Genomic DNA, 55,402 nt, shown 5'->3' with positions numbered 1-55,402 from the left:
TCGCCTATCAGCTCCTCCGTCCCCGCCGAGGTGAACACGCCATGGGGGTGGAAGATGATCGGATATCCCAGGCGGTGGCAATGGTCCACCAGCACTCTCAGCCATCTCAGCGACAGCTCCCGGTACACCCCCGGTCCGAACAGGTCGGGGTTGTCCGATGCGCCCGCCAGGAACACGCAGTCGATGGACCCGTCATCATGCAGCCTTTCGATGCAGGCCTTGGTGTGGGCGACGGACAGCCCGACGACCTCCTCCACGAACGACCTGTCGGTCTCCAGGCATAATGCCAGCTTCGTCATCCCCATCAGGACGCCTGCTTTGGTCAGCGGGGCGGCCACGTTGGCCACCACCGCGACGTCCGGCAGCATGGCCCGCACCGCCGAATACGACCTTATCGCTCCCACGGCCTTTCCGACAGGATCGATGCTCACGTCACGGGGCAGATCGTCAAGGTCCCCCAGCGGGGGCCTTGATACGCTGGGCACCCCATACTCCGGGTACTTCATGACGCCCCCGAACGATTCGACCGCGAAGGCCGCAGAATGTATGCAGCCCACTACCGCATCCTGGCCGGTCAGCCTCTGGAACGCCGCCACCGCTTTCGCGGCGAGCTCGTGGTCATAGGACGAGGTGAAGACATCGGTGGTCCTGGCATTGATGACGTCCAGGCCGAGCGTCAGGTCCCGCAGGAAGACTGGCAGGGGCCCGGAGCGGTCGTTGCGGACCCTGGACAGGAAGGCATCCTTGTGAGGTATCGTCATCGGCTCACCATGAGGGGACCGTTCACGGCGCGCCTCACACCGCCGCAATGTCGCCGGCCTTCAGGACCCGGCCGCACTTCTGGCACCTTAGGTCGGAGACGGTGCTTACCTCGCAGCCGGCGTCGTGGACGATCTGCCTTGCGGCATCATGGTCGCAGACCTTCCATACCCCGACCTCATGGACGTCCTCTCGGGGATTGGCCCCCGTTTCCACGGTGACGTGATTGGCGCCCCATTCGACGGCCTTCCGCGTGAGCGGGTGGCTGGCGATCCCCCACCTCTTCCCCCCGGCGATCCTGGTCACCGCCACGATCTGTGCCAGCCGATAGTCGTCGATCTCATCGTGCTCGGCCAGCGGCGTCCCCTTCACGTTCTCCCGCCTCATCACGCACACCTGCGCCGGCCCGATGGCCCTGAACAGCTCGATCCGGTCCAGGATCTCGTCGTTGGTATGCTCGGACCCTATCGGCTCCACCCCCACCGACAGCATGAGCGGGGATGCCAGCACGGCCCTCATCGAGGCTAGCCTCACCTCGGGATCGAAGGGCGTGTCCACGCCCTCCCTCAAGCGCACAGTGTGGTAGACGCCGGTGAACCCCGACCGGTACAGCTTGAGAGCGCCCTCATCCGTCAGCTCCCCGGTGTTGGCGGTGAGCAGGTACTGTCCCGGCACCTCCGTCCTTATCTTCCTCCCGAGGACGCACAGCCTGTCGAGGTCGTAGAACTCCGTGGTCCGCAGGGTTACCTGGAAAAAGCCTTTTGACAGGACCTCCCGCACCAGGCCCACTATCACATCGCCAGGGAGCTCGTTGTTCCCTTTCACCAGCCCCCATTCCTCGCCCAGCGAGCAGAACTTGCAGTTCATGGTGCAGGGGCTGATGTCTATGCCTATGGACGAGCCGATCTTCACCTTGTTCCCGAAGAACTTCCTCGAGATGTCCCGGGCGGCCTGTCCGAGGTACTCCCCCTCTTTCGATCGGGGGTCGATCTCCAGCAGCTTCTTGAGGGTGGCCCGGTCCACGTCCGCCCCGCCGAGAGAATCCTCCTTGGCCTTGTCGATGAGCTTCTTGATCTCGGGGCCGACAGCCTCTTCCGCGGGCATGTTCAGGATCATGGTGGGCCGTTCCGGCTTTGGCTGGAACGACGCTTCCGACATCTGGTCTAACGTTATGCCAACCTCGTCCGCCGCGGACCGGATGGCCGCGGAGAGCGCTTCCCTCAGCTCCTGGGGCGTTCCCTGGACCCGGGCATTGAGGACGACCTTGCCCCTCCCCGTCAGGTAGCGTCCTCCCCTGACCCCGTCGGTCTGCAATGACCTGCCCACCAGGCTCATCTTCATCGCTATGCTGTCCGATTCGATCAGAACCTTGACGTGCGCAATCCTGTCGCTGTCGAACCGCTCCGACACTTTCCGCATTATCGCGGTGATGAACGCGTACATGTCCGACCGCTCCTTCGCGTCGAACGCGGCGTTCGCGTTGTACCATCCCAGGTCGGCCCGCTCAGTAGCGAACAGGCGGCCGTCCTCGGCCTCGCGGACCTTGGTGCTCTCGCGTTCCGACAGGATTACCCTGACGATCTCGCTCATGCCTGCCCCGGTGCGCGACGACAGCGCCACGACCTCCGCGTCGGGGACCTCGGAGCGCAGGCGCTCCCTGACCCGGTCCACGGTCCCGCTGTCCAAGAGATCAGACTTCGATATGAGGACCATCTCCGCCTCGTTGACCTGGTTCCGGGGGATCATGCGCCCCCCGCCGAGGCCGAAGCCCTGCGGCCTTGCCAGCAGCTCGTCCACACGGGTCCCGTCGAGGACGATGAGCAGCGGGGCGATGCTGAACTCCCCGGGGCACATGGAGCGCATGGGGAGGATGACGGAGGATATTATGTTGGTAGAAGTGCCGATGGGCTCTACGATGATGATGTCGGGCCGCTCCATGCTGACCAGGCTGCGGGCGCTCTTGATGAACTGGGGCAGGTCGGAGCAGAAGCAGCCCCCCATGACGCTCCTGACGTCGAACCCGGCGTTCCTCACGAACTCGGTGTCGACCAGCAGCTCGCCCTGGTCGTTCGTTATCACCGCCACGGACAGTCCTTTCTCGGCGCTCAGTTCTCTCGCCAATGCCGTGGCCAGCGTGGTCTTTCCCGCTCCAAGATAGCCGCCCAATATCACAAAGCGCGTGGTCCTTGCCATGTCTACACCATTCAAGTCCGAAGTATCAAATCGCCCCATAGCATTTATGCTTAACTTACAAATCCAATATTTAAATAATAATTTGGAGAATCGTCGAGGACCGATCGACTGGCGGGATGAAATGGACGAAAGGACCGTGTGCAGGATGTTCAACGAAGGCTTCGCGTGCTCGCAGATATGCCTCTCCGAGCTTTCCGAGGAGGTGGGCATCGACCAGGCATTAGCGAAAAGGATCGCGGCCCTGTTCGGCGGGGGCGCGTGGTCCGGGGAGATGTGCGGGGCCGTATCAGGCTGCATCATGGCCCTCGGACTGAGGTACGGCAATTGCGAGCCCAACGATTTGAGCGGCAGGGAGCTTAGCATAACGAAGATGCACGAGTTCAAGAAGAGGTTCGAGGCCGAGTACGGCTCCATCGTCTGCCGTGACATAATGGGCTATGACATCTCCACCCCGGAGGGGATGGAGAAGATACTGGAAGAGAACCTGTTCGAGACCAGGTGCGCGGGGCTGGTGTGCCGCGCCATCCAGATCGCCAGAGGGATGCTGTAGGCATATCATTACCTCAGTAGCTTCTCCTTGTCGGGCCCATCGCCTCTCAGCAGGAACGATGCCCTCGTCATCCCGGCCCGGTCGATGTTTGCTCCCAGCACTCTGGGTGCAAGCAGAGGCGAGAAGCGCGAAGGCTCCTAGAAGTGATAAAAATTATAAAAGGTCCAAAGGGATACTCCTTTCCGTCCAACTCTGATTTGACAAATAGACACGATACGGGGGAGCAGCTATGGCGACCCAATCATTTCACGAAGGCATGGAGATAAGAGATGACGAGGCAGCCAAAAGGCTACTGCATATAGTGAAGGATAAGGGTAGTCAAAAACCAATTGAAGAACGCGACATCTCTGCGGAGTTTGAGCGTGGTCTTCCATTCTTCAGAAAGAGATACTACCTTTAGCTGCATTGATCCGCAATCCTCGCAACGTTCCGATAATCACCCGGGACCTCTCGGCTTTCGTTTGCACTAAAGAGCCGGACATTCAGGATTTCATCAGGAGCAAGGCGATAAATTACTAGAAACGCGCCATTGCCAGAACATATCTGATCATGGACACCAATGCCATTGGGCGCGACAGGTCAGGCATCATGGCATTCTTTTCCATCGACATAAGCTACATGGCCATTCGACCGGAGGTGCCAAGCAACATGCGCAGAAAATTGAATGTCATGCTTAGGAAACCGACTGTCCCATGCTACGTTCTAGGTCAGTTAGGTAAGAATGAAGACCATCGGCACGAAATCTTTGGTTCCGAGATCATTGAGAATGCGATGAGTTACATCCTGAGATCGCATATGATCGCCGGGGGCGGATTTGTCAGGGTAGACTGCAAGGACAACGGCAAGTTGACCTCATTTTACGAAAATAACGGGTTCAAATTCGTCCAGATGAATGAAAGCGGGAACTTGATGCAGTATGTGAGATATCTGGATATGTTCTCAAATGCGGAGCGGAATGAGCCCCCGCCGGGTACAAAGCAGAAGGGAGCTAAACTGTGATCTTAACAATTCATTAAAGGCATCGGAGATGCTGGCCCCTTACATCTGCCCGAGGATCTCCTTCCTCTTCTGCGCGTACTCCTGGTCGGATATCAGCCCCCTCTCGTTCAGCTCCTTAAGCTTGGTCAGGCGCTCCTCCGCCTCGAAGCTGGATATCGGAGCCGCGGGCGCGGGGGGCGATGCGGGGGCCGCGACCGGCGGTACATAGGCTGGGGCGGCGACATAGGCCGGCGGGGCGGTCGCCCGGTTTATGATGTCCTCGGCGATCCTCCGCACCTCGAACGGCCGGGGGATGTTTTCCCATACCAACGCCCCGCCCTTCCTCATCCCCTCAGCGGGGTCGTCGCTCCTGATGCCGCCCATGCTCCCAGCGGTGGCGAACATGACGTCCCCGTAGCCGAAGATCCTCTCCAGGAGGGGTTGTACCACCGTGACGTTCTGGATCCTGTCGATCTGGGTATCCACGAACATGAGGTTGAAGATCCCATACTGCGTCATGATGCGGCGGTCCGAGATGGCGAAGTAGGTGTGAGACCACACGATGTAGTCGAACAGGAAGAAGGCCAGCCCGATCACGGCCGGGACTAGTGTGATCCAGCGGGTTATGTCATCGAAGGCCAGGACCGCGCCTATGACCGCCAGGCCGGCGATGGTCTCCACGATCCCCCAGCGGCGGTCCAGGAGGACCATCAGGCCCATCAACGCCAGCATCACGATGAGGGGCACGAAGGTGACCGGGTCGTCGGTGTGCAGATCCCCACGGTGGAGGCCCCACGCCAGCGCGCTGAACGCCAGGCCGAAGATGAACATGAGCATGGACCGCACGAAGTACACGATCCGGGAGGGCCGGCCCTCCCACAGTATCCTCTCCTCGGGTATGAGGTGCCTGGTGGGGAACGAGCCCCGGTGCACCGTGACCGGCCCGCCTGACGGAACCGCCATCGATTTCACTCCCATGCCTGAATCGGCGATGACATGAATCCATCAGGCAGTATATCTAGAGTATTATTCAAGCGCGGAACGCTCACCCCTCTCCGTATACTGCGTCGAGGTCCACGTTCTCCCTCACCACCTTGGCGATGAGGTCGATCTTCCCCGGGTCGAGAGGGTCGATACGGGCGATGAGGTGGTCCACTGCCTCCGATGCCTCCAGGGTGTTCAGCGGAGTGACGAGCACCGGCACCCCGGCCTCGGACGCCCTGTTCACCACCGACCTGGCAGGGTACAGCCCGCCCGTCAGAACGAGGCACGAGGTATCGGTGGACAGCGCGGCCATCTGTATGTCGGCGCGGTCCCCGCCGGTGATGATGGCCTTCCTGGAGACTCGCCGCATCTGGTCCAGTGCGGTCTCCGGGGTCATTGCTCCGACCATCACCCGTTCCACCGGATCGTCCATGCCAGCCCCGCCCACCAGGACCTCCGCGCCCACGGCGTCGGCGACCTCGCGCACGCTGAACCTCTTCAGCTCCCGGAGCGGCGGGATGGAGCCGAGGACCCTGATGCCCCTGCGCTCCAGCAGGCGGGGCATCCGCGCGTCCTCGACCTGGTTGAGGACGACCCCCTTGAATGAAAGAGGGTACTGGTCCATGTAGGAGCGCAGCATGCATATCTTATCCAAGGCGGAGATCTGCGCCGATGAGACCAGCACCACGTCCGCCTGCACCTTTTGGGCGATAGCCATGCCGGACACGCTGCCCATGCAGCCAGTGGTGATGTCACGAGTGCCCTCGACCAGCATCAGGTCGGCGCCGGCACTGAGCTTGCGGTACTCCTCCAGTATGGAGGCCATGCCCACCGGCTCGAACACGTCGTAGGTGAATGGCGAGAGCGCCTCGGGACCGAACGGCAGCCCCAGCGCCTCGTGCATGAGATAGGCGTCCTGGTCCACTACACGGTCCTCCACGCTCATGACCACTTCCTTGAACGGCTTGAAGTAGCCGACCCTGCGGGGGTAGTTCTTGGCCAGCCCCAGCGTCACCATGCTCTTACCCGACCTCTCCACTACCGAACCCAGAAACAAGGCTTTCATCTCTTCTCCCTCCTTATGGTGGCCAGTGCGTCCACCGCGCCGACCCCTTCTCCCTCATCCCCCACCATGACGGGGTTGATCTCCAGCTCCGTTATCTCGGGGAAGTCCTCGGCGATCTTCGCCACCCTGAAGATGACGTCCTTCAGGGCGGCCAGGTCGGCCGGCCTCCTCCCCCTAGCCCCAGTAAGGATGGGGTACGCTTTGATGGACCGGACCATCTCGTCGACCCCCTCCGGCGTCAGCGGGGCGATCCTCTGGCTGACGTCCTTCATGATCTCCACGAATATCCCGCCCAGGCCGAAGGTTATGACCGGGCCGAACTGGGCGTCCCGGACCATCCCCACGATCACTTCCCGGCCCTGGAACATCTTCTCCACCAGCGCCCCCTCCACCCGGGCCTGGGGCATGCGGTCCTTCACCCGAGACATCATGAGCTGGTACGCGCGCCGCACCTCCTCGTCGTCGCGAAGGTTGACGGCGACGCCGCCCACGTCGGTCTTGTGAGCGATGTCCGGGGATGATACTTTCAGCACCACGGGGTACCCGATGGTGCCGGCGATGTGCACAGCCTCGTCGGCGGAGGCGGCATGGCCTTCCGCGGGCACGGGGACGCCGTACGCGGTCAGTATGGACTTTCCTTCCTCCTCGCTGAGGCCGGTCCGCTCCTCCGCTTTGGCCTTTTCGAGCACCTTGCGCACCGCGTCCCGGTCCCCTTCCACCGCCGGCGCCGGAGAGGGGGCGGGACGGCCGCGCATCTCGCGATACCTGTCCATCGCCCCCAGCGCCCATACCGCGCGGTCCGGGGAATCATAGTTGGGAACGCCGGCGGCGCGGAGCAGGGCTGCGCCCTCGGCCATGTTCTGGCCGCCCACCAACGCGGTGGCGATGGGTATGTCCACCTTGCCTGCGAAGGAGGCGATGGTCCTCGCCACCGCGGTGATGTCCAGAAGGTCCGTCGGAGCGACCATCGCCACTACCATGTGGACGTTCGGATCGTCCATCACCGTGCGGATGGCCCCCTCGAACCTGGCGGCGTCGGCATCGCCGATAACGTCCACGGGATTGTAGATGTTGGCCTCTTCCGGAAGGCTCGCTCTCAGCTTGTCCGTGGTGGCCTTGGCGAACGATGCCAGGGTGAGCCCGCCATCCGAGGCGGCGTCGGCGGCCATCACCCCCAGGCCGCCGGCGTTGGTGACTATTGCCAGCCCGTCGCCCTTGGGGAGGGGCATGGAGGAGAAGACCTGCAGGAGGTCGAACAGCTCCTCCACGGTCTTTACGCGCATCACTCCCGACTGTGCCATGGCCGCGTCGTACACCTTGTCGCTGCCGGACAAAGCGCCGGTGTGCGAGGAGGCGGCCTTGGCCCCGGAGCCGGTCCGGCCGGCCTTGAGGGCGATGATCGGCTTGGTCATGGAGGCCTCCCTGGCCTGGGCCATGAACTCCTTGCCCCGGTCGATGCCCTCGATGTACATGCCGATGACGCTGGTACGCTCATCGTCCCTCAGATATGTCAACAGGTCGGCCTCATCGATGTCCAGCTTGTTCCCCACCGAGACGAACTTGGAGAACCCGATGCTGGTCGCCCTTGCCCAGTCCAGCACCACCGAGTTGATGGCGCCGGACTGCGACGTTATGGCCACGCTGCCCTCTCGGGGATAGACGTTAGTGAAGGTGGCGTTCATGCGGTTCTGGGTGCTTATGACGCCCAGGCAGTTGGGCCCCAGGACCCTGATGCCCCAGCGCCTGGCTATCCTTCCGACCTCCCTCTCCAGCTCCGCCCCTTCCTTGCCGATCTCCTTGAAGCCGGCGGATATCACCACGGCGACCTTTACCCCCTTCCCCCCCGCCTCTTCCATGACCGTTGGCACCACCATGCTGGGCACCGCCACAACGATCATCTCCACCTCGCCGGGGATGGACGCGAGGTCGGGGTAGCATCTCAGCCCGAGTATCTCAGTGGCCTTGGGGTTCACCGGGTACAGTCCGCCGGAGAATCCAGAAGCGATGAGGTTCTTCACGATGACATTGCCGACCTTGCCTTCCTTGGGGGACGCTCCCACCACGGCGATCGTCCTGGCCTCGAACAGTTCCCTCATCTATCGTATTCCCCGTGTACGCTCGGCCTATGGCTCTGTCAGCTCTTAGTCGTTTCTGAGAGGGTCCGCGCCAGCCGCATCACCGAGATGACAGCTGGACGCGTGCGGTCAAACGGTCGAAATAATGGGCTTTCTGAAGATAGAATAAGTCAGCCGCTCACGAACCCGTTCATGGGCTTGCAGCTGAGATCGGCCTCGATTGTCCAATGACCTTCGGCCTCATCATCCGCCGCATTCGGCTCGCTGACGCGGAGCCTGCCGTCTTTCCGTGCAGAGAAGGCGGCGATGTTCCTTGAGGCGTTCAAGTCGGCGTCCATATACTTAGCATGGTCCCTGTTCTCCTGACCTCGATCCAAGATACGCCGGCACGCCGGGTTGAGTGCGCTACAAGCGTATCGAGATAGTGAGGAACATCTGGATAGGAATCGCTGACTATGCAATTAGTACTTCGGACCACATGTAATCCCTCTTCGAAAAAGTGGGGTTTCTGGCGATACTAATTATAATAGATTACTGTTGCATAGGAAAATCAAATCGTAACGAGTGAAAAGCCATGGCAAAGAAGGACCTGTTGAAGAAGACGATCAAGCACGTGGACGCGACCAAGTACGATGCCACTCCCATCATCGACAGCATGCGCGAGATGTCCTTCAGCTCACGCGACACCGCCAGGGCGGCGGACATCATGGCGATGATGCTGAAGAACAAGGACTGTACATCCATCTTGACCCTGGCCGGCAGCAGCAGTGCGGCCGGATGCATGCAGGTCTACGCTGACATGATCCGCTACAACATGATCGATGCGGTCGTAGCTACCGGCGCGTCCATCGTCGACATGGACTTCTTCGAGGCCTTGGGGTTCAAACACTACCGGGGAACGCCGTTCGTCGACGACAACATGCTGCGCGACAACTATGTCGACCGCATCTACGACACCTTCATCGACGAGGAGCAGCTCCAGGTGTGCGACGCCACCATCAGGAAGATCGCTGACGGCCTCGAGCCCAGGCCCTACTCCTCCCGCGAGTTCATCAGGGAGATGGGCAAGTACCTCACCAAGAACTCCAAGAAGAAGGGGTCCCTGGTGCAGCTGGCGTACGAGCACAACGTACCCATATTCTGCCCGGCCTTCTCCGATTCCAGCGCCGGCTTCGGGCTGGTAATGCACCAGCATGCCAATCCCGAGAAGCACGTATCCATCGACTCGGTGAAGGATTTCTACGAGCTTACCAAGATCAAGATGGCCGCTAAGACCTCCGGCCTGTTCATGGTCGGAGGGGGGGTGCCGAAGAACTTCGCGCAGGACACCGTGGTGTGCGCCGAGTGCCTGGGCAAGGAAGTGCCGATGCACCAGTATGCCATCCAGATAACCGTGGCCGACGTCCGCGACGGCGCCTGCTCCAGCTCCACCCTCAAGGAGGCGTCCTCATGGGGAAAGGTCGACACCACCTACGAGCAGATGGTCTACGCCGAGGCCACCACCGTGGTGCCGCTGATCTTCAGCTACATCTATCACAATGTGGACCTGCAGAAGCGCCGCAAGTTCGAGTGGACTAAGTACCTGGACGGCGCGGCCGCCGCCCCGGCCGAGGTCAAGAGGAAGCCTCGGCGCAAGTAAGCCCGCCCGGGCAGCAAAGGCCTCTCCGGAGGCCCCTTTTACCCCATTCTCTTCATTCTACCGTTGGCGAGCTCAGTGCGCTTGGCCCTTGTCATCGTCCTCCGGCGCGGTCTCCGAGATGCCCTTTGACAGCGTGCCGGACAGTTTCGCGTACCAGGCCTCTATGTTGTCCCAGAACATCCAGATGAGGATGAACAGGCCGGCCATCAGCTCGAATATGGGGATGGAGACCGCCACCCGGGGGAGCAGGGGGAGTATTACGGCCATCAGGAGGATGTAGATGATGGCAGAGGTGATGGCCTTGAAAATCCGGTAAGTGGCGCTCTTCTTGAGGTTCTCCGCCCTCTCTTCCCCGGCATGCGCGTTGGCCAGGGCCTCGGACATCACTCCCAGCCGCTTGACGATGTGGATGATCGCAGGCATGATCATGATCACCGAGACGACGAACAATATAAGGGACACCACCACGGCGTCCCCGATGATGCCGTTGTTCATCACCTGGTCCAGCGAGCTAAGCACGTTCATCACTATGAGGACGGTCAGGATGATGACGAAGTCGATGAACACGGACATCACCTGGTGCTTGATGATGTTCTTGGTATCCGCCGAATGGTCCATCTTTCTCCGGACCTCCATGCGGACGTTCTCGACGTGGTCCAGCTTCTCGTACAGGCGCCGGGGCATCTTCGCCGCCGCCGTGTCGAATATCTTGGGGGCCGCCTTGAAGAAGGCAGGAAGCACCACCATGGTGATGACCGCAGCCCCCACCACTGATGAGTACAGGGCGTTGTCGATTACACTGGCGTCGAAGGCGATCTTAGCAGTAACGAAAGTGAACTCGCCCATGGCGGCCATGCTCGCGGCGATGTAGAATGACGTGCGGATCTTGAAGTTCGCGGCGATGCACCCGATGCTAACACTGAGCGTCTTCGCCGCGATGAAGACCACCGCGATGACGAGCGCCAGGGGGAGCCCGCTCAGCATAAGGGAGGGGTCCAGCTGCAGGCCGATGGACAGGAAGAAGATGGCCATGAACAGCTCCTTCATCGGCTCCACCTTCTCCATGATGGAATGGGAGCAGCGGGCCTGGGAGATTATGATGCCTGCCAGGAAGGCCCCTATGGCCTCGGACAGGCCCAGATAGGAGGAAAGGAACGACAGGGCGAAAGCGAGGCCCAGCGCGACGATGAACAGCGTCTCCCCCGAATAGTGCTTGTCGACCCAGTCGACGAAGCGAGGGAAGACGGCGAGACCGAGTACCATGGTTAGGGCCAGGAAGACCACGATGATGATGAGCGTCTCGGTGAGCGAGCCGGCAGAGTGCATTCCCATCATGGGGGCCGAGATGGCAAGGATTATGACGATGCCCACGTCCTCCATGATGTGGAGGCCCATGAGGGTCTGGAATGTCCTCCCCTGGAAGTGCTTGTCGCCCTTGGCCACGCTTAGCGAGAACGCAGTGCTGGCGCAGGAGATGGTCACACCCAGGAACAGCGCCTGGGCGCCGCCCAGGCCCAGGGTGGTGCCGAGGAGATAGCCGACGACGACCATCAGGACCATTTCGATGCCCACCACGATCACGGCGTAGGAGGCGATCTTCTTCAGACCGGCCAGGTTCAGCTCCAGGCCGATGTAGAACATCAGCAGGACTATGCCCATGCTGGAAAAGACCTCGACGGTCTCTTCGGGAACGATCACTTGGGTGAAAATATAGGGCCCCAGCAACATGCCGGCCACGATATAGCCGAACAGAGTGGGCAACTTGATCCGCTTCATCAAAATCGACATTGCACCGCCCAGGACCAGTACCATGGCGATGTTGAAGAGCAACTCGACCTCTGCTTCCATCGGAGTATCTCTATGGGGACAATCTCAACATGGAATTAAAACTATTCCTCATTAATGGATTTATTATGGATTTTAGAAAAAATCCGGCCAGAGGCCCTGGCGGCCCCGCCGCTCATCTCTGGAGCATCAGGAAGTTGCCCAGGGTGGTCTGGTCCTGCACCGATATCTCCTTCTCTCGGTGAGGGATGCTCATCATATCCATGAGCTGGAAGGCGTTCTTGGCCCCCTTGGCCCGGCCGTTGTTGTTGAAGTACACTCGCACGCTGCCGGTGAGGCCGTCCAGCTTCTCGATGGCTTCCTTCCATATCGACAGCTCCTCCTCGGAGTACAGGTAGTCGGAGCGGCTGATGTGGGCATCTTCCTCCCGCTCGTCGTCAGACCACGTCTCTCTGCTCCGGCCATGCAGGCGCAGGTAGGCGTGATCGGCGGTGATGTCCCGGACCATGGGGAGGTCCGGTCCGTCCACGATGACGTTGGCCACGTTAAGCTCGGCGAGGAGCTTCGCCACCGGGGGGTCGAGCTTTCCCTTTACCTCGTCCAGCCACGAGCGGTGCCGGAACTCCACGGCATAGCGATACTTGTCGGTGTCCAGCGCCTCCAGGACGGTGCGCAGCTGTCTGATGCTCCCGTCCCCGTTGCGAAAGGACGGGGAGAGCTGGATGAGCCCGGAGCCGAAAAGGCCGTTGTCGGCCAGCGGCTTGATGCAGTGGCCCTCGAAGGCGGTGGCCAGGACCGCGGCCTTGTCCGCCTCCCCGTTGGACAGGGTCTCGTGCGTCACCTGCTGCGGCATTTTCACCGAGTACTCGAAGCTCTTGAAGGCCTGCCCTTTCTTGATCCACCCGTTCACCATGAACTCGTTGGGAGGGTGGTAGAAGGTGCTGTTGATCTCCACCGTGCTGAAGTACGATGCGTAATAACGGAGCCATTCCTCTTTCTTCTTAGCCAAAGCTACAGGGTAGAACCTGCCTACCCAATCCTCGTAGGACCAACCACTGCAACCAATGAGCACGGACACCGATGTATTGATTTCATCCTGGCCTACATATATATTTTCCTTGCCGAGAATCCATGCTCCAGACGACAGAACGTACGCCGCGCTGAGGCCGCCAAAGGTTAGTTCTTCCCCCGACGCGGTATCGGAAGGGACAGCATGGCGGACGAAAAGAAGGTCCTCAGGGTGAACGGTCGGGCCGACTGGCACAGATGGCTGGAGGCCAACCACTCCATATCGCCGGGTGTCTGGCTGGTGCTCGCCAAGAAGCGGTCCGGCGGCAAGGGGATAGCCTATGGGGACGCTCTGGAGGAAGCGCTCTCGTTCGGGTGGATAGACGGCCGGGCCAACAGAGGGGACGAGGGGAGCTATAAGGTCATGTTCACTCCCCGGCGGCGAGGGAGCCAGTGGTCCGGGCCCAACAAGCACCGGGTCGAGGGCCTCATCGAGAGGGGGCTGATGGCCCCTGCGGGGATGGCCAAGGTGGAGGCGGCCAAGCTGGACGGCTCCTGGTACCTGCTTGAAGGGGTAGAGCAGGAGGTCGTACCGGAGGACCTCATGAAGGCACTGGAGAATGCCCCGGGAGCGAAGGACGCCTTCTTCGGCATGCCCTCTTCGCACAGGAAGCGGTACCTCTTCTGGATAAAAGAGGCAAAGCGCCCGGAGACCCGGACCAGGCGCATCGAGGGCACGATATCGATGGCCCTGGGGGAGAGGCGGGGGCGGAACAAAGGTTGATCCAGGGGAGGACCGTTCGGCCCAGCTCCGATCTCGGTGCAAACGCTTAAATGCAGAACGCCGTTAGTTCAACCGCCCTTAGAAACCGGGGAGGATCCGTGATTCCCCTTGCAAGCTAGGGGCGCACAGTGTGTCGTTATTATGGGTCTTTCCATGAACAACGATGTGACATCGGGTCATGATTGGGAAACAACCCCGACGCACGACAATAAACCCCCGGCCTGGGTCAGTGTGGGGAGAACAGGCGCACGCCGTCCATGAACCAATCTGTTAGGGCTCGGGGGACACTTATGCCTGTTCTCCGCATTTGTTCGGTTAAGCTTCCCACGCCCTCGGCGCCATCGGCCAGGAGGTGTCCGGCAGGGGCACGGACCACCCCGAAACGTCCTCCGGGTCGATCTGCTTGGCCTCATCGATGAACATCTGGGCCTCCCATTCTTTTCCCAGGGAGTTCAGCACCGAGGCGATCCGGACCTTGCTGATGGCCCTCTCCTCATCGTCCCTGCTGATACCCAGGGCCCGGCCGTACCAGGTCAGGGCGGCGTTCAGGTCCCCACCGGCCAGGTGCCTCTCCGCCATCTCGATGGCGGCGGAGAACGACATCGGGGGAAGAGCGGCACGGACCGGGACAAGGGGAGCTGGCCGGCAGTGGACCGCCGGAACGGAGGCCTCACCGCCGCGAAGCCCCCGGGGCGGGAATATGGATGCTCCCTGGAGGAAGCGGGGAGTAGGCCAGCCCAGCAGCATGAACATCACTCCGCAGATGGCCGCGGCCCATCCGGCGTAAACTCCTACGCCCGTGAACATCTGGAGGGCCTGGAAAGCCTCCCCGTAGCTTACGGTCCCGGCGCTGGCATCCACCGCGAGGGTCATGAAGCCCAGGGGGACCAAGATCAAGCCGGCGACCTGCAGGAGAGGAGCCTTCTTCCATATGAACAGGGCGAGGGAGCCTGCGATGAACAGAACTCCCCCGAGGCACATCAGGATGTGCGACCTTATGTCCCAGCTGAGGATGAGCGACAGCAAGTTCATGGACGTGGTCGACATGAACAGGCTGATCTGCACCCAGGGAAGGAATATGCTGGCGGTCGATGCGGCGGATAGCACCTTTTGCATTGCGGTCGAACTTTGCAGTATCTTCGAAAGTCCCATTGTTATCCCGGATCATGATCCCCGGGGTGCTTGACGTACCTGACCGCTACACTTAGGCTAACCGCGCCGTCCGGGCCTAGCGTCGAGAAAATCACCCGGTGAAGACCTTGGTCCTCAGCTTGGGGTCCATGACGAACACGTCGTCGGGCCCCCCGCTGTCCCGGGCGATTATGAACCGCTCCAGGCGGGCATCGATCTCGTCGGCGTAGTTCAGCGCCACCGCCTCGGGGAGGGCCGGACCGACCGGCGAGCCCTTATCGTTGCTCCCGTGGCTGGCCAGCACCATGTGAACAAGCTTTGCCCTCAGTGGGCCGGGGAAGTCGGGGAAGGATGAGCAGGCATCCTCCACCATCTGCGCGCCTATGACGATATGCCCCTTCAGCCGGCCGTCCACCGACTCGGCGATGGTGGTGGATACGTTGTAGCACCGCACCTTGCCCACATCGTGCAGTATGGCCGACGCCAGCAGGAGGTCGCGGTCCAGGGCCGAGTACAGCTGGGAGATGTGGTCGCAGATCCGCAGCACGTTGAGGGTGTGCTCCAGCAGCCCCCCGACCCAGGCGCAGTGCCAGGAGACCGAGGCGGGGGAGCTGCTGAAGCTCTCCGCGAACGCCCGGTCCGAGAACATGCGTTCCAACAGGCCTCGGATGTCGGGATCTCGCATTCCCTCGATGTACGAACGCACCTCGGCCATCATCTCCTGGGGGTCCTTATCGGTACAGGGGATCAGCTCGGAGAGGGCGTACTCATCGGGCCGGGCGGCCCTGATGGACCCGCCGGTGGCGTGGTTCACCTGAAGGACCATGCTGTCCTCCCATTGCCCGCTCACCCCCCTGATGCGGACCACTTCCCCCTCTCGGATCGACTCGAAGGTGCGCCTTACCAGCGCCTCGTCCGGTCCACCCCAGAAGTTGACCCTGATCTCGCCGGTGGCGTCGGTGACGTTGAGAGAGAAGAAATGGCCGGCGTTCTTGCCCTTGCGTGGAGGATCTTTCTTGCGGACGGAGAACACCTCGTTCACGTCCATTCCCTTCTCGCAGATGTCACAGACCCGCCGGCGCCCCGCCTCCACCCTTGTTCCTCCTGTGGGAGTAAAGGATGAACGGATTATTATAAAATGAGGCCAGGATTATCTGCCGAGGAGAGAGTCAGGGCCTCTTGAAGGCGAGCCTCTTCAGCCACGCCTCCGATTCCGCCCACCGGGGATGCTGCCTCTCGGCCTCTCTGAACTCATCAGTGTGATGGCGGTTCCCCGACTTGAGGCCCTCCTCCAAGTGCAGGATCTCGTGGTACAGCACGTACTCGTGCACGAAGTCGGGCACCTTTTCCGAGTCCATTATGGAGGAGATGGCCACCACCTTCATGAGCACGCTGCAGTACCCCACCCTCAGGCGGTTGCCCCGTTTTGTCCAGTTGAACACGGCGTCCCGGCAGTCGTGCACCAGGCCCTGGTCCTTGAGCTTGAGGTAGGCATCCTGCAGGTCGTACACCTCCCCCTCATGGGTGAGGGAGAGGTTCCGGCTGCGCTTCAGGTATAATGGCTGATTGCGCCTTAGGAACGCCGGCGACTCCAGCCAGGAGCGCATGCGGTCAGTGTATATCTCCCGCTCCCCCTTGAGGGCCACCCTGGAGAACAGGGACTGCGCGAAGTCCACCAGCACCTCCTGGTCCGCTCCCTTCAGGTAGTCGGAGATCTCGAAGGTGACGCTCTTCCCGGACCTGTACCAGCAGCTCTTGAACTCTTTAAAGGGGGTGAAGCCGGCCTCCACGTCCTCGAACCCGAAGGTCTTCCCGACCGATCGGAACGAAGCTACCAGAAGATCGTGGTCGGAGGCCACGCTCCCTATCCCTGTGCGGCAATATGTAGTATCCATGGTTTTTCTCCGACAGCCACGAACCGTTCCCTGCGGTATAGGCGCTGTTGATACAATCAGGCTTAGCGTGGCGCATCGGCCCTGCCGCCCCATCCCATCCGCGGGAGGCAATCGCCGGACCCGCTATTGAAGGTGCGGGTACGGTTCTTCGGAACGACGTCGCGCCAACCCAGCTGTCGCTCGTCCGCCATCACCATCTGGCCGGGCCTTTTCCCCCTTCTGCTCTGGTTATCTATTGTGATAACTGGCTGGGGACGTTCAAATAAGCTCGAACTAACAGATATCTCGAATGAAGGAGGAGATCGGAGGGGTCAGGCTCATCACGCGGGGCAACCTGGACGGCATAATGTCCGCCGCGGTCTTCCTGGATAGGTTTCCGGGGGCCGAGGTAACTTTCGTCACCTCGCCGCCCGCGGCGGCCAGGGCGCTCCGCGAGGGCACCGCCCCGTCCTGCGTATATATCGCCGACCTCTCCCTGACCGGCGAGCTGGCCGCTGCGGTCCGCTCCGAGGCGGGGAGGCGCGAGATCATTGTCGCCGACCACCACCCCATCGGCGAAGCGGTCGAGAACGCCATCATCGACGAGGGCAGGAGCGCCGCGGGCATCCTCCACCGGTGCCTCGGCTCCTCCGGGCGTGTGCGTAACATTGTTGCGCTGGCCGACCTGTACGAGATGAGCGGCACCGACGTCCTCAGGGATGCCGTCCGGGAGCACGGCCGGGAGCGCCTGGAGGAGGAGTGCACCATCCAGGACTTCGCCTGGCGCCACAACGTGGAGGACGACGGCTTCAGGCTCCATGCCGCCGCCGAGCTCGCCAAGGGCCTGTGGCCCTCGGAGGTCCCCGCGGTCATGGAGAAATACAGGAGGGTCAAGGAAAGCGGCCGCTGGAACAAGGCCCTGGATACGGTCCGCGCCCGCCTGGAGAGAAGAGGAGCGGTAGGCATCCTCGATCTGAGGTCGGGTAGGACGTCCCTGCACGGTTTCGGCTCCAAGGCCCTTCTGGAAGTGGCGAGGGAGCAGGAGTGCCGGTACGCCGTGCTCATCCACGGCAGGAACGATGCTGCCGTGGTATCCCTCCGCGCCGTCGATCCTCACGGGATCGACCTCGGCCAGTTCGCCGAGGAGTTCGCCAGCAGGCACGGCATGGGCGGGGGCGGCCATCCCGCCAGCGCCGGCGCCAGGATAGCTCGGGAAGCGGCCGCCCTCATGATCGATGAGCTGGAGAGGGCATCGGCCTGATCAGTCCTCCTCGGCCTCCATGGCCTCCGGCTCGTTGGGCCCGACCCGCTTATACACCAGCACCGGGCACTTGGCGTTCTTGGCGATGACGTCCTGGAGGGCCCCGAAGGCGAACGGGGTCAGCCTCTTCGCCGCGGAGGATCCGATGACCAGAAGGTCGTAGTTCACCGACTCCGCCACCACCCCGCCGATTATCGATTCCGGCCGGGTCTCCTTCACGATGACCGGGACCTTCCTCAGCTCCACGATCCTCTTGAGGCGCTTGGAGTACTCCGCCGCCTTGATGAGGTAGCGCTCGTTGACGATGACGTTCAGGATGGTGACCCGGGCGTTCTCGGCCTTGGCGATCTCCGCCGCCACCTCAGTGGCCTTGCTGACGTGCCACAGTCCCCCAGATAGGACCAGGATGTTGTCCGGCTTGAGGTGGCCTTCGGCCTTGAGCACGATGATGTCGCAGGGGGTCCGCCGCACGATGTCGTCGAGCTTGCGGCCCAGTATCCTCTTCTGGGTGTTGGTGTAGCCCTTCCACCCCACGATGATGAAGTTGGCCCCCTGCTCCCTGGCGGTATCGATGATGCTGGTGACCACATCGTGGGACAGCTGGACGATGGCCCGGGTCCTCACCCCCCTCTTCTCAGCGTGGACCTTCAGCCTCTCCAGCATCTTCTTGCGCTCATCTATCCTCCGCTTCTCCACCGCGGTGAGCGGGACGCCGGACGGCACCTCCAGCACCGTGGTCAGCAGCAGCTCGCCGTCCTGCCGGGCGGCCATGATGACCCCCAGGTCCACCAGCGCCTCGTTCTTGGGATCATCTATGGGTATCAGCACGCGGTAGCGGGCCTTGGCCTCCTCGGACAAGGGGGCCGGGGCGGGAGCGGGGATGCGCTCGATCTCCTCCCTGGCCTTGACGAAGTAGTGCACCAGGAGGCCGCCGAAGATGACCGCCAGGGCCACGTACCATGCCAGCGGGTCGTAGTTGAACAGCATCAGGGCCAGGAACATCTTGGAGACCGCCCCGATGATGGGTATCCAGGGGAAGAACGGGGTGCGGAAGTGGCGCTTGACCTCGGGGTGCTTGCGGCGGAGGCTTATGGCGGAGAGGTTCACCAGGACGAAGAGCATGAGGATGAGGAGGTCGGCCACCGCAGCCACCGCGTTGATGGGCAGGGCCACCGCCATGAACACGATTATCACCCCGCTCAGAAGGATGGCCGCCGCGGGAGTATGGGTCTTCGGGTGCAGCTTCCCGAACATCGCGGGGAGATTGCCGTCCCGCCCCATGGCAAAGGAGACGCGGGAGGCGGAGAACACTATGGAGTTGACCGCGGCCACCGAGCCGACGATCACGCCGACCGCCATCAGGGCTCCCCCGACGAAGGGGACGACCCTCTCCGCCGCGACCGCCAGCGCTCCGTCCTCGGCCTGCGCGGCGCCTTCCCAGCCGATGACGGCGAAGGTGAAGGCGGCCACCGCCACGAAGAGCACCGCGCTGATGGCGATGCACAGGAACATGGCCCGGGGCACGGTCCTCTCGGGGTCCTTGGCCTCCTCTCCGGTCTGGGCCACCACCTCGTACCCCTCGAAGATCATGAAGGTGAAGCCCATGGCCACGGCCACGCTGACGTAGCCGAACGGAAGGAAGGGCACGAAGCCCCCGGCCCCGGGCACGGCGGGGTCGGTGAGGAGCGCCACCGCGCAGAAGGCGATGAACAGGACGATGATGCCGATGAGGAACATGGCGATCATTATCTCGGAGCGCCCCGCCCCCTTCACCCCGCGGTAGTTGAGGTAGCAGAACGCCACCGCTATGAGCACGGTGGCGGCCGTCCGTATCAGGTCGGGGGATATGCCGAGGATGTCCAGGCCGTACTGCACCACCAGCTGCTGGATGCCTAGGCCGAACCCTATGGCGTAGACGCTGCAGGCGATGCAATGGCCCACCCAGGACATCCAGCCGCCCAGGAACCCCAGGGGAGGGAAAAGGCCTTCCTTGATCCACAGGTACCCGCCGCCCGTCTCGGGGTAGGCGCTGGACAGCTCGGCGTAGGCCATCGCCGTGAACAGCGTCACGATGAAGTTCAGGACGAAGGCCAGTATGAGCGCGGGGCCGGCTATGCCCGCGGCGAAGCCGATCAGGAGGAATATCGTGGAGCCGATGTTGGGCCCTAGTCCTATCATTAGGACCTCGGCGAGACCGAGGTCGCGGCTTAGAGTTACCTCCACGCCGTTGGATTGGGGCGGATGATCGGCAGGCATATGCTACAGCAAGATTGCAGGCGCCGGGGGTTAATAGTTGCACCGGTCCTGTGTTGGGGGCTCCGACGGCCGCCGATAGGGGCCCTCCAGCACCTTTCGCATGAGATAGTTGTTGCCCTGGCGGGAGATGAGCTTGTACCCGGTGTGGCGATAGAACCGGGTGGCCTCCCGGTTGGTGATCTGCACCCACAGTTCGATGGCCAGCAGGCCCCTGGCATGAGCGATGGCCTCGATCCGTTGCATCATCTCCCCGCCCAGGCCGAGGCCTTGGTAGCCCCGCAGGACCTGTATGGAGTTGATGAAGAGGTTGTCGTTGCGGACGTCCACGGAATAATAGGCGATGATCCTGCCGTCGGCCTCCAGGACCTCGGTGAAGGCGCTGGGCTCCAGCAGTATGCGCAGCAGGTCCTCGTCCCTCCACTCCACTCCCCAGGAGGTGAAGATTATGTGGGCCATGTTCTCCCTGCTCATGTTGAGGACCTGGGGCAGGTCCCGGCGGGTCATCTCCCTGGAGACGGTCTCGATCATGGCTGCTTCAGCCAATGTCGCCCTTCGGAATAAACCCTTCGCGCATCGCCACGGGCCCGATGGATCCAACGGGTGGCACGAAAATATACGGCACATATCTTAAATAGGTTGATGAGGCTCAAGAGTTCAGGTGAATTCACATGGTAGAGGTCAGCGCTGAGGCTATCAAGTTCATCAACGATCTGCTGGAGAAGAACGACAAGAAGGGCTACGGCATCAGGATCTACCTGGCTGGCATGGGATGCTCCGGCCCCCAGTTCGGCATGGCCTTTCAGGAGAAGCTGAAGGACGGGGACAGCGAGCAGAAGGCCAACGGGTTCTCCTTCTTCTACGACGGCGAGACCAAGGAGCTTCTGGAGGGTTCCACCGTGGACTACATTGAGACCCCCAGCGGCGCGGGGCTCATCGTCAACAACCCCAACATCAAGTCCGCCTGCGGCGCCGGCTGCTCCGGCTGCCACTAAACCGGCATTTCCCTTCCCGCGCGGGAAGGGCGTTCCCTTTCCCTTTGCTTCACGATGCCCTGGTCAGGCAGGGCCATCGCGCCTGATGGCAACGATTATCCGCCCCGGCGTTCATCTGATATATCCGTGTGCGGACGCTTCGCCATCGGCGAGATCAGGGACCTTGTTCCCCGGTTCTCGATAGACTCCCCCATCGCCGACATGCCCAGGCCGCGGTACAATATCGCGCCGACGCAGGACGCCCCCATCGTCATAGATCACAGGCACCGGCAGCTTCTGATGATGCGCTTCGGGCTCATCCCATTCTGGTCGAAGGATGCCAGGATCGGCGTCCGCCTTATCAACGCCAGGGTGGAGACGGCGAAGGAGAAGCCGGTGTTCCGGTCCTGCCTGGAGGACCGCCGGTGCCTGGTGCCCACCACCGGGTTCTACGAATGGGGGCCGTCCGCCCGGGGCAGGGAGCCCTACTTCGTCCGCCTCAAGAGCGAGAAGCTGTTCGCCATGGCCGGGCTGTACGATCACTGGATGGACCCCCGCGGGGACCTGGTGCACAGCTTCACTATACTGACCACTTCCGCCAACGACCTCATGGCCCCCATCCACGACCGCATGCCGGTGATACTGAATATCGAGGACGAGAAGGAATGGGCTGCCCCGGTCCCCCTGGGGGACGGCGAGCTGGAGCGCATCGGCAAGCCTTTCCCGTCAGAGAGGATGGAGCTGTACCGGGTCTCCCGGGAGGTCAACGACCTGAGCAAGGACTCCGATGAACTGATCAGGCCGGCGGGAGAGGTCAGGCAGCGGACCCTATTCTGAGCTAGCACCGCCAATATATGCCGATAGTGCAGTCATATCTCACATGCAGAAGACGGAGGGCGGTCCGACCGTCCAGCTCATGAACGATGTGACCGAGCGCCGCTCCAGGGAGATATTGGCCGAGGTGCCCATGTCCAAGGTGAGTTTTCAGGCCGAAGAGGGGCAGGTGGCTCTGACCGTGGAGGTGGCCGGCAGGCCTGTTTTCCGGGAGTTCATCGTTCCCGAGCTCGGTGGGCCCTGCGAGGTGATGGTGAGGTCGCTACTGGAGCTGAGGCACATTGCCATCCACTGCCCTGCCTGGAAGTGCGAGGCGGGGGAGCTGGAAGAGAGGGCGTACAAAATCCGGCGGGCGGCACTGGAGGATAACGGCGTCTGGCCCATAACCGTACATGGGTTCAGGTACGATCGGGAGGGGAATGAGGAGCGGGTGCTCTGATCCCGGCCGGTCCAGCAACGTGGACTCGGCGAGCCCACCGCAAGGTTATTTAGACGGTCCCGGGTATCAAGCCGGCGTGTTCGTCGAGCATCCCCTCATCCAGAAGGACCGCATCCAGGCGAGGGACTACCAGCGCGCTTTGGCGGACGCTTGCCTGCACTCCTCCACCCTGGTGGTGCTGCCGACGGGCATGGGCAAGACCGTGGTGGCGCTCCTGGTCATCGCGGACGTGCTGGAGAAGAGGAGGGGCAAGGTGCTGCTCCTCGCACCCACCAAGCCCTTGGTGGAGCAGCACGCCCTGTTCCTGAAGCAGACCCTGGTGGGGAAGAAGGTGTGCGTTCTGACCGGCGAAATAGATCCCGAGGAGAGGGAGGTGGAGTGGATCCAAAGCGACGTCGTCGCCTCCACTCCCCAGGTCATCGCCAACGACCTCCGCACCGAGCGCATCTCCCTGAAGGACGTCCGGCTCATCATATTCGATGAAGCGCACCGGGGCGTGGGGAACTACGCGTACGTCAGCATCGCCCAGGAGTACCGGGGCGTCCCCGGCGGCCTGGTCATGGGCATGACCGCCTCACCGGGCTCCAGCATGGCCAAGATCAAGGAGGTCTGCGGCAACCTGGACATCGACAACATCGAGGTCCGGTCGGAGAGCGACCCGGACGTGTCGAAGTACGTCCACGACATCCACATGGACTGCGTGGAGGTGGACGTCCCCGTCAGCATGCGCAGGCTGGCGGACAAGCTGCGCAAGATGTACGACCAGTGCATCAAGGAGCTCATCGCCATGGGGGTGATGACGAGAGGGAGGCCGCCCTCGACGAAGTACCTCCTGGAGGTGCAGAAGGCCATCCAGTTCAAGCTCAACCAAGGGGAGAAGAGCCACACCTTGTACAACGCGCTGTCCGTCCAGGCGAGGGCCATCAAGCTCGGGCACGCCCTCGAGCTCGCCGAGACCCAGGGGGTCAGCTCTCTCACCAGCTACCTGGAGAAGCTGCAGGAGGAGGCGCTGTCCCCGGAGGGCTCCAAGGCGTCCCGGGCCATCGTCGCCTCTGACGAGTTCAAGGAGATAGTGGAGCTGCTGGGCAACCTGAAGATGGAGCACCCCAAGATCTCCCGGGTCATGAGCATCGTCAGCCATCAGCTCATCGAGAAGCCCGATTCCAGGGTGATCGTGTTCACCCAGTACCGCGACACCTGCGACATGGTCATCAACTACCTGTCGAAGATCGAGGGAGCGAGGGTGACCAAGCTGATCGGGCAGTCCGGCAGGGGGATGGACAAGGGGCTGAAGCAGAAGGAGCAGATCGGGGTGCTGCAGCGCTTCCGCGAGGGTGAGTTCAACGTGCTGGTCGCCACCTCGGTCGGCGAGGAGGGCCTCGACGTCGCCAACACCGACCTGGTGATCTTCTACGAGCCGGTGCCGTCGGAGATACGAAGCATCCAGCGCAGGGGGCGAACAGGTCGCAGCCGCGCCGGGCGGGTGGTGGTGCTGGTGACCGCGGGGACCAGGGACGAGGCTTCCCTGTACTCCAGCGAGAAGAAGGAGAGGGAGATGCGCAAGCGGCTGTACTCGCTGAAGGACCAATGGGACCGCGAGAACAAGGTGAAGAAGGAAGTTGCCAAGGTCCAAAAGAAAGGGCAGACCGAGCTCGGCGATTACCAGGCTTCCTGACGCCCCCCATTTGATTAATATCCCCGAGTGCCTACCCCGTGGCATGCAGTATCAGGACCTGGTGAAGGTCTATGAGGCCCTGGAGTCGACGGCGTCCCGCCTGGAGATGACCCAGATCCTGGCCTCGCTGTTCCGTTCCACCGACTGCTCGCACATCAAGAAGATAGTGTACATGACCCAGGGAGGCATAGTCCCGGACTTCTTCCCCGAAAAGCTCGGCCTCGCCGACAAGCTGTACCTGCGCACCCTGGTCGCCGCCACCGGGGGGAACGAGGCCAGCATCCGCGATCTGTGGGCCCGGGAGGGGGATCCCGGCACCGTCACCCAGAAGGTATTCGAGAACAAGAAGCAGACCACCTTGTTCTCCCAGCCGCTGACGCTCGACCGGGTATACGACGCGCTTCTGAAGATCGCCCGGGCCGAGGGCAGCGGCTCCCAGGAGCTGAAGATGCGCCTGCTGGCGGACATACTGCACGACGCCAAGCCCAACGAGGCCAAGTACATCGCCCGCATCGTGACCGGGCGGATGCGCCTGGGAGTGGCGTCGCAGACGGTGATCGACTCGCTGGCCCAGGCGTTCGCCACCAAGGCGGACAAGCCCGAGGTGGAGAGGGCCTTCAACATCACTTCCGACCTGGGACTGGTAGGGGAGACGCTGTGCAAGAAGGGGCTGGAGGGGTTGAGGGAGATGCGCGTGCGGGTAGGGAACCCCATTAGGGCCATGCTCGCCGAGCGCCTGCCGTCGCCGGAGGAGATCCTGGAGCGCATGGGCGGCCGGGCCATGTTCGAGTACAAGTACGACGGGCTGAGGGTCCAGGCCCATATCTCCAAGGACGCGGTACGATTGTACTCCCGCCGGCTGGAGGACCTCACCAATCAGTTCCCCGACGTGGCCAAGGCGCTGAGGGAGGCCTTCGAAGGGGAGAGCGCCATCTTCGAGGGGGAGTGCGTCCCGGTGGACATCGACACCGGGGAGATGCTCCCATTCCAGGAGGTCTCCCACCGCCGGGGCAGGAAGCACGAGCTCACCGAGGCCATCGAGGGGTACCCCGTAAGAGTACAGCTGTTCGACTGCCTGTACCTGGACGGGGAGGACCTCACCCTGAGGCCGCTGCCGGACCGCCGATCCGCCCTCACCAGGAGCGTGAGCATCACCGACCGGGTCAGGTTCTCCGAGGCCAGGGTCCTGGACGACCCGGCGAAAGTGCAGGGGTTCTTCCAGGAAGCGCTCCAGGCCGGATGCGAGGGCGTGATGGCCAAATCGCTCAATGATGACTCGGTCTATCGCGCCGGCTCCCGGGGCTACCTGTGGATCAAGTACAAGAAGGAGTACCGGTCGGAGATGAACGACACCGTGGACCTGGTGGCGGTAGGCGCGTTCCACGGCCGGGGCAAGAGAGGCGGGGTGTACGGCGCTCTGCTGATGGCGACCTATAACTCGGAAGAGGACCGCTTCGAAACAGTGTGCAAGCTCGGCTCCGGCTTCGACGACGCCACCCTGGCGGCGCTGCCGGAGAAGCTTGACCCGTACCGCCTTCCCAAGGCCCACGGGACCGTGGAGTCGAAGATGGAGGCGGACGTGTGGTTCACCCCCACGGTGGTGCTGGAGGTGCTGGGCGCCGAGATAAGCATCTCCCCCATCCACACCTGTGGCCATGGGAAGATCAGGGAGGCGTCAGGGCTGGCGATCCGCTTCCCCCGCTTCACCGGCGCGTTCCGCGACGACAAAAAGCCCCGGGACGCCACCACCACCCAGGAGCTGGTGGACATGTACAAGAAGCAGCTCAAGAGGATCGAGGGCTGAGGCCTTCCGGTCGGGCGCGCCCGACAGTATAGAAGGCAATAATAAGGAAAAAGTTGGAGCGAGCTCGGCTCACTCCGTGGGCCTGCCGTCGTACTCTTCCGGCTCCGCCTCCGCCTGGGCCTTGGTGCGGCGTACCGTCTTGTCGATGTGCTCCGGCGGAGAGTAGATGGTGTACAGCTTGAGGTCGGCGGTCTTGGAGGTATTGACGCAGTTGTGCCTGGCGCCGGACGGGACTATCGCCGCGCTGCCGTCCTTGACGCTGTACTTCATGTCGTCGACGGTGACGATCCCCTCGCCCTGCTCGAACCGGAAGAACTGGTCAACAGTGTCGTGGACCTCTTCGCCTATCTCTTCCCCAGGCTTTAGGCACATGAGGACAAGCTGGCTGTACTTTCCGGTGTAGAGGACCCTGCGGAAATCAGTGTTCTTCAGCGTTTCCGACTCAATGTCGATCGAGAAACCTTTTTTGGCCATATTTCCACCTCAGATCTTATCGATAGGGATGGGGAGACCGCCTATAAATTGTTGACACCGGCCGGGACCGACATTTCGGCGGCCATCGAGCCAAGGATGACACCGAATCGAGGACACAACGTTTTTCAACGTTCGGCGACCACGTCCTCCCCGGCCCGGGAGAGGCCTGTTCTCCATGGGACCGGCCGCTCCGGAACAACACGCCATTATGGGAGATGAGGAGAGTGCTGGAATGACCAAAGGTTTGGTAGGCGACCAAAAGGGATTTGAGGAAAGGAAGACGCACGCGGCGCCCTTGGTGGAGGCGCGCAAGGCGCACAATCACGAGATGACCAAGCACCTCCGGGCGGAGCGCCGGGAGCGGCACCACCTGCACACCTTGATGAAGCGCCAGGAAGGTCAGGGTTGAGGATCCGGGAGCGGCCCTCAGACCTCCATCCCCGACACCCGGAAGCTCTGCGGCCTCTCGGGGCCGCCGTCCAGGAAGCAAAGTCCTATTCGCGGCCCCCCGTCCCCGGGGCGGGGGGCTGCCCCGGCCTTTTTCACCTGCTCCAACGACCGCACCAGGTCGGTGATGTCCTGGTTGAGCCCGTAGACCCTGGCCTTGCGCCCGTCGCCCCCGCTGAAGTAGGCGACCCTTACCAGGAGGTAGCGCACCTCGCCGTCCCCCCGCACGAAACGGTGCTCGGTCTGCAGGAACTCGCCTGGCCCTAGGAGCCTGGCGCCGCCGCTCCCTATCCATTCCCGCACCATGGTGGCGTCATCGGGATGCACGAACCGGCGGACGTACTCCTCCTTCGACAACGAGCGGCCGTCCTCTCCGGAGGCCTCGCTGCCGAAGAAATCGGAGAAGTTACCATCGAACCGGAACAGGCCGGTGGCGTCGTCCAGGTACCAGCAGGTCACATTGGAGGCCGAGACCAGCCTGACCTGGAGCCGGGCCATGAACAGCTCTTCCTCGACCTCCCGCCCCTTCACCATATTCCTCAGCAGGTGCCCGATCTCGGCGCACTGGGCTTCCAGGTCGTATCCCTTCTGGAGGGACAGGTCCGCCCCCAGCGCGTACGCCTCCGCCACCACGTCCTCCCGGCGCGTTCCGGTGAACATTATGAAGGGGACGCGCTTTTCCGTCTCCCGTAGCCGGCGAAGGAGGTCCAGGCCGTCACCGTCAGGGAGGTGGTAATCAGAGATTATCGCGTCGTACGAGGCCGAGGCGATGGCATCCAAGGCCTCTTTCACGGTGGCCGCGGTCTGGACCCGGATATCCCCACAGCTTTCCAGGAAGGCCCTGCACAGCTCAGATAGCCCGTGATCGTCGTCGAGAAGGAGAACAGCGATCATGTCCAGACGAAATATCTATGGATATTTTATTTATGTCTGAGAACGGTTCGCTTCCTGTCGAACGATATGGCGCTGGCCCTTGCGGGCTAAGGTCTTCTGGCAAAGTATACGACCGCGCACACGCCTTCCTTCTCCCCCGATACGGACGCGAACGGCTTCCTCGCGGTCATCATTATCCACCAGGCGCACTTCTCCTTTATGCACGGGGACCCTGGCTCCACGGGGCCTTTTGACAGGGTGAACGGGCAGATCCTGACCTCTTCCATCTGCTTGCCTCTCGGCGGAGGGAACGCGTGCTGACCAGATAAACCATCGCCACGATGCCAGTCGGGGCGCGAAGAAAACATTTATAGTAAGTTGGAGCATTGAGCGGGTTCATGGAACTTCAGCTCCTCCATAAGGATAAGGACTCCATCAAGGTCCAGATCCGAGATGCCGACATGACCCTGATCCAGCCGCTCATCAGCGAGCTTCTGTCGGATGAGGGGGTATCCGAGGTGAAGTACATCACCGGCCACCCCGAACTCGACATTCCCGTGCTCTACATCCGCGTTAAGAGCGGAAAGCCCCAGACCGCCCTGAAGAGGGCGTCCAAGACCATCTCCAATGAGTACAAGGAAGCGCTCGACAAGCTGGACAAGCAGAAGTAGTCATGCAGGAGTGCCGTTCCAGAGAGGCCCAGATCGGCCTCGAGGTCTTTTACACCGATACGCCAGGCATCGGGGGAAAGCTCAAGCGGTCCCCCCAGGATTTTCTGGTCGATGAGATCTCCGCTCCCCCCGAGCGGGTGGAGAGCGGGGCGTACACCATAGCCAAGGTGACGGCCCAGAACTGGGAGATGAACCGGCTGGTCCGCGAGCTGTCCAAGGCCCTCGGCATCGGGCGGGAGCGCATAGGCTTCGCCGGCACCAAGGACAAGCGCGCCATAACCTCGCAGCTGATGTCCTTCCAGGCGCCGGTGGACCAGGTCATGTCCCTCCGCCTCCATCAGATCACCGTTGAGGACGCCTACCCTGCCAAGAAGGGGCTGACCATCGGCGACCTTATCGGGAACAGGTTCGGAATCAATGTGGCCGAGCCGTCCCTGGGCGGGCAAGAGCTGAGGGACGCCCTCGACGGCACCGCCGCATCGCTGGCGCAGCTGGGGGGGTTCCCCAGCTTCTTCGGGGTGCAGCGCTTCGGCGCGGTGCGCCCCGTGACCCACGAGGTAGGCAGGTGGATAGTGAAAGGGGACCTGGAGCGGGCCATCATGACCTACGCGGGGAACCCCGTGCCCCAGGAGAGCGAGGGATCCCGGACCGCCAGGGCCAAGCTGGAAGAGACCAGGGACTTCGAGCAGGCCATAGGCTACTTCCCCAAAACGCTCACCTTCGAGCGCATGGCCATCGGGTTCCTGGCCCGCAATCCCGGCGACTACGTGGGAGCGATACAGGTCATGCCCCCGAACCTGCAGATGATGTTCGTGCACGCGTACCAATCGTACCTGTTCAACCGCATGCTCAGCGAGCGCATCCGGCGGGGGCTACCGCTGGACCGTCCCCTGGTGGGCGACGTGGTGCTCCCGGTGGACCGCTCGGGACTGCCTGACCACGACCACGGGGTCCCCGTCACCAAGAGCAATATCGACCTGGTGGAGAAGCAGGTGCGGAACGGAAGAGCGTACGTCAGCGGGGTGCTCTTCGGCACCGAATCCGTGCTCGGCGAGGGCGAGATGGGAGATATAGAGCGGAAGGTCATAGACGAGGAGGGCCTGAGCTCCAAGGACTTCATGGTGCCCATGCTCCACCAGTGCAGCTCCAAGGGGAGCCGGAGGGAGATCGTCGGCCGCATCACTGACCTGAGGTACGGCATCGGCGACGGGGAGGTTGACTTCTCATTCTCCCTGAACAAGGGATGCTACGCGACATCCCTGCTGCGCGAGTTCATGAAGAAGAGCGATCTCATGGACTATTGAGCGGTCCGACCGCCAGGGCCGGGGGGCCCGCGGATCTGGCGGAGGGGAGCGGGCTCACAGCCGGGACAGGTCGCGGGGCTCCGAAGCAGTGTCGTCCTCGCGCTCCAGGATCTCGCGGAGCTTCCTCTTCTCGTCGTACCCCTCGTCCTTTTCCTCATCCCCTTCCTCGGCAGGGGCCCCTTTGACGATGATCTCTTCGGGCACGAAATCGGGGACGCTCTCGACCTTGGCCTCCGGCTCCGTGAACTCCTGCACCTCGGCCTCCTGGGAGAGAGCGGCCATCGCCGCCTCCGCCTCTGCGGCCGCCTGTTCCTCCTCGACCTTGCGGACGGCGGCGCGGTAGACCGGCGCGGGGGCGTCCTGCAGCTTGGCGGTGCTCATATTGTACCGGCGCTCGGTGTCGCGCAGCAGCCTCGCCACCGCGGCGTCCTTGTCGGTCATGGTGGAGCGCTCGGTGAGGTAGTCCCATTCATTCCCCTTGCTGCCCTCCCTCTCTTTCTCCTTTCGGCGGTCGGCCTCGGCCAGCCTCTTCTGGGCCCACCGCTGCGCGATGGCCTGCCTCTGCTCCTCGGTCTCGATGACGTCCCGGTCATCGATCGGCGCGGGCTCCTTGGCCGTGTCGACGAAGTCCAGCGCGGTGTGGCAGCGCGGGCAGGAGCCCATCTGCCCGGTGCACTCCATGCAGAACAGGGTCCCGCAGTTGGGGCACACTGCCACCGCCGGCTCGCCGTGGAACAGGCATTTCCGTCCGTTGTACTGGGCGCCCTCCGAATTGAAGCGGACCAAGATCGCCTTGGACCGGTCCGCCGACCGGGTCGCTTCCTCCTCTTCGTTCCTGCGCTTCTTGAACATAGGTCTTGCCTCCCTCTGTGACATGCTGGGCGCCTCCGGCTCCTCGTCCGGGGCGGTCCTCCCTTCCCTCGCCTGCGGCCTCGGCGAGGAGACCTCCGGCAGGTCCTCCACCTCCTCATCGGCCATGGGCGCGCTCGCCTGCGCCGGGCCCCTGCGGACCTCCGGGGCCGGCTCGCTGCTGAAGCTCCTAAGGATGGAGACTATCCTCCGGGCGGTGTACAGCCCCACGTCCAGGTGCTCCATGACGCCGATGGGCGAGTGGGCGTCCTGGGGGAGGTCCATGGCGGCCCGCAGCAGCCTCTCGGTGGTCTTGTCCGGTACCTCGTCGGGGAAGTCCATCTTGTTGACCTGTTCGATATACGCCATGATCTTCTTGGCCCGGCGCACATCGCGGTCGGGCATGTTCATGTACACGTCCGCCAGGTGCAGGCCCTGCCGGCTGTAGCCGGGGTTCCCGAGCGTGGCTAGGATGACCATGTGCGACAGCTCCTCGTAGGCGTGGAACTTCTCCTCCGACAGCGCCTCGACGTCCACCGGCTCCTTGGCTACCAGAAAGGCGGTGACCTCGTCGAGGGACGCGAAGGGCAGCCCGCACTCCTTGAACGCCTCCTCGCGGGTGACCTTCCGGTTCTGGCGATACTCATACTCCAGGACCTTGGCCGCGTAGAGGGAGATCTCCCTGTCCTTCAGCTTCTTTCCGAGGGCCGCGCTGCCCTCCACCGCGGAAGCGAGCTCCGGGTCTATATCCAGCGCCTTGTCGAAGGCCCGCTTGGCCTGGTCGAGCTTGTCCATCCTCAAGAGGACGCGGCCCTTCCCGCTCCAGGCGTACTTATCGTGCGGCTCGTTGCCGAGCACGGTGTCGAAGCAGCGCAGGGCCTCCTCGTCCTTCCCGATCTTCTCCAATATGGCGGCGCGGTTGAGCCAGGCGCGGTTATTGGTGCGGTCGGTCATCAGAGAGCGCTCCAGGCTTTCCACCGCGTCACTGTACCGGCCCAGCTTGGCCTGGGCGACCCCGATCCTCATCCACAGCTGAGCGTTCTCGGGGTCAAGGCTGGCCGCCCGGACATAGGAGTCCAGGGCGTCCTCGGCCCTGCCGAGATCCTCTTCCGCCCGGCCCTTGGAGAGATATATGGAGGCGTCCGTCCCGCCGAGGTCGATCGCTCTCGCGTACGCGTCGGCGGCCCGCTGGCGGTCGCCCATCCTCAGCAGCACGTTCCCCTTGTATTTCCAAGCAGGGATATCCTTCCCGTCGAGCGCGAGAGCCTCTTCAAGGGACGATAGGGCATGCTCGTAGTGGCCCAGGGAGGCCAGGGCCCGGCCCCGGTCCATGTGAAAGAGATGGTTGTTGGGGAACATCCTGATCGCTTCGTCGAACGCTCCCAGAGCACCGGTGGCGTCGCGGGCCATCAGGAGCGCGCGCCCCTTGTTGTCCAACACTACCGCGTCGGAGCGGTCCAGCGCCCAGGCGTGATCGAAGGCCTCCGCGGCCTCGGCGTATCTCTCCAGCTCCATGAGCACGAGGCCCCTCCCGTTCAGCACGGAGCGGTCCTCGGGGTCGATCTTATAGGCCTTGTCGTACTCCTCAGCCGCTTCCTCGAAGCGGTTCAGCGCCCTCAGGGCGTCCCCGCGATGGGCATGGGCGAGCTTGCTACGCGGCTCTATCTGCAGCAGGGTGTCGCATATGTCGATGACGCCTAGGTGGTCCCCCTTGGCCATGAGCGCTTCCTTCTTGTGCTCCAGGACAGTGGGGTCCCGGGGGTCCGCGTCAAGAACCTTGTCGTAGGTCCTCAGGGCCTCGTCCACCTTGCCTAGGCTGTGCAGCGCGACCGCTTTGTCCAGCGCGGCGGCCTTGTTCCGGGGGTCGAGCTTCAGTATCAGGTCGCAGGTCGCCATCAGCTCGTCGGTCCTGTTCAGGCTCTTGAGCGATTCCTTCTTCGCCTCCAGGATGTCGACGTCCTTGTGGCCGAGAGCGAGGACGCGATTGAACGAGTTGACGGCCTCGACGTGCATGCCGATGCGGGCGAGGGCCTTCCCCCGCAGCATGTGAGCTTGTCCGTTGTTGTCGTCGGCCTCGATGGTGTGGTCGAAGGATTGGAGGGCCTGGCTATACTTGCCTATGGCCGCCAGGGCCTTGCCGTTGGAGAGCCATATCTCCGGATCGTTGGGGTCGATCTTCAGCGCCGATTCGTACGATGCCAGGGCCTCCTCGAACCGCTCGTCGGACACCAGGGCCATGCCCCGGGACCACCACATCCTCTTGTCCGAGGGGTCCAGGGATATCGCCTTGGCCAGCGCCTCCGCCGCTTCGGAGTAGCGCCCCAGGCCGTAGAGGGAGTCGCCCTTGATCCGCCAGTAGTCCGGCTCCGCGGGGAACAGCTGGGTGCCGGCGACCGACCTCTCCAGCGCCCTCTCCAGCTTCTTCTGGGAGAACAGAGATATGCACAGGTTGCGCAGGGCATCCTCGTTGGCCGGCTCCAGGCCCAGGACCTCGTCGTAGAGGCGAATGGCATCGTCCCTCCGCCCCGTCCGGTCCAGCCCGATGGCGGCGTCGAGCAGGGCGCCGGTATTGCGTGGGTTCACCTTGAGGAGGCGCTCGCAAGCGTCCAGCACGTCCTTGTCCCGGCCGATGCCTTTGTACCCCTCCTTCAGCGCGATGAGCACCTTCTCCTTGTCATGATGGGTCTTCAGCACCTTCTCCAGGACCTTGACCGCTTCATGGAAGCGCAACGTCTTGATATACGCGACGCCGAGCTCGTAGGTGGTCTCCGGATCATTGGGCCTCTGCGAAAGTATCTCTTCACAGTGCTTCACCGTCTCGTCCCCCAGGCCCAGGGCCACCGAGGCGTCCCTCCTCTTGGTCAGCAGGCCGGGCTCCTTTGGGAACACTTTCAGCGCGGACTCGGCGGCGTCCAGTGCTTCCTTGTATTTCTGGGACCTCATCAGGGCGTCCACTCTGGTGCTGTAGACCGTCAGCTCCTGCTTCTCGGTGAGCAGCACCGCAGCCGCATCGGCTACCTCGGACCATTTCTGCTCCGCCAGCAGAACGCGGTAGTGGCCTTCCATCGCCTCCGGCGAATGAGGGTCCAGGGACAGCGCCTGGGCGTAAACCTTCTCCGCCTCCTCGAGGCGATCCAGCTGCTCCAGCAGGGGGCCGATCTCCAGCCATGTCTCCTTGCGGTCCACCTCGGCGCGCAGCGCTTCCTTGTAGAACTTCACCGCGCCTTCCTTATCCCCCATGGCCCGGAGGGCCTGGGCCTTGCCGAGGTTCCCGCTCATGGAGGTCGGTTCCACCGCCAGCACGGTGTCGTATATCGATGAGGCCTCGTCGAACCTCTTGTCTTCTAGGAGTATCTTCGCTTTCACCAGCATGACGTCGGTGTCATGGGGGGATTGAGCGATGACGTCATCAAGGGCCCTGAGGGCATCCTCGGACCTCTTGGAACGGAGCAGCACCTCCGCCTTGCGCAGCGACCACTTAAGGCGGTCGTCCAAGTTGGCGAGGATATCGTAGGTCTCCAGGTCCGCGGGGTCCAGCTCCACTACCTTCTTGTACATGGCCAGGGCAGCATCCTTCTTGCCCGCCTTCTCCAGCACCTTGGCCTTGTCGGACAGCAAGGACTTGTCCTCGCCCTTGAGCTCCAGCGCCCTGTCCAGAAGCGTGAGCGCATCGGGATAGGAGCCTTTCGCCGCCAGGGCCCGGGCCTTCGCTGCCAGCGCGAGAGGGGCGTTCGGCGAGAGGGCCAGGGCGCGGTCCGCCGCGCTCAGGGCGTCGTCCACCGCCTGCGCCTTGATGAGGATGCCGGACATGGTCACCAGGACATCGGCGAACTCGTGGGAGTGAACGCTGTTCTGGAGGCCATCCTTAAAGAGAGCGTCCTTGGCCTTGTCGAGATCGATCTGCGCGTCCTGGCCTTGGCCGTTCGCGATGTGTAGGTCTGCGTTCTCGATCAGCCTGCGAGCTCTATAGAGCCCCCTGAGCTCCTTGTCGCGGAGCGACTCTAGAAATCCCATCCCATCACCGAAGTTGGCCACCTATCGCCTTATATCCATAAAAAGTTTTCAAACAAATTATCCCTCTACGTCCGCTCCTGCGTCCGACGCGGCTCTTCGCCCATCAGCCGGATTATAAGGTCTGGACCGAGCATATTCTTCATGTCGGACGATTGTCTCGAAATCTTTATATATTGTCGCACAGATTCCCTTATTGCGTCTGACGCAAGTCGGACAGAAAACTCTTCGGATGGGATGCAAACACGAAAACCGGCAAGAGATCGGCCCAAAGACCTGATCTCGATCCCGCTCAAAGCCTGGATGAAGATCCACACCGTGGCGACTGAAGAACCTTGCCTCCAGCGTGGAATGCAAGGGTGAGAATGCCTCCGCGGTGAGGGGCTTAATAATGGCGTTGGAAGGGATCCACGGAACAACCGTCATGGATGGGAGATGGTTGTCCTATCAGGTCTGAGGAAAGAGAACTTGCCATTAGGAGGGGGCGAAGGATGGGTCGCCCCCTCTCCTCCTTCAATATTTTCTATGTTGTATGATGACCCCGTAGGCCACATGTTCTAGCAGGTCCAGAGCATTCAATAAGCCTTTTAAAGGGGAAGCGAGATAGGGTGCGGCGCGCAGGTGTAATCTAGTTGGTTAGGATTTTAGCCTTCCAAGCTAAACGCCCGGGTTCGAATCCCGGCACCTGCACCAAATCCATATAATCCGATCGCGGCAGGCAACTCTGTTAGCAGAATGTTCTGAGCTGTTCCACATCGGGATCGATAGCGGGATGGTAAGCGTCTGCTTACCTCCCCCGTATTTGTTATCGAATTTTAAGATAATATAACCCTCAAAATACTGCACAATGTGCGCGATATCATATAGCGACCTCGTTTAGCGCCTTCTTACGAGGATTTTTAGAAGGGGGAGAGGGCGGGTCGGAGACATTAGAGAACAACGAAGAGAGCGATCAGACAGCGAACAGGAGATACAGTAAGAGATAAAATTATAGTTATAAATATTTATACTACGCAATATGGACAAACAAGGACGTATTGAATATGCGCAGTGCGCCCAAAAGCGACGGGCAAAGAAGCGACGGGCAATGACAGACCGGGGTATTTCGTTCCTTCCCGTGGAAAATGGCAGCTCGATGAAATCCAAATGGAGCAGAACATTTGCCAAACAAGTAGATCCCGAAACAAAGAGGAGGATATATTACGAGCAATACCGGTGGCATATTTTCAGCAATGGACTAGCTCCTTGCTTGGAGGGGAGAGAGGCAAGGGAAGCATTTGACCAATGCCTGAAAAAAGAGGTGTACGCATTTTACCAGAACGAGGACGGGGCCTATCTGATAAAAAATCCATCTTTGCTAAGATCAGAGGATTTTGATAGGGACTACGATGTCTACATCTTTGATGCTATAAAGAAATGGACCTACGTCCACACTCACGAGGGGGATCTCGGCCCTTACTTTTACATTACAGAATAAGGAGCTTGCCAGAATCTCTCCTTGACGACAGGGACATATCTTTTGGAAGATCTGCCGAACGGAGCTCGGGGCCAGGTGGCCCGACCCGTCACAGCATCGTCCGAGAAATGCAGCCCCATATTCGTCGCTCGGCCCTCGGGCAACTCCACCCAGAGAAGGATCTCACCGCCTCACCCCTTATCGTGTGGAATCTCTGGGGGAAGACGGGCATCAAAAAAAGTATAGGCTGGCGACGGATGGAGGTAAAGGGGGCAGGATTGGAACTAACGAATTGATATGGGGAATCAGAGACCAACCCACCCCCACCTTTCAGATTCACCGGCGCTCTATAAAAAAATATAGCTTCGATGTATAGCTTTAACAGTGCGTTAACGTGGGGCCGGACATCGAGAGCGTCCACGGTCTGGACATCCTCGGGAACGATGCAGAAGGGCATCTATTCCGCGGATTCCATGTCGTACCCGTTCTTTTTCAGCAGGGCGCGGATATGATCATCGAGATCGGACCGATCCTTGAACGGCAGGTCCAGCCTGATCCGGAGAATGCTCTTGTACGGCGTCACCGTCACCGGCGAGTCCCACAAGTCCTTAAGCTCGCCGAAGTACGCCCGCAGGTCATCGGCGTCGATGATCACGAACCCGTCTGGATTCGTGCTCACCATCCCTACCTTTCGACCGTTGCTTTTCACCAGATAAATAGTCATTCGGCATTCCTGCAACGGATATTCTGATCGCCCCATCGATCGGCCGTCTGGACCACTAAGGGGCGCTAATAAATGTCTGATATTTAATGCATAAGAAAAATTGAGCGCGGTCTAGCGATGGGAGCGCCGCCGAGGCTGGACAGGACTGCATCCGAGCAATGCCTATTTTTACTGCGGCAGGGTTCTGGGTAAGGAGATGGTGCCCGGCCCGAATTGGAGCCGAGAGCGTCCGTCCCGAATGGGTCGATGCATATGGCGGAAGAACAGGGGGCCGGAAAGGACCAACGTAAATCACTTTTCCAGCAGGGCCTGGAAAACCTTATCGCGGGCCGGCTGGAGGAAGCCCATGGGAATATGTCCAGATATCTGGCGCTATCGGAAGCGGAGGACGACCTGGCAGACCAGGCCCGAGGGCATTTCTTCCTGGCCATGATATATGAGCAGAACGCGGAGCCGTGCATGGCCGCCGCCCAGGTGGAGATGGGGCGCGATGTCGCCGAGGGCCTTATCTCGCCGTGGTCCCATGCCCGGCTGACCTCGTTCCTGGCCCACCTGTGGCTGAAGCGCGGAGAGCTGAAGGAGGCGCGGGCGTTCCAGGAAGAGGCCATGCGCAAGGCCGGGGAAGCGCCGGGAGAAGGGGCCGGTCCCTGCCTGGGCATGATCCTCCTCGTCGATGCCGAGGTGAAAGCGATTATCTCGGACCAGGAAGGCGGCGAAAGGTCGTTCCGGTGGTCCCGCGAGACGTTCCTGAACAGCCCCTGGGGAGAGTTCTACCAGGCCGTCGCATGCTGTTGGTACGGGGAGACCTTGATCGAGGCGGGCAGGGCCGCAGAGGGGGGCGAGAGGCTGGAAGAATCAGCGGCCCTTTTCAGGAAGCTCGGCAACGGCCGACAGGTGGAGCGGGTAGAAAGGCTGCTGGCCGGCAAGTGAGCCGTTCCCCGATGGGGGTTAGGCCCGCCGGACCATCTCCAGCACCAGGTCGTAGTCGGGCTGCATGTGCTGGTCGGGCGGGATCCACCTATACCGCACCACTTGGTCCTTATCCACGATGAAGATCGCGCGGGTGGCGTGGCCCTTGAGGATGCTGTCCTCGGGGCACATCACATCATATGCCTTGGCGATAGCGGCATCGAGGTCGCTCAGCAAGGGGAAGTTGAGGTCCAGCCTCTCCTTCCAGGCCCGGTGGCTGTGAGTGCTGTTCACGCTTATCCCTATCAGCGAGGCCCCTGCTTCGGTGAAGGAGCCGAACATCTCGTTCAGCTTCTTGAACTGGACCGTGCAGGTGATGCCGAAATCGGTGGGGTAGAATATCAGCACTACCGGTCCTTTCCTCACCTGCTCAGACAGGCTGAAAATTCGCTCCGATGCCTCCGGGAGAGAGAAGTCCGGAGCGCGGTCCCCTTCCATGGGCCCTATGTACGACATGAGGGCGACATGCATCCACACAGTGATTATCCTTATGCCTGGCCCTCTTAACGATGGTTAGCCGGAAGCTCATGCAAAAGCTTCCAGAGGGAGGCTGCTCTTCTCCGTCCAGCGCTCCGACCGGGCCTTAGGGGCGAAGAAAGAATTGGTGAGGGGGGTCGGGCAAACCCCCTGCTCACCCGGGGATGACACATCTTCGATGTCACAACGCACTCCGCAGGCGCGGTAGACTTCTTCCCAACCGCAATCATCCTCGCAGGTCTGCATCGTCACATCACTGATGCTGTGATGCGCGGCCCCATTTATATCCCGAGGGGGGAGAGGTGTCCGAAAACCGGAACATCATATTTCTACCTGGCAATAAAAGATAGGGAGCGAAAGTGAAGTTTACCTCTTCCGCTTGTGCCGCATCCTCACGGCCTCTCCCCTCTTGGCCTCGGCCATCTCCGCGCCAGACATAACCGCCACGCCGACCCCCTCGATCTCGCCGTTGCGCACGATCACGGCCTCGTCGCCCGGCCGGATGCGCTCGTCCGCGGAGGTCACGCCTACGGCGAACAGGTTCCCGGTCAGGTCGAAATCGCCCATGCACACCTGATTGAGCTGCCGCTCCATGAGGATCTTTCCGCCGTCCATGGTCAGGGAGATCATTCCGCGGTCCGGGGTCAGCATCCCGAGCTGGGCGTTCCCCTTCATGATCTTCAAGAAGGGATACTTGCCGACTATACCGGTGCCGTCCAGCAGCGCTTCGCCCTCCTTCCCGAACTGGAACCTGGCCACGGAGCGCATCATCTCCACCCGGTCCACCGCCCGGGGGACCTTCTCCACTGCCTCGCACGCCGCCACCAGCGCGTTCCTCATGCGCTCCAGGGCCGCCGGCGCGGTGACGCTCTCGCCCTCGGTGGTGTCCACGCAGTCGCCTTCTATGGCATCCTGCACGAACCCGCTCTCCGCCCCGAGATGGCAGATGACCTTGGTGAACCCGAAGGACGCGGCCTTGCGCACCATGTTCTGCACCATGGCCACCTCCTCGCGGTCCCAGTTGCCAGTGACCGGGATGTCGTACTGCGCGGCTGGATATAGGGTCTCCACCTCCCGGGGCACCGCCCCCAGGGGCGAGGTGATGATCAGCTCCTGCACCGCGCAGGAGTTCGGCACCGAGAGCAGGACCTCCTCGAACATGCGGTGGCTCTTCGAGGTATAGTATGGCTTCTTGGCCGAGCAGGGGATCAACAAAAGCACCTTCTTGTGGGGGGCCGGCTCCCACCTCTCCACGACCCTGCGGCGGAACCTCCACACGTCAGGACGTAGCAGCGAGGCCTTGGAGTTGCAGTAGAACGACGGCCCCACCACCGGAGCATATCTTTCCTGGGGACCATAGTGCTCCAGGTCCATGATGCGCAGGGCCGCCACGGCCCAGGGAGTGGCGTTGACCCTGGTCTCCACCAGCTCGCGGAGCCGGCCGACCTTGACCATATGGCGGACCAGCTGCAGCTCCTTCCACGCGGCGTCGAGATTGTAACGCGCGATGTCGCCGCCCTCAGGGACCAGCCATGGCGCCTCTTCTGCCTGGACCGAGCCCTCCACCATAAGAGCGCGCCCGCGAGAGGCCTGATAAAGAAGGAGGGATGAGTCGAACAGGTCGATTCCGCAGTACACCAAGAGGGCGAGGTTGCTGGGATCCATGATGCCAGGTGCGTAGATCAGACGGTGGTAGCCCACCACCTCGCGCAGCGCCGTCACCGCTTCCACGAAGGCCCGGGCGTCCCTGCGCAGCTCGAAGGCGTTCCCGAGCACGAACAGGTCCTCGTCCCGGCCATTAAGACCGCAAGGGGAGCCGCGGACAATGACCGCGTTGCTCCCTTCCTGGACCGAGCCGCGGTCGCGGAGCTGATCGAGAGGGACCAGCATCTCTTCCGGCATCCAGGCCGCGCCCTCCTGGCTGGGCAGGTCGATCCTCAGTCCCTCATGGCGGGAGATGGTCATCTCCGCGTACTGAGGGGCGGGGAACACTGGTGAGTGATGGAATAGCACATTGGGGAAGGCGGCCTTGGACTGGCCGGCAAGCCATCTGCCGGCGCGGGCCAGGCCAGAGCGGTCGGTGACCTCGAGCATGAACGCTGATTAGAAAGGCCCCTTAAAAAACAATGGTAGGCCGCGTCAAAATGTGGTCACGAGCTGGTATTGCTCCATCATCCTGCGCGCCTCCGCCCAGTCGACGAACTTGATCCCGTCCAGGATCTTCATTCCCCCGACACGGGAGCGGAGGTCCTCCTTCACGCAGCATACCTCGACGTCCAGGTCTAGGAGGTCTAGCAGGTACTCCAAGTTGGTGGGCATGTCTATCGCCTCAGAGCTCTGGGCCCACAGGCCGTTCAGGGTGCCGTCGCCGACGAGCAGTACGCCGACCCGGGGCACGTAGTGGCTGACCTTGCTGGCCAGCGCGAGCGTCAGTCCGGCGAAAGCGTCCTCGGTCCCGTAGGGTCCCCTGGTTATCAGCACCATGATGCTTTCGGCCATGGTCACCTCGCGATCGTCACCATTTTATCGCTCTCGGAAGCGAAACGAGAGAGGTCATTAATCAAGCTGCCTATTCTGGCCCCGTTGATGACCTCGCCCCTGTGGATTCCGCGGGCGGAGCAGCAGGCCTCGCAAGCCGCCACCTCCAGGCCGTCCTCCACCATCACCTCAAGGATTTCCCCGATATTGGGGAACCGCTTAGGGTCCTGCCCATCCTTGACCACGGTGGCCCCTTCTCCGTAGCAGACCAGCTTCACCCTGTGCCCCTTCCACATGGCCGCATGGGCGAGCTTTATCGCCACATTGGGGTCCATGTTCATCATCGTCCCCGACCGCAATATGATCGTCAGCGTTCCCATGTACCCACCTACAGCGTGATAGTGCGGTCGTACTCATCCATTATCAGATCGACCGCCCTCGGATAATCTATCTCCTCGAACCCTTCCCCGGCTATCCCCGCGAAACCCCTTGCCTCAAGGTCGTCGCGCATCACATAGATGATGTCGGCCGCGTTCTGCAGCTCAGCCCTCTTGCCCTCGAACACCGCGAACAGGACGGCGTCCTCGAACAGCAGCACGCCGATCTTGTCCTCACCGCCCAAGGCAGTAAGGTTGTCCAGGTCTGGGTACTCGGTGGGCGACTTCAGGAGTATGAACAGCTTCGATACCACAGCATCACTCCGATTTCCTTACCAGGTAGCTGAAGAACCCGCCGTTGTCCTGGAACTCCACAAGGGTATTGCCGGTCCTTCGGCACCACGCCAGCACGTCGGTCTTGGAGCCGGGCGCGTCAGCCAGCAATTCTACTTCCTCCCCGGCCTTCATTACTTTCAGTCTCTTAGCTAGCTGTACGACGGGCATGGGGCATGCCAATCCCCTGCAGTCAACGACCTCGGTCATAAGAACACATCCTAGCGGTTTTGCACGGTTGTTCACTAACTATATATAACTCGCGATTGATAATGATTTCCTAGGTCGAGTGGGGGGCCTATGAGGGCACAGAAATCGTTCGCGTCCATTTCTGATTGCAAGGATATCGTGCAGTGCGCATTCAGCCTGAACGATTTCGAGGTGGAGGTCTTCCGCGCCGCCAGCAAGCACGGTCCGGTGCGGGCGGACGAACTCGCCGATGGCATGGGAAGGGACCGCTCCACAGTGTACCGGGCCCTTCAGAAGCTGATGAGCTGCGGGATGGTGCACCGGGACACCAGGAGCCTGGAGAAGGGCGGCTACTACCACGTGTACGAGGCCATCGACATGGGCATACTTAGATCAAAGCTCGAGCAGTGCGTGGATGATTGGAACAGGCGCATGCACGACGCCCTGGCCCGGTTCGAGGACCAGCTGTGAGCCCGACCACCTGCGATTGAGAGCGGAGCGAGACCCCCTGATCGACTGACACCACACATCCTGGGGCTGGGAGGCCTTTATTGGCATAGATTAATAGCACCGTTGGTCATTCTCAATTGACCGCCATGAGCTTCAAGGGCATGGACATAGTTTCTATCCGCGATCTTTCAAGGGAGCAGATCGAACAGGTGCTGGACCTCGCACAGAAGATGGTCCCGTACGCCAAGGGCGAGAAGACCACCAAGGCACTGGACGGGCGCATCCTGGCCAACCTGTTCTTCGAGCCATCCACCAGGACCAGGCTCTCCTTCGAGAGTGCCATGGTGCGTATGGGGGGGAGGTTCATAGAGATCGCCCAGCCCCAGAGCTGCTCCACCGTCAAGGGAGAGACGCTGGCGGACACCATACGCATGGTGGAGGGCTATGCCGACGCCATCGTGCTACGCCACCCTCACGAGGGAGCGGCGAGGCTGGCGGCCCACTTCTCGGAGAAGCCGGTCATCAACGCCGGGGACGGCGCGGGGCAGCACCCCACCCAGACCCTGCTGGACCTCTTCACCATCAAGCAGCAGAGCGGGAGCATCGCAGGAAAGAAGGTAGTGCTGGTCGGGGACCTAAAATACGGCCGCACCGCCCACTCCCTGGCCGAAGCGCTGGCGATGTTCGGGGCCGACCTGACGTTCGTGGCCCCGCCCATCCTGCAGATGCCCAAGGAGACGGCCAAGGAGCTGGAGAAGCAGGGCATCAAGGCCCGCCTGTGCTCCAAGCTCGACGACGTCATCGCCGACGCCGACGTGCTGTACGTCACCAGGATACAGCGGGAAAGGTTCCCCGACCCCTCGGAGTACGCCAAGGTGGCGGGCAGCTACCGCATCGACAATGCCCTGCTGAGGGAGGCCAAGAAGGACCTGGTGATCATGCACCCCCTGCCCAGGGTGGACGAGATCGCTCCCGAGGTCGACCATACCGAGAACGCGAAATACTTCGTTCAGGCGTTCAACGGGGTGCCGGTGAGAATGGCGCTCCTCAACATGGTGCTGGGAGGAGAGCTGCAATGAAGGACTTCAGAGTGACCCCGATCAGGAACGGTACGGTCATCGACCACATCGACCCCGGCATGGCCCTCAAGGTGCTACGGATCATCAGGGTGAACGAGAACGTTCAGTCGACCGTGTCGGTGCTCATGCACGTTCCGTCGAAGAAGGAGGGTTGGAAGGACGTGGTCAAGGTAGAGGACCGCGAGCTCGACCCCAAGGAGGTGGACAAGATCTCCCTCATCGCGCCCAAGGCGACGATCAACATCATCCGCGACTTCAACGTAGCCGAGAAATACACGGTCAAAATGCCCGAGGTGGTGAAGGGCATCGTCCATTGCGACAATCCCAACTGCATCACCAACAAGGGCGAGCCGGTAGAGACGGAGTTCGTGGTGGAGTCGAAGAGGCCAGTGATCATCCGCTGCCTCTATTGCGACCGCATCCAGGAGAACTTCGCCGACCGGCTGGCGTGAAGTCAGCGCAGCCAGGACATGTCCGCCTTGGTCCTGGAGACCACCTTTTCCATGCTCTCCAAGATCGCGGAGTCCTCGGTGTCCCGGTCCGCCGAGGCCACCAGGAGCAGACTGGGAGACAGCTCGGTTATGAACAGCTTGGTGTTGTGGAACGCTGCCATCAGGTAGTCGATGCCGTCCTTGAACACATCGTTCTTGGTGGCCTCGGCGGCAGAGTACATGATCGCGGACATCGCAGAGAACGTCTCCGTCCTCGACGGAGAGGCGGCCTTCCCCGCCACCAGCAGGCCGCTCTTGGAAACAATGGAAACGCTCTGGACGGTCTTCCCCTGGGGGAACTCCCCGTAGATTATCTCCTCCAATGCGCTCTCCACCGACTTAGCGTCCTGCAAAATCATGCCTCCCATACACGCCCTTCACGGTTAGTCCCGAGATACTATGCTGAGCAGATGCGATATATCATTATCGGCCGCCAGAGGATGGGACCGCCCTGACCTGGCCCCCATTATGATAAGCTACATAAGGGGAGAGGGATTAACGGCTGGCGGGGCGGAACGACAATGCCATCCAAGGTGTACGTGCTGACCGGGATGCCCGGAGCGGGCAAGGAGGAGTTCGTCCAGGTGGCCCTGGACAGAGGGTGCTCGGTGGTCCGCATGGGCGACGTGGTGCGCTCCGAGGCCGGGAAGCGCGGCATCGAGATGGACGATCGCGGAGTGGGCGGGTTCGCCAGCTCGGAGAGGGAGGTCCACGGTCCCGGGATATGGGCCAGCCGTTGCGTTCCCCTGCTGGGCGACGGTTGCGCAGTGATAGACGGCTCCCGGAGCACGGCGGAGATGGGCGTGTTCAGGAGGGAGCTCGGCGACCAGGTCCGCCTGATCGCGGTTCACACCTCCCCGCGCCTGCGGTTCGAGCGCCTCCAGAAAAGGGGGCGCTATGACGCCCCCGGGAGCCTGGAGGAGTTTGAGGCAAGGGACACCCGGGAGCTCGGGTGGGGGCTCGGCTCGCTCATAGCCCTGGCCGATGTCATGCTCGTGAACGAAGGCGCCCTGGAGGAGTTCCGGGCCCTGGCGGCGAAGGAGCTGGACCGGCCATGGTGAAGTTCAAAGTAGTACGCCTGTGCAAGCAGGAGGCCATGTCCATAGCGCCCTCGGAGATAGTGCGCTTCGATCTGGAGAAGGCGGCCGGGCTGCTGTCCGCGAGCGGCTACTCGGTGGAGACGAAGGAGGTCATGGTCGTCGCCAGGAAGGACGGCGGCGAGGTCACCTTCTACCGCAACGGAAGGATGCTGATCTCGCAGGTGGGATCGAAAGAACAGGCTAAGGAGATCGCTGAGGCCATCTACGCAGCGGTGGAAGGCTCGCGGGAAGGCTCCCCGCTCAGCAGCTCCTGAGGGATGTTTCGGATGGTCCCCCTCTCAAGGTCCTGGGGGGTGAAGTCCTTGCGATCCTCGGTCCCGTCCCTGAACACCACGCTCAGGGACAGCCTGTCGTCCTCCAGGGACATCTCCACCGAGCGCAGGTTGGATATGTACATCGCCTCCCGCTTGTCCACGCCCGCACGCCTGATGATCGCGCTCTCCTCCATCTCCTTGATGAGGCGGTAGCAACGGGAGAGGGATAGGTGGCAGGCCTTGGCGATATCCTTTACCGACCTTGGCCGAACGTCGGTTGCCGAAAGGATTCGCCTGCGGTCTATATCGCAGGTCAGTTGCGCGATGTCAAAGTACATTTTTCCCATCCTGGAAAAGCCACGTGTAGATGCATATAAAGCGGTTGGTCTCAGATTATCTTTTATGATTTCAATGAGTACCCCCACCTCCGTCCAGTTCGACGGGCGGCTTAGAATCATTTCTACAAATATCATTCCATATGATAAATTATATAAAAACAATGAATACTCGACCAGACAGATAGGGGGCGGGATCTCGATGAGGGACGTTCTGCTGCTCCACCGCGGCAGTTAATAATGCTGCCTTGAACAAGTGGATGGCCCCGCAGTGGGTCGGGAGGGGACGATAAATTGCTGCACTATTATTATATGAACCGTACCCATTCGACCACCTATGTTCAGCTGGGAGGGCCTGGCCATCATCTTGGCCTTGTGCAGCATCCTTTCCGTGCTGTCGTATCGCTTTGGTCTTCTGACCTCCAGCGGCGCGATGGCATCCTTCGCGGTGGGGATGTTGATAGGTGTCCTAGGCTCCATAGAGTGGCTTTTCCTCCTCATCGTGTTCACTTTCCTCGGCTTCTTTGTTACCAAGTTCCGAATGCAGGTGAAGCAGAAGAAGGGGCTGCAGGAGGGGCGGAGGGGCGAAAGGACCTACAAGAACGTCCTGGCCAACGGCCTCGTCCCTGCCCTGGTGGCGATCGTGTCCTTCGCGTACGGCGAGCAGGACTCCATGCTGGCCAACATCGCGTACATCTCCGCGGTGGCGGTGGCCGCCTCTGACACCACTGCCAGCGAGCTCGGCGTTCTCGACCCCGACGTGCGGCTAATAACCACATGGGAGCGCGTTCCCCCCGGCACTGACGGCGGCATCTCCATCCAAGGGACCTTCTGGTGCATAGTAGCCTCCGTCTTTGCCTCGGGCATCGGCTGGCTGGTGGTGTATCAGCGCATCCTCGATCCCCTGTTGATCATACCCATCGCGATGGGCGTGTTCGGCTGCATGGCCGACAGCGTCATCGGAGCGACCCTGGAGAGAAAGCATGTGGTGACCAAGCTGGGGACCAACATCCTGTCCATGGTCGCGGGCACCCTGCTGGCCGCCGCGATCTACCTGGCCCTGTGACCTTCCCATCTATCTGTATGGGGAGGTTGGAAAAGGGTTATATATAACAAGTTCTTTCGAGGATTTGGTGTGACGGCCACAGCGGCGGGGATACACCCGGTCCCATTCGAACCCGGAAGTTAAGCCCGCCCGCGTTTCGTGCTGTACTGCGGTGCGCGAGCCCGCGGGAACCACGAGACGCTGTCAGCCACTTTTTACATTCTCGCTGTTCAGCGCACAGTACGCAAAGGTAAGCATTTCCTTCGAGCCATCCCTGGTACGCCCGTTCTGGTCGCCCTCCCGCCCCAGCAGTCTTGCGGCCATTCCCTCAGCGATCCGGCCTTGCTACGGCATTGGATGACTTTTCTGTCAAGAATATCGCAACCATAATATACGGCCGGGTTCAAATTTTTCATCCGAATAAATTAAGTTGGAGGTTCGAGAATGAGGAAGAACATATTGACATTAGCGTTAGCTATGGCGATCCTTTTTTCCGCGACCGTAGCCGCCACGGTGCCTATCGGCACGGTGTCCGCCCTCGAGTACGGGGCCTTCGAATACGAAGTGGTGAACGACGGTGCCGAGGTCAACATCACGGGGTACAACGGCCCGGGCGGGGCCATATCGATACCGGCTAAGATCAACGGGCTGCCGGTCACCGGAATAGGGAACAACTCGTTCTTCAGCGAGTTCGCCATCACTTCCGTGACGATACCGGGCAGTGTCAGGACCGTCGGCATCCAGGCGTTCGCGCAGTGCACCGCTCTGGCCTCCGTGACCATCGGCGACGGGGTCGAGGAGATCGGGAGCTGGGCGTTCTACCGGACCAATCTTACCTCCGTGACCATACCCAAGAGCGTGGTCAGCGTGGGAGGCGGAGCGTTCGCCTACTGCTCGCTCCTGACCGCCATAAACGTCGATAACGTCAATCCCGTCTACAACAGCGTCAACGGCGTGCTGTACAACGAGGACAACACCCGGCTCATGATGTACCCGGGAGGGAGGGCAGGAGCGTTCACGGTGCCCAACGGCATCACTGCCATCAATGGCTACGCTTTCTTCGGCTCCACCGGCCTCACCTCTCTGGTGATGCCCAGCAGCATCCTCGCCGTCTACGACAACGCCACCGGCAGCTGCCCCAACCTGATGACGGTCATCTTCAAGGGCGACGCGCCGGACGATGAGTACATGATCGGCACCTGGGCCGCCAACCACAATCCCGGGCTCATCGCATACTACTACGAAGGCGCCGCCGGCTTCACCCCCGTGTGGAAGGGAGTGACCACATCCGTGCTGGGAGCGACCGCCACAGCCCCCAACGCCCTCGTGGCGATCCCGGGCGACGGGGTGGTGACCCTGATATGGAGCGCTCCCAGCCACCCAGGCAGCCCTGCTGTCGAGGAGTATGTCTTGTACGTTGACGGCGCGGAGCGCCAGACCGTCGCTTCCACCAGCCTGACGGTGACCGGGCTCAGCAATGACCAGGAGTACTCGTTCAGCGTCGCGGCCCGCAACACCGCTGGCATCGGGCAGAAGTCCAGTACCGCCACCGCCACCCCGCTGGAAGGTCTTCCTGACGTGGCCGCCCCGACCGTGATCGTTCGTTCCCCCGAGGGGACCGGCGCCGTCATCGGCAGCGCGATCAGCGTCACCTTCTCCGAGGCCATGGACCAGGGCTCCTTCAGCATGGTCGTCAGCGGCGTCGACGGGCAGATATCTTGGAGTGGCAACACCGCCAAGTTCATCCCGTCCTCGGAGCTGGCCTACGGCACCACCTACACCGTGACGGTAAGCGGGAAGGATGTCGCCGGCAACTCACTGGCGGCAACGAGCTGGTCCTTCACCACCGCGGAGGAGACCGCCGGCAAGGCCGACACCCCGGACAACGCCATACTATACATGGGGATAGTGGCCATCGTGGCCCTTGCGGCCGTAGGGGCGTTCTTCCTGCGCAGGAAGAAGTGATCCCGAACGAGGGGGACCTCCCCCTCCTTTCCTTTTATTCCAACCCCAACATCACCCACGGCCAATCCCTCCCGGATGAGCTGCCGGGGCCTCACTACCGGATAGTGTATCTGTAAGAGAAATCGTTTTATCGATACCACGGGGTCTACCTTTCATCCAGGTGTGGAAGATGGACATTGTGGACAACTTTATCCTGATCGTCGCGGTGGCGCTGATAATCGTGCTGGTCGGATGGCTGGAGATCCGCCATATGAAAAAGCGGAGGAAGGACCAGGTGGATGTTGGCATCATCAGGGATGATGCGTACAACGCCGTGGCCACCATCAAGGCGGTGGCCTCGTCCCTGCGCGACAACGGTCGCGAGGTCATGGAGGCGGAGATGATCATCTACCGCGCCGAGAGCGCCTATGAGAGCGGCAACTATGCGGAGTGCAAGGAGTTCGCTGACCAGGCCAGATCGTCCCTCCTCAGGAGCAAGTCCAAGAACGACCTCGCGGACATGTCCGAACCGCCCGCCCCCACCACGGTAGAGAAGCTGAGCACCGAGGTGCCGGCCAACATGACGAAGAAGATGCCGGCGAACTACCTGGAGTCCAAGTTCATCATCGAGACCGCGGATGGAATGGTCCAGGCCGCCGGCGAGGAGGCCAGGACCGAGGCGGAGCTGCTCTGCCAGGAGGCCAAGGGGGCCTTCGAGGCCGGCGACTACACTGCGGCGCTGAGGTCGGCCATGAGGGCGAAGAGAGCCATCGAGGGAAGCGCCGGGAAGCAGAAGGGGAGGGCTTTCGCGAACGCTGAGGTCCTCGTCCTGCCCAAGAAGAAGGAAGAAAGACCGGCAGAGGAGGCCGCAGCCGAGGTGACAAAGTGCGAGAACTGCGGCGCGGCGGTGGGGCCCGAGGACGGGTTCTGCTTCGCCTGCGGCAAGAGACAGGGCCCGAAGGTCTGCCCGTCCTGCTCCAAGGAAGTGGCCGAGGACGACGCGTTCTGCCGAAAGTGCGGGACCAGGATAGAGGTGTGAGACATCCGTCTCGCCGCCCCATCTACGACGGCCGCCGTCCCGCGCCTCCAACACACTCGTATAGGTTTTTATATCAACCGCCTCATGTTCCCGCCGTTGTCCATGATGCTGGTCAAATTGGGCGGAAGCGTGATCACCGAGAAGGGCAGCTACCGCACCCTGCGCGCCGACGCGCTCTCTCGATTGGCCCAGGAGATCAAGGCCTCCGGCGCGGCCGTCATGATAGTGCACGGCGCTGGCTCGTACGGGCACATCGTCGCCGCGAGGCACCAGCTCCAGAAAGGATACTCGAACCCCTCCCAGATCAAGGGGGCGGCCCAGGTGATGGAGGACGTGCGCGCCCTGAACCTGGAGGTGGTGTCCCGCCTCAACCGGGCCGGGGTCGCCTCGGTCTCCCTCCCCCCCAGCGCCGTCGCCGAACTCAGCGGCGGCGCGCTCTCCGGGCTCGACCTGGACCGGTTCGGGAGGTACAATGATCTAGGCATCGTGCCTGTGACCTTCGGGGACGTCGCCCTAGATTCGAAGCGGAAGTTCGGCATATGCTCGGGGGACCAGCTCATGGAATCGCTGGCCGAGCGGTTCAGGCCGGAAAGGATCATATTCGTCACCGACGTGGACGGCGTGTTCACGGCGGACCCCCATTCCGACCCCCGGGCCAGCCTGATCGAGAACGTGGACCGGGCGGCCTTGGATGCTCTCCCCCGCTCCCAGCGGAACGCCGACGTCACCGGCAGCATCTTCGGCAAGATCGAGGTCATGATGAGGATCGCCTCCCACGGGGGCGATGCCGTGGCCATCAACGGGCTAGCGCCCGGCCGCCTGGAGGCGGCCCTGAGGGGCCAAAGGGTTATTGGCTCGAAGGTCGTGGGCGGTGCGGAATGAAAAAGATAGAGAAGAGGAAGGCGGACCACATCCAGGCCACCCTGGAAGGGGATGTCGCGTCATCGCACAATTATTGGGACGACATCAAGCTGGTCCACGACGCCCTGCCGGAGGTGGACCTGGACGAGATCGATACCTCCGCGATAGTGCTGGGCAAGAAGCTCTCCGCCCCGCTCATGGTCACCGCCATCACCGGCGGCTATTCAGAGGCCGAGAAGATCAACCGCAACCTGGCGGAAGCATGCGCGGAGCTGAGGATCGGCCTGGGCATAGGGAGCCAGAGGGCCGCCCTGGAAAAGGGGGACCGGAAGAGCTACGCTATCATCAAGGACTATGACGTCCCGCTCAAGGTCGGCAACATCGGGGCGCCCCAGCTCATCGCCCAGAAGAACAAGAGGGCCTTCGGGGCGGAGGATGCCAGAAAGGCCATGGACATGATCGGGGCGGACGTCGTGGCGGTCCATTTCAACTTCCTTCAAGAGGTTGCCCAGCCCGAGGGCGACACCAGGGCCAAGGGGTGCTACGACGCCATAAGGTCCCTGGCGAGGGAGGTCCCCATCATGGTGAAGGAGACCGGGGCGGGCATATCGAGGGACGTGGCAATGCGCCTCAAGGGCATCGGGATCAGGGGACTGGACATCTCCGGCACCGGAGGCACCAGCTTCTCTAAGGTGGAGGCGGTAAGGTCCCGGGCCATGGGGGACCAGAGGTGCTCCGCCATCGGCGAGACCTTCGGGGAATGGGGGATACCCGCGCCCGTTTCGGTGATGTGGGCGAACGTGGGGCTGCCGATCATAGCCAGCGGAGGCGTCGTCGACGGCCTCCAGGCGGCCAAGAGCATCGTGGTGGGGGCGCAGTGCGCCGGCACCGCCAGGGCGGTGCTGAAGGAGGCCCTGGTCTCGTCCAAGGCGGTGGAGGACAAGCTCCGCCTCATGCTCGACGAGCTCAGGGCGGCGATGTTCCTGACGGGGTCAGCTAACGTCAACGAGCTGGCGTCCAAGGATTTCATTTTGACCGGGGCCGCTCGGGAGTGGGCCTCGTGCATCAAGGAGGGTCAACAATGGATGTTCTGAAGGAGATCTCAAAGCGCGCGAAGGAAGTGGACGGGGCGGTCATGTCCTACCTCCAGGAAGGCGATGTACCGAAGCTCATGGAAGCGGTGAAGCACTATCCCGCCGCCGGGGGAAAGAGGCTGCGGCCGGTACTGGCGATCGCGGTCGCCAACGCGGTCAGCGGGGCAGGTAAGAAGGCCATGCCGTTCGGCTGCTCCCTGGAGATAATCCACAACTTCACCCTGGTCCACGATGATGTCATGGACAACGACCCCGTGCGGCGCGGACGGCCAGCGGTGCACGTCCTCTTCGACATGCCCACCGCCATCATCGCCGGCGATGCCCAATTCGCCCGTGCCTTCGAGGTGCTGACCGAGACCGACGTCCCGCCCCAGCACGTCAAGCGGCTGTTCAGGATCACCGCCAACACGGTGTGGCTGATCGCCGAGGGCCAGCAGGAGGACATGGACTTCGAGCACATGCCCGCCGCGGACCTCGCCATCGATGACTACATGCGCATGATCCACAAGAAGACCGCCGTGCTGTTCGAGTGTGCCGCCGAGGGCGGCACCCTCATCGCCGGCGGCACCGAGAAGCAGGTCGCCGCCATGAAGGAGTACGCCCGCCTCCTGGGCCTGGGGTTCCAGATCCATGACGATGTTCTCGCCCTCACCAGCAGCGAGGAGGTGCTGGGGAAGCCCGTGGGCAGCGACATCCGGAACGGCAAGAGGACCCTCATAGTGCTCCATGCCCTGCATTCCCTTGACGCGTCGGATCCCCGCCGCAGGACCCTGGAGAAGGCGCTCGGCAACGACGGCGCGACCCCTGAAGAGATCAAGGCGGCCATCAGGGCGCTGGATGACAGCGGCAGCATCGAGTACGCCAAGAAACTGGCGCTCGACTACGCCGCCCAGGCCAGGAAGGAGCTGGATGTCCTCGAGGAGAGCGAGGACAAGGAGTTCCTGAAGGGGCTCATCGACTTCGCCGTCGGCAGCAGGAAGACCTGACGGGCTCGCCCGGTCAGCGCGAAAGGGGCGTCCCGCGGCCGATCCCGTGGGGCCTCCTGCCCAAACTAACAGGTGATTCCTTCGAGGGTGAACTTGAAGTCCGCCACCAGGCCCTCGGGCAGGGAGCGGTGCTTCATCAGCACGGCCCTGCGCACGCCGGTGGACACGCGGTCCAGCCGGATGATGACCTTGGAGTTGTGGTGCAGGGCATGCCCTCCCAGGGCCTCATAGGTCCCGGTCTCCACGTCGGTGTACACCTGAGACGTCACCAGGATGGGCAGGTTCTTCTCCCTGGCGATGTTGGTCAGCTTGGTGGACTGCCCCGCCAGCGATTTCCTCTCGCCCCGGTCCTCCTCCCGGGAGGTGAGTCGATAGTGCATGCTGATGGAGTCGATGATTATCATGCCCACGTCCACGTTGCTCTGGGCCAGCTTGATGGCCTTGTCCACCATCCGCTCCTGCTCGTCAAAGCTGCTGATCGACGAGAACAGGATGTTCTTGGCCACCGCCTCGTAATCCGCCCCCACCACTTGGCGCAGGCGGCTCATGGACACTCCCTCGGTATCAAGATAGATGACCTTCTTGCCGCTCCTGGCCACATCCCTCGCCAGCAGGAGGCACAGGGTGGTCTTTCCCGTCCCCGCCTCCCCATAAAGAAGAGTGACGCATCCGGCCTCCACGCCCCCGTCCAACATGTCGTCGAGGTTCTTGCAGCCGAACGGCAACTTGTCCATATCCTGAAAGAAGGGGTTCAATTATGATAATCTTTCTTATTCCTTCTCGTCCGGCGTTTCGGGCAGGGGGCACACCACCGGCACCTCGTACACTCTAAATCGAAGTATGACCAGTCCGCTGGCTATCATCATCACGGTCATCAACGGGAGCGCGGAATCGTACGAACCGGTGTATGCGGCAAGGACACCGAAGATTATCGGCCCCAGGGCCCCGGCGCCGTTGGAGAAGCCGTTCACTATCCCGGTAGCCGAGCAAGTGAGCCGGTTAACGCAGCAGCCCTGCAGCAGGGTGGTGATGTTCGGGCTCAGCAAGGCGAGGAAGAAGAACAGGCCGCCCAGGGAGACCAGCGTCTCCCACCTGCCGTGAATGAAGTTCACTATCACGATCATGACCGCGCCGGCGAAGGAGAATGCGGCGGTGACCGTGGAGCGCCGCCCCACCCGGTCGCTGATCCACGAGCCGACCAGCAGGCCGACGATGTACCCGACGTACGGCAGCGCGGCGGCCCAAACCAGCTCGCTGGTCGTGAACCCCCTGGCCAGGACCAGGAAGGTAGGCAGCCACAGCGATATGCCCCAGAACACCAGGACCTCCAGGGTCTGCGACAGCGTCAGGGTGAAGATGCCCTTGATCCTCAGCGATTCCTTGAGATTGTCCCGGGTGAGCCGGAGGTTGTCCCTCAGGGTCTTCTTCTCGCAGTCCGGGGGGCCCTCCGGGCTGTCCTTGAGCAGGAAGAAGATGGGCACCAGAATGGCGAACCCCAGAAGGGATAGGACCACGAACATTATGTTCCAGCTGGTGACCATGATGAGCGGCAGGAGCAGGAGCGGGGACAGGAGGTTGGCGAAGGCGATGGAGCTGTAATAGATGGAGTTCATCCGCGACCTCTTCTCCGGCGGGAACCACGCCTGGGTGACGCTGCTGGCGGACGGGAACGCGATGCCTTGCGACAGGCCGAGCAGCACGCGCAGCAGGACGAACACCGAGAAGTACACCCCGATGATGCCGGTGAGGAGCGTGAACACCGACCAAACCGACACCGCCACCAGCAGGCTCTTTCTCGGACCGTAGCAGTCCACCAGCGGGCTGATGAAGATGTTGGACAGCCCGTACCCCACCAAGAATATGCCCAGCAGCACGCCGCCCAGGCCGCCCAGCTGTTCCTGGTCCCACTGGAAGGTTTCCGCGACGTACGGCATCGCGACCGACAGGGAGACCCTGGTGAGATAGGCGGACAGAACGGTGAGGAACAGGATGATGGCGATGATCGCCTCATAGCGCCGGCGCCCGCCAACGTTCAGCTCCATCGTCCACATTCCTGCCAATCCGTCGTTTATCTCCTTTTGCATGGGGGGTCCGGGCCTCCCGGCACCCCCGGATGTAGGCTGCGGTTAGTGCAAGCGATTGCCAATGCACCGGCGCATAGGCGGGCCATGGAGTCATCTGATGTGCATATTAGTCCGGGGGGCAGGGCCGGCGGCCTGTTCCCCCATTCGACCATCCGCGAAGGGCAGGAGCGTTTCCTCGAGGATGCCCGCATGTGCCTGAGCCAACGAACGCATCTGCTGGCGTACGCGCCCACCGGGCTGGGCAAGACCGCCGTCTCCCTCACCGCGGCGGTGGAGACGGTCCTCCCGTCCAACGGGACGGTGCTGTTCCTCACCCCCCGCCAGAGCCAGCATGCCATCGCCGTGGACACCCTGCGGGCGATCTGGCGCAAGCAGAGGATCGGGGCGGTGGACCTCATCGGCAGGGACGACATGTGCCTGGCCAGGAAGGACGGCCGCGCCCCCTGCGCCAAGGGGCAGGCCTGCTACTTCGCCCCCGCCCCCGTGGACGAAGCGGCCGGGACGCTGCTGGAGTACCCCCTGCATGCCCAGGAGTCCATGCGCTCCTGCCTGAGGGCGGGGGTGTGCCCGTACCACGCCGCCCTCAGGGCCGCGGGCAAGGCCACCGTGATCGTGGCCGACTACAACCAGATGTTCTCCCGGTCCGCCGACCTCCTGGACCGCCTGGGGCGCCCGGGGAAGGACGCGGTCCTGGTGATCGACGAGGCCCACAACCTTCCCGCCAGAACGATGGAGAACTTCTCGGCATCCTTGGCGGCCCGGGACCTCGACCTGGCGCTCTCATTCCCCGGCCTCCGGCACTTCACTCAGGACCTGGAGCTGCTGAGAGATCGGGCCGCTGAGCTGATGGAAGGGAGGAGCGAGAACATCTCCACCGAGGACATCGACGGTCCGCTGAAGAGCAACTGCGGGGTCGACTCCTCCGGCCTGGCGGAGGAGATG

The 55,402-nt window shown here is 62.1% G+C and carries 56 protein-coding genes, 1 tRNA gene and 1 rRNA gene (1 of these 58 cut by a window edge); 30 read left to right on the top strand and 28 right to left on the bottom strand.

Annotation, left to right across the window (positions count from 1 at the left end):
* A protein-coding gene (locus tag WYS_RS01830; protein ID WP_019176451.1) for a uroporphyrinogen decarboxylase family protein crosses the window boundary here: on the bottom strand, positions 1 to 761 show its 5' portion. The gene continues 298 nt to the left of window position 1, outside the view; only the first 761 of its 1,059 coding nucleotides appear in the window; its start codon is at positions 759 to 761; the stop codon falls past the left edge of the window.
* Positions 762 to 795: 34 nt separating this feature from the next.
* Positions 796 to 2,952 carry a GTP-binding protein gene (locus WYS_RS13970; protein ID WP_019176450.1) on the bottom strand — a complete coding sequence of 719 codons (2,157 nt, stop codon included), beginning with the start codon at positions 2,950 to 2,952 and terminating at the stop codon, positions 796 to 798.
* Positions 2,953 to 3,073: 121 nt separating this feature from the next.
* Here WYS_RS13970 and WYS_RS15860 point away from each other — a divergent pair, with 121 nt between their 5' ends.
* The 3 genes from WYS_RS15860 (at position 3,074) to WYS_RS01810 (ending at position 4,501) form a co-directional block, all read left to right on the top strand.
* Positions 3,074 to 3,502 carry a C-GCAxxG-C-C family protein gene (locus WYS_RS15860; protein WP_019176449.1) on the top strand — a complete coding sequence of 143 codons (429 nt, stop codon included), beginning with the start codon at positions 3,074 to 3,076 and terminating at the stop codon, positions 3,500 to 3,502.
* A 256-nt stretch (positions 3,503 to 3,758) separates the two neighbouring features.
* A complete protein-coding gene (locus tag WYS_RS15855; protein ID WP_155897724.1) occupies positions 3,759 to 3,902 on the top strand; it encodes a hypothetical protein in 144 nt (47 codons plus the stop codon).
* Between the two features lie 149 nt (positions 3,903 to 4,051).
* Complete coding sequence (locus tag WYS_RS01810; RefSeq protein ID WP_019176447.1) at positions 4,052 to 4,501, top strand: hypothetical protein; 450 nt, start codon at positions 4,052 to 4,054, stop codon at positions 4,499 to 4,501.
* A gap of 39 nt (positions 4,502 to 4,540) precedes the next feature.
* On the opposite strand, the gene WYS_RS01805 is transcribed toward WYS_RS01810, so the two are convergent.
* From WYS_RS01805 to WYS_RS01790, 4 genes are all read right to left on the bottom strand, one after another.
* Positions 4,541 to 5,443: a PH domain-containing protein gene (locus WYS_RS01805; protein ID WP_162137678.1), complete on the bottom strand. Its 903-nt coding sequence runs from the start codon at positions 5,441 to 5,443 to the stop codon at positions 4,541 to 4,543.
* An 82-nt stretch (positions 5,444 to 5,525) separates the two neighbouring features.
* Positions 5,526 to 6,530: a DRTGG domain-containing protein gene (locus tag WYS_RS01800; protein WP_019176445.1), complete on the bottom strand. Its 1,005-nt coding sequence runs from the start codon at positions 6,528 to 6,530 to the stop codon at positions 5,526 to 5,528.
* Positions 6,527 to 8,626 carry an acetate--CoA ligase alpha subunit gene (gene acs / locus WYS_RS01795; RefSeq protein ID WP_019176444.1) on the bottom strand — a complete coding sequence of 700 codons (2,100 nt, stop codon included), beginning with the start codon at positions 8,624 to 8,626 and terminating at the stop codon, positions 6,527 to 6,529. The genes WYS_RS01800 and acs overlap by 4 nt, the downstream gene beginning before the upstream one ends.
* Positions 8,627 to 8,775: 149 nt before the next feature.
* Positions 8,776 to 8,943: a hypothetical protein gene (locus WYS_RS01790; protein ID WP_236993939.1), complete on the bottom strand. Its 168-nt coding sequence runs from the start codon at positions 8,941 to 8,943 to the stop codon at positions 8,776 to 8,778.
* A gap of 236 nt (positions 8,944 to 9,179) precedes the next feature.
* Between WYS_RS01790 and WYS_RS01785 the strand changes: the two genes are divergently transcribed.
* On the top strand, positions 9,180 to 10,244 hold the full coding sequence (locus WYS_RS01785) for a 1,9-bis(guanidino)-5-aza-nonane synthase (protein ID WP_019176442.1): 1,065 nt from the start codon (positions 9,180 to 9,182) through the stop codon (positions 10,242 to 10,244).
* A 72-nt stretch (positions 10,245 to 10,316) separates the two neighbouring features.
* Here WYS_RS01785 and WYS_RS01780 read toward each other — a convergent pair whose 3' ends face one another.
* Positions 10,317 to 12,092: a cation:proton antiporter gene (locus WYS_RS01780; protein ID WP_019176441.1), complete on the bottom strand. Its 1,776-nt coding sequence runs from the start codon at positions 12,090 to 12,092 to the stop codon at positions 10,317 to 10,319.
* 112 nt (positions 12,093 to 12,204) lie between these two features.
* Positions 12,205 to 13,107: a DUF72 domain-containing protein gene (locus WYS_RS15540; protein ID WP_162137677.1), complete on the bottom strand. Its 903-nt coding sequence runs from the start codon at positions 13,105 to 13,107 to the stop codon at positions 12,205 to 12,207.
* Positions 13,108 to 13,242: 135 nt separating this feature from the next.
* Between WYS_RS15540 and WYS_RS15850 the strand changes: the two genes are divergently transcribed.
* A complete protein-coding gene (locus WYS_RS15850; RefSeq protein WP_019176439.1) occupies positions 13,243 to 13,821 on the top strand; it encodes a YdeI/OmpD-associated family protein in 579 nt (192 codons plus the stop codon).
* A gap of 315 nt (positions 13,822 to 14,136) precedes the next feature.
* Here WYS_RS15850 and WYS_RS01765 read toward each other — a convergent pair whose 3' ends face one another.
* From WYS_RS01765 to WYS_RS01755, 3 genes are all read right to left on the bottom strand, one after another.
* Positions 14,137 to 14,937, bottom strand: a complete 801-nt coding sequence (locus tag WYS_RS01765; RefSeq protein WP_019176438.1) for a tetratricopeptide repeat protein — start codon at positions 14,935 to 14,937, stop codon at positions 14,137 to 14,139.
* A 127-nt stretch (positions 14,938 to 15,064) separates the two neighbouring features.
* Positions 15,065 to 16,045 (bottom strand): 3'-5' exoribonuclease YhaM family protein, encoded by a 981-nt coding sequence (locus WYS_RS13965; protein WP_019176437.1) that lies wholly within the window; start codon positions 16,043 to 16,045, stop codon positions 15,065 to 15,067.
* Between the two features lie 76 nt (positions 16,046 to 16,121).
* Positions 16,122 to 16,847, bottom strand: coding sequence for a M48 family metallopeptidase (locus tag WYS_RS01755; RefSeq protein WP_147654512.1), 726 nt, complete (start codon positions 16,845 to 16,847; stop codon positions 16,122 to 16,124).
* A gap of 289 nt (positions 16,848 to 17,136) precedes the next feature.
* Between WYS_RS01755 and WYS_RS01750 the strand changes: the two genes are divergently transcribed.
* Positions 17,137 to 18,087 (top strand): DHHA1 domain-containing protein, encoded by a 951-nt coding sequence (locus tag WYS_RS01750; RefSeq protein WP_019176435.1) that lies wholly within the window; start codon positions 17,137 to 17,139, stop codon positions 18,085 to 18,087.
* On the opposite strand, the gene WYS_RS01745 is transcribed toward WYS_RS01750, so the two are convergent.
* Positions 18,088 to 20,343: an amino acid permease gene (locus tag WYS_RS01745; RefSeq protein ID WP_019176434.1), complete on the bottom strand. Its 2,256-nt coding sequence runs from the start codon at positions 20,341 to 20,343 to the stop codon at positions 18,088 to 18,090.
* A gap of 30 nt (positions 20,344 to 20,373) precedes the next feature.
* Positions 20,374 to 20,886 (bottom strand): GNAT family N-acetyltransferase, encoded by a 513-nt coding sequence (locus WYS_RS01740; RefSeq protein WP_162137675.1) that lies wholly within the window; start codon positions 20,884 to 20,886, stop codon positions 20,374 to 20,376.
* 125 nt (positions 20,887 to 21,011) lie between these two features.
* Here WYS_RS01740 and WYS_RS01735 point away from each other — a divergent pair, with 125 nt between their 5' ends.
* From WYS_RS01735 to WYS_RS01715, 5 genes are all read left to right on the top strand, one after another.
* Positions 21,012 to 21,335 carry a HesB/IscA family protein gene (locus WYS_RS01735; RefSeq protein ID WP_019176432.1) on the top strand — a complete coding sequence of 108 codons (324 nt, stop codon included), beginning with the start codon at positions 21,012 to 21,014 and terminating at the stop codon, positions 21,333 to 21,335.
* A 126-nt stretch (positions 21,336 to 21,461) separates the two neighbouring features.
* The gene (locus WYS_RS01730; RefSeq protein WP_019176431.1) at positions 21,462 to 22,151 is read left to right on the top strand and encodes an SOS response-associated peptidase; all 690 of its coding nucleotides are present in this window, start codon (positions 21,462 to 21,464) and stop codon (positions 22,149 to 22,151) included.
* A 43-nt stretch (positions 22,152 to 22,194) separates the two neighbouring features.
* Complete coding sequence (locus WYS_RS01725) at positions 22,195 to 22,587, top strand: hypothetical protein (protein ID WP_019176430.1); 393 nt, start codon at positions 22,195 to 22,197, stop codon at positions 22,585 to 22,587.
* Between the two features lie 76 nt (positions 22,588 to 22,663).
* Complete coding sequence (locus tag WYS_RS13960; RefSeq protein WP_019176429.1) at positions 22,664 to 24,262, top strand: helicase-related protein; 1,599 nt, start codon at positions 22,664 to 22,666, stop codon at positions 24,260 to 24,262.
* A 43-nt stretch (positions 24,263 to 24,305) separates the two neighbouring features.
* On the top strand, positions 24,306 to 26,066 hold the full coding sequence (locus WYS_RS01715) for an ATP-dependent DNA ligase (protein WP_019176428.1): 1,761 nt from the start codon (positions 24,306 to 24,308) through the stop codon (positions 26,064 to 26,066).
* Positions 26,067 to 26,135: 69 nt separating this feature from the next.
* Here the strand turns inward: WYS_RS01715 and WYS_RS01710 are convergent, their stop codons facing one another.
* Positions 26,136 to 26,540 carry a cupin domain-containing protein gene (locus WYS_RS01710; RefSeq protein ID WP_019176427.1) on the bottom strand — a complete coding sequence of 135 codons (405 nt, stop codon included), beginning with the start codon at positions 26,538 to 26,540 and terminating at the stop codon, positions 26,136 to 26,138.
* 232 nt (positions 26,541 to 26,772) lie between these two features.
* Here WYS_RS01710 and WYS_RS01705 point away from each other — a divergent pair, with 232 nt between their 5' ends.
* A complete protein-coding gene (locus tag WYS_RS01705) occupies positions 26,773 to 26,949 on the top strand; it encodes a hypothetical protein (protein ID WP_019176426.1) in 177 nt (58 codons plus the stop codon).
* Between the two features lie 17 nt (positions 26,950 to 26,966).
* Here the strand turns inward: WYS_RS01705 and WYS_RS01700 are convergent, their stop codons facing one another.
* Positions 26,967 to 27,881, bottom strand: a complete 915-nt coding sequence (locus tag WYS_RS01700; protein WP_019176425.1) for a response regulator — start codon at positions 27,879 to 27,881, stop codon at positions 26,967 to 26,969.
* An 86-nt stretch (positions 27,882 to 27,967) separates the two neighbouring features.
* A complete protein-coding gene (locus tag WYS_RS01695; protein WP_019176424.1) occupies positions 27,968 to 28,147 on the bottom strand; it encodes a hypothetical protein in 180 nt (59 codons plus the stop codon).
* Positions 28,148 to 28,258: 111 nt separating this feature from the next.
* Here WYS_RS01695 and WYS_RS01690 point away from each other — a divergent pair, with 111 nt between their 5' ends.
* Both WYS_RS01690 and truD read left to right on the top strand, forming a co-directional pair.
* Positions 28,259 to 28,531 carry an RpoL/Rpb11 RNA polymerase subunit family protein gene (locus tag WYS_RS01690; RefSeq protein ID WP_019176423.1) on the top strand — a complete coding sequence of 91 codons (273 nt, stop codon included), beginning with the start codon at positions 28,259 to 28,261 and terminating at the stop codon, positions 28,529 to 28,531.
* Between the two features lie 2 nt (positions 28,532 to 28,533).
* On the top strand, positions 28,534 to 29,835 hold the full coding sequence (gene truD, locus WYS_RS01685; RefSeq protein ID WP_019176422.1) for a tRNA pseudouridine(13) synthase TruD: 1,302 nt from the start codon (positions 28,534 to 28,536) through the stop codon (positions 29,833 to 29,835).
* A 54-nt stretch (positions 29,836 to 29,889) separates the two neighbouring features.
* Here the strand turns inward: truD and WYS_RS01680 are convergent, their stop codons facing one another.
* Positions 29,890 to 34,698, bottom strand: a complete 4,809-nt coding sequence (locus WYS_RS01680) for a tetratricopeptide repeat protein (RefSeq protein ID WP_019176421.1) — start codon at positions 34,696 to 34,698, stop codon at positions 29,890 to 29,892.
* 614 nt (positions 34,699 to 35,312) lie between these two features.
* On the opposite strand from WYS_RS01680, the gene WYS_RS01675 reads away from it, so the two are divergent.
* Positions 35,313 to 35,388, top strand: a tRNA-Gly gene (locus tag WYS_RS01675).
* A gap of 325 nt (positions 35,389 to 35,713) precedes the next feature.
* A complete protein-coding gene (locus tag WYS_RS01670; protein WP_019176420.1) occupies positions 35,714 to 36,172 on the top strand; it encodes a DUF4275 family protein in 459 nt (152 codons plus the stop codon).
* A 436-nt stretch (positions 36,173 to 36,608) separates the two neighbouring features.
* Here WYS_RS01670 and WYS_RS01660 read toward each other — a convergent pair whose 3' ends face one another.
* Entirely contained in the window at positions 36,609 to 36,830 is a 222-nt protein-coding gene (locus WYS_RS01660; RefSeq protein ID WP_147654510.1) for a hypothetical protein, read from the bottom strand.
* A gap of 399 nt (positions 36,831 to 37,229) precedes the next feature.
* Here WYS_RS01660 and WYS_RS01655 point away from each other — a divergent pair, with 399 nt between their 5' ends.
* A complete protein-coding gene (locus WYS_RS01655) occupies positions 37,230 to 37,805 on the top strand; it encodes a hypothetical protein (protein WP_019176417.1) in 576 nt (191 codons plus the stop codon).
* An 18-nt stretch (positions 37,806 to 37,823) separates the two neighbouring features.
* Here the strand turns inward: WYS_RS01655 and WYS_RS01650 are convergent, their stop codons facing one another.
* From WYS_RS01650 to WYS_RS01620, 6 genes are all read right to left on the bottom strand, one after another.
* Positions 37,824 to 38,300 (bottom strand): redoxin domain-containing protein, encoded by a 477-nt coding sequence (locus tag WYS_RS01650; protein WP_026068699.1) that lies wholly within the window; start codon positions 38,298 to 38,300, stop codon positions 37,824 to 37,826.
* A gap of 387 nt (positions 38,301 to 38,687) precedes the next feature.
* Positions 38,688 to 40,415, bottom strand: a complete 1,728-nt coding sequence (locus WYS_RS13955; RefSeq protein WP_019176415.1) for a DUF5591 domain-containing protein — start codon at positions 40,413 to 40,415, stop codon at positions 38,688 to 38,690.
* A 45-nt stretch (positions 40,416 to 40,460) separates the two neighbouring features.
* Entirely contained in the window at positions 40,461 to 40,820 is a 360-nt protein-coding gene (locus tag WYS_RS13950; RefSeq protein WP_049796215.1) for a DsrE family protein, read from the bottom strand.
* Positions 40,821 to 40,822: 2 nt separating this feature from the next.
* Entirely contained in the window at positions 40,823 to 41,179 is a 357-nt protein-coding gene (locus tag WYS_RS01630; RefSeq protein WP_026068697.1) for a DsrE family protein, read from the bottom strand.
* A gap of 8 nt (positions 41,180 to 41,187) precedes the next feature.
* Entirely contained in the window at positions 41,188 to 41,490 is a 303-nt protein-coding gene (gene tusB, locus WYS_RS01625) for a sulfurtransferase complex subunit TusB (protein ID WP_019176412.1), read from the bottom strand.
* Between the two features lie 4 nt (positions 41,491 to 41,494).
* Positions 41,495 to 41,719, bottom strand: coding sequence for a sulfurtransferase TusA family protein (locus WYS_RS01620; RefSeq protein WP_026068696.1), 225 nt, complete (start codon positions 41,717 to 41,719; stop codon positions 41,495 to 41,497).
* A 90-nt stretch (positions 41,720 to 41,809) separates the two neighbouring features.
* On the opposite strand from WYS_RS01620, the gene WYS_RS01615 reads away from it, so the two are divergent.
* The 3 genes from WYS_RS01615 (at position 41,810) to pyrI (ending at position 43,679) form a co-directional block, all read left to right on the top strand.
* On the top strand, positions 41,810 to 42,169 hold the full coding sequence (locus WYS_RS01615) for a helix-turn-helix domain-containing protein (RefSeq protein WP_019176410.1): 360 nt from the start codon (positions 41,810 to 41,812) through the stop codon (positions 42,167 to 42,169).
* 125 nt (positions 42,170 to 42,294) lie between these two features.
* Positions 42,295 to 43,227, top strand: coding sequence for an aspartate carbamoyltransferase (pyrB, locus tag WYS_RS01610; RefSeq protein ID WP_026068695.1), 933 nt, complete (start codon positions 42,295 to 42,297; stop codon positions 43,225 to 43,227).
* Entirely contained in the window at positions 43,224 to 43,679 is a 456-nt protein-coding gene (gene pyrI / locus WYS_RS01605; protein ID WP_019176408.1) for an aspartate carbamoyltransferase regulatory subunit, read from the top strand. The genes pyrB and pyrI overlap by 4 nt, the downstream gene beginning before the upstream one ends.
* 2 nt (positions 43,680 to 43,681) lie before the next feature.
* Here the strand turns inward: pyrI and WYS_RS01600 are convergent, their stop codons facing one another.
* On the bottom strand, positions 43,682 to 44,071 hold the full coding sequence (locus tag WYS_RS01600) for a roadblock/LC7 domain-containing protein (RefSeq protein ID WP_162137674.1): 390 nt from the start codon (positions 44,069 to 44,071) through the stop codon (positions 43,682 to 43,684).
* 168 nt (positions 44,072 to 44,239) lie between these two features.
* On the opposite strand from WYS_RS01600, the gene WYS_RS01595 reads away from it, so the two are divergent.
* Positions 44,240 to 44,779: an AAA family ATPase gene (locus WYS_RS01595; RefSeq protein WP_019176406.1), complete on the top strand. Its 540-nt coding sequence runs from the start codon at positions 44,240 to 44,242 to the stop codon at positions 44,777 to 44,779.
* Complete coding sequence (locus tag WYS_RS01590) at positions 44,773 to 45,072, top strand: hypothetical protein (RefSeq protein ID WP_019176405.1); 300 nt, start codon at positions 44,773 to 44,775, stop codon at positions 45,070 to 45,072. Before WYS_RS01595 ends, WYS_RS01590 begins: the two co-directional genes overlap by 7 nt.
* On the opposite strand, the gene WYS_RS13945 is transcribed toward WYS_RS01590, so the two are convergent.
* Positions 45,021 to 45,410 (bottom strand): hypothetical protein, encoded by a 390-nt coding sequence (locus WYS_RS13945; protein WP_019176404.1) that lies wholly within the window; start codon positions 45,408 to 45,410, stop codon positions 45,021 to 45,023. The two genes, WYS_RS01590 and WYS_RS13945, sit on opposite strands and share 52 nt — an antisense overlap.
* A 334-nt stretch (positions 45,411 to 45,744) precedes the next feature.
* On the opposite strand from WYS_RS13945, the gene WYS_RS01575 reads away from it, so the two are divergent.
* The 7 genes from WYS_RS01575 (at position 45,745) to WYS_RS01540 (ending at position 52,376) form a co-directional block, all read left to right on the top strand.
* Entirely contained in the window at positions 45,745 to 46,473 is a 729-nt protein-coding gene (locus WYS_RS01575) for a DUF92 domain-containing protein (RefSeq protein ID WP_019176402.1), read from the top strand.
* Between the two features lie 68 nt (positions 46,474 to 46,541).
* Positions 46,542 to 46,662, top strand: a 5S ribosomal RNA gene (gene rrf, locus WYS_RS01570).
* Between the two features lie 234 nt (positions 46,663 to 46,896).
* Complete coding sequence (locus WYS_RS01565) at positions 46,897 to 48,417, top strand: leucine-rich repeat protein (RefSeq protein ID WP_081579767.1); 1,521 nt, start codon at positions 46,897 to 46,899, stop codon at positions 48,415 to 48,417.
* A gap of 169 nt (positions 48,418 to 48,586) precedes the next feature.
* Complete coding sequence (locus tag WYS_RS01555; RefSeq protein ID WP_147654508.1) at positions 48,587 to 49,435, top strand: zinc ribbon domain-containing protein; 849 nt, start codon at positions 48,587 to 48,589, stop codon at positions 49,433 to 49,435.
* A gap of 105 nt (positions 49,436 to 49,540) precedes the next feature.
* Positions 49,541 to 50,317 (top strand): isopentenyl phosphate kinase, encoded by a 777-nt coding sequence (locus WYS_RS01550; protein ID WP_238540771.1) that lies wholly within the window; start codon positions 49,541 to 49,543, stop codon positions 50,315 to 50,317.
* Positions 50,314 to 51,390 carry a type 2 isopentenyl-diphosphate Delta-isomerase gene (fni, locus tag WYS_RS01545; RefSeq protein WP_019176397.1) on the top strand — a complete coding sequence of 359 codons (1,077 nt, stop codon included), beginning with the start codon at positions 50,314 to 50,316 and terminating at the stop codon, positions 51,388 to 51,390. Before WYS_RS01550 ends, fni begins: the two co-directional genes overlap by 4 nt.
* On the top strand, positions 51,378 to 52,376 hold the full coding sequence (locus WYS_RS01540; protein ID WP_019176396.1) for a polyprenyl synthetase family protein: 999 nt from the start codon (positions 51,378 to 51,380) through the stop codon (positions 52,374 to 52,376). The genes fni and WYS_RS01540 overlap by 13 nt, the downstream gene beginning before the upstream one ends.
* A gap of 65 nt (positions 52,377 to 52,441) precedes the next feature.
* On the opposite strand, the gene radB is transcribed toward WYS_RS01540, so the two are convergent.
* Positions 52,442 to 53,110: a DNA repair and recombination protein RadB gene (gene radB, locus WYS_RS01535; RefSeq protein WP_019176395.1), complete on the bottom strand. Its 669-nt coding sequence runs from the start codon at positions 53,108 to 53,110 to the stop codon at positions 52,442 to 52,444.
* 36 nt (positions 53,111 to 53,146) lie between these two features.
* On the bottom strand, positions 53,147 to 54,460 hold the full coding sequence (locus tag WYS_RS01530) for an MFS transporter (RefSeq protein WP_019176394.1): 1,314 nt from the start codon (positions 54,458 to 54,460) through the stop codon (positions 53,147 to 53,149).
* A 99-nt stretch (positions 54,461 to 54,559) separates the two neighbouring features.
* Between WYS_RS01530 and WYS_RS13940 the strand changes: the two genes are divergently transcribed.
* The coding region (locus WYS_RS13940; protein WP_162137673.1) for a DEAD/DEAH box helicase family protein at positions 54,560 to 55,402 on the top strand (843 nt) is incomplete at its 3' end.

Origin of the sequence: Methanomassiliicoccus luminyensis B10 (assembly GCF_000308215.1) — an archaeon.
Lineage (GTDB): Archaea > Thermoplasmatota > Thermoplasmata > Methanomassiliicoccales > Methanomassiliicoccaceae > Methanomassiliicoccus > Methanomassiliicoccus luminyensis.
The sequence above is the reverse complement of the archived record's forward strand: the minus strand, read 5'-3'. Positions and strand labels throughout refer to the sequence as shown.

What these genes read in the sequence shown, in the direction of transcription:
- WYS_RS01705 (WP_019176426.1), top strand. Translation starts at nt 26,773, where the DNA reads ATGACCAAAGGTTTGGTAGGCGACCAAAAGGGATTTGAGGAAAGGAAG.
- WYS_RS01680 (WP_019176421.1), bottom strand. Translation starts at nt 34,698, where the DNA reads ATGGGATTTCTAGAGTCGCTCCGCGACAAGGAGCTCAGGGGGCTCTAT.
- WYS_RS01700 (WP_019176425.1), bottom strand. Translation starts at nt 27,881, where the DNA reads ATGATCGCTGTTCTCCTTCTCGACGACGATCACGGGCTATCTGAGCTG.
- WYS_RS01555 (WP_147654508.1), top strand. Translation starts at nt 48,587, where the DNA reads ATGGACATTGTGGACAACTTTATCCTGATCGTCGCGGTGGCGCTGATA.
- WYS_RS01780 (WP_019176441.1), bottom strand. Translation starts at nt 12,092, where the DNA reads ATGGAAGCAGAGGTCGAGTTGCTCTTCAACATCGCCATGGTACTGGTC.
- WYS_RS01530 (WP_019176394.1), bottom strand. Translation starts at nt 54,460, where the DNA reads ATGCAAAAGGAGATAAACGACGGATTGGCAGGAATGTGGACGATGGAG.
- WYS_RS13970 (WP_019176450.1), bottom strand. Translation starts at nt 2,952, where the DNA reads ATGGCAAGGACCACGCGCTTTGTGATATTGGGCGGCTATCTTGGAGCG.
- WYS_RS01785 (WP_019176442.1), top strand. Translation starts at nt 9,180, where the DNA reads ATGGCAAAGAAGGACCTGTTGAAGAAGACGATCAAGCACGTGGACGCG.
- WYS_RS01750 (WP_019176435.1), top strand. Translation starts at nt 17,137, where the DNA reads ATGAAGGAGGAGATCGGAGGGGTCAGGCTCATCACGCGGGGCAACCTG.
- WYS_RS01735 (WP_019176432.1), top strand. Translation starts at nt 21,012, where the DNA reads ATGGTAGAGGTCAGCGCTGAGGCTATCAAGTTCATCAACGATCTGCTG.
- WYS_RS01590 (WP_019176405.1), top strand. Translation starts at nt 44,773, where the DNA reads ATGGTGAAGTTCAAAGTAGTACGCCTGTGCAAGCAGGAGGCCATGTCC.
- WYS_RS01790 (WP_236993939.1), bottom strand. Translation starts at nt 8,943, where the DNA reads ATGGACGCCGACTTGAACGCCTCAAGGAACATCGCCGCCTTCTCTGCA.
- radB (WP_019176395.1), bottom strand. Translation starts at nt 53,110, where the DNA reads ATGGACAAGTTGCCGTTCGGCTGCAAGAACCTCGACGACATGTTGGAC.
- WYS_RS13950 (WP_049796215.1), bottom strand. Translation starts at nt 40,820, where the DNA reads ATGGCCGAAAGCATCATGGTGCTGATAACCAGGGGACCCTACGGGACC.
- WYS_RS01690 (WP_019176423.1), top strand. Translation starts at nt 28,259, where the DNA reads ATGGAACTTCAGCTCCTCCATAAGGATAAGGACTCCATCAAGGTCCAG.
- WYS_RS01655 (WP_019176417.1), top strand. Translation starts at nt 37,230, where the DNA reads ATGTCCAGATATCTGGCGCTATCGGAAGCGGAGGACGACCTGGCAGAC.
- WYS_RS01745 (WP_019176434.1), bottom strand. Translation starts at nt 20,343, where the DNA reads ATGCCTGCCGATCATCCGCCCCAATCCAACGGCGTGGAGGTAACTCTA.
- WYS_RS01710 (WP_019176427.1), bottom strand. Translation starts at nt 26,540, where the DNA reads ATGGCCAAAAAAGGTTTCTCGATCGACATTGAGTCGGAAACGCTGAAG.
- pyrI (WP_019176408.1), top strand. Translation starts at nt 43,224, where the DNA reads ATGAAGGACTTCAGAGTGACCCCGATCAGGAACGGTACGGTCATCGAC.
- WYS_RS01725 (WP_019176430.1), top strand. Translation starts at nt 22,195, where the DNA reads ATGCAGAAGACGGAGGGCGGTCCGACCGTCCAGCTCATGAACGATGTG.
- WYS_RS01695 (WP_019176424.1), bottom strand. Translation starts at nt 28,147, where the DNA reads ATGGAAGAGGTCAGGATCTGCCCGTTCACCCTGTCAAAAGGCCCCGTG.
- WYS_RS13955 (WP_019176415.1), bottom strand. Translation starts at nt 40,415, where the DNA reads ATGCTCGAGGTCACCGACCGCTCTGGCCTGGCCCGCGCCGGCAGATGG.
- WYS_RS01805 (WP_162137678.1), bottom strand. Translation starts at nt 5,443, where the DNA reads ATGGCGGTTCCGTCAGGCGGGCCGGTCACGGTGCACCGGGGCTCGTTC.
- pyrB (WP_026068695.1), top strand. Translation starts at nt 42,295, where the DNA reads ATGAGCTTCAAGGGCATGGACATAGTTTCTATCCGCGATCTTTCAAGG.
- fni (WP_019176397.1), top strand. Translation starts at nt 50,314, where the DNA reads ATGAAAAAGATAGAGAAGAGGAAGGCGGACCACATCCAGGCCACCCTG.
- truD (WP_019176422.1), top strand. Translation starts at nt 28,534, where the DNA reads ATGCAGGAGTGCCGTTCCAGAGAGGCCCAGATCGGCCTCGAGGTCTTT.
- WYS_RS01800 (WP_019176445.1), bottom strand. Translation starts at nt 6,530, where the DNA reads ATGAAAGCCTTGTTTCTGGGTTCGGTAGTGGAGAGGTCGGGTAAGAGC.
- WYS_RS01630 (WP_026068697.1), bottom strand. Translation starts at nt 41,179, where the DNA reads ATGGGAACGCTGACGATCATATTGCGGTCGGGGACGATGATGAACATG.
- acs (WP_019176444.1), bottom strand. Translation starts at nt 8,626, where the DNA reads ATGAGGGAACTGTTCGAGGCCAGGACGATCGCCGTGGTGGGAGCGTCC.
- WYS_RS15850 (WP_019176439.1), top strand. Translation starts at nt 13,243, where the DNA reads ATGGCGGACGAAAAGAAGGTCCTCAGGGTGAACGGTCGGGCCGACTGG.
- WYS_RS01650 (WP_026068699.1), bottom strand. Translation starts at nt 38,300, where the DNA reads ATGTCGTACATAGGGCCCATGGAAGGGGACCGCGCTCCGGACTTCTCT.
- WYS_RS01615 (WP_019176410.1), top strand. Translation starts at nt 41,810, where the DNA reads ATGAGGGCACAGAAATCGTTCGCGTCCATTTCTGATTGCAAGGATATC.
- WYS_RS01755 (WP_147654512.1), bottom strand. Translation starts at nt 16,847, where the DNA reads ATGGATACTACATATTGCCGCACAGGGATAGGGAGCGTGGCCTCCGAC.
- WYS_RS01595 (WP_019176406.1), top strand. Translation starts at nt 44,240, where the DNA reads ATGCCATCCAAGGTGTACGTGCTGACCGGGATGCCCGGAGCGGGCAAG.
- WYS_RS01765 (WP_019176438.1), bottom strand. Translation starts at nt 14,937, where the DNA reads ATGCAAAAGGTGCTATCCGCCGCATCGACCGCCAGCATATTCCTTCCC.
- WYS_RS01670 (WP_019176420.1), top strand. Translation starts at nt 35,714, where the DNA reads ATGGACAAACAAGGACGTATTGAATATGCGCAGTGCGCCCAAAAGCGA.
- WYS_RS15860 (WP_019176449.1), top strand. Translation starts at nt 3,074, where the DNA reads ATGGACGAAAGGACCGTGTGCAGGATGTTCAACGAAGGCTTCGCGTGC.
- WYS_RS13945 (WP_019176404.1), bottom strand. Translation starts at nt 45,410, where the DNA reads ATGTACTTTGACATCGCGCAACTGACCTGCGATATAGACCGCAGGCGA.
- WYS_RS15855 (WP_155897724.1), top strand. Translation starts at nt 3,759, where the DNA reads ATGGAGATAAGAGATGACGAGGCAGCCAAAAGGCTACTGCATATAGTG.
- WYS_RS01715 (WP_019176428.1), top strand. Translation starts at nt 24,306, where the DNA reads ATGCAGTATCAGGACCTGGTGAAGGTCTATGAGGCCCTGGAGTCGACG.
- WYS_RS01540 (WP_019176396.1), top strand. Translation starts at nt 51,378, where the DNA reads ATGGATGTTCTGAAGGAGATCTCAAAGCGCGCGAAGGAAGTGGACGGG.
- WYS_RS01575 (WP_019176402.1), top strand. Translation starts at nt 45,745, where the DNA reads ATGTTCAGCTGGGAGGGCCTGGCCATCATCTTGGCCTTGTGCAGCATC.
- WYS_RS01550 (WP_238540771.1), top strand. Translation starts at nt 49,541, where the DNA reads ATGCTGGTCAAATTGGGCGGAAGCGTGATCACCGAGAAGGGCAGCTAC.
- WYS_RS01620 (WP_026068696.1), bottom strand. Translation starts at nt 41,719, where the DNA reads ATGACCGAGGTCGTTGACTGCAGGGGATTGGCATGCCCCATGCCCGTC.
- WYS_RS01810 (WP_019176447.1), top strand. Translation starts at nt 4,052, where the DNA reads ATGGACACCAATGCCATTGGGCGCGACAGGTCAGGCATCATGGCATTC.
- WYS_RS01565 (WP_081579767.1), top strand. Translation starts at nt 46,897, where the DNA reads ATGAGGAAGAACATATTGACATTAGCGTTAGCTATGGCGATCCTTTTT.